The organism is Streptomyces rimosus subsp. rimosus (assembly GCF_000720725.1).
In the GTDB taxonomy this organism is placed as follows: domain Bacteria; phylum Actinomycetota; class Actinomycetes; order Streptomycetales; family Streptomycetaceae; genus Streptomyces; species Streptomyces rimosus_A.
In genome coordinates this window covers 1-55,204 of the sequence record NZ_JOCQ01000025.1, presented here as the reverse complement: position 1 = coordinate 55,204, position 55,204 = coordinate 1, and the positions used below count along the sequence as shown (strand labels likewise).

The 55,204-nt window shown below is 71.0% G+C and carries 56 protein-coding genes and 1 pseudogene (1 of these 57 cut by a window edge); 33 read left to right on the top strand and 24 right to left on the bottom strand.

The genetic code is table 11. The features are described from left to right. Nucleotides 1–28 carry the 5' portion of a YnfA family protein gene (locus tag IH45_RS0115550; protein WP_030667402.1) on the bottom strand. It extends 308 nt beyond the left edge of the window, so only the first 28 of its 336 coding nucleotides appear in the window; it begins with the start codon at nucleotides 26–28; the stop codon falls past the left edge of the window. 72 nt (nucleotides 29–100) lie between these two features. On the opposite strand from IH45_RS0115550, the gene IH45_RS0115545 reads away from it, so the two are divergent. Then, entirely contained in the window at nucleotides 101–829 is a 729-nt protein-coding gene (locus tag IH45_RS0115545; protein ID WP_030667399.1) for an AAA family ATPase, read from the top strand. Nucleotides 830–1,394: 565 nt separating this feature from the next. Here IH45_RS0115545 and IH45_RS0115540 read toward each other — a convergent pair. Further along, on the bottom strand, nucleotides 1,395–2,930 hold the full coding sequence (locus tag IH45_RS0115540) for an FAD-dependent monooxygenase (RefSeq protein WP_050514879.1): 1,536 nt from the start codon (nucleotides 2,928–2,930) through the stop codon (nucleotides 1,395–1,397). Nucleotides 2,931–3,027: 97 nt separating this feature from the next. On the opposite strand from IH45_RS0115540, the gene IH45_RS0115535 reads away from it, so the two are divergent. The 3 genes from IH45_RS0115535 (at nucleotide 3,028) to IH45_RS0115525 (ending at nucleotide 4,999) form a co-directional block, all read left to right on the top strand. Then, on the top strand, nucleotides 3,028–3,615 hold the full coding sequence (locus IH45_RS0115535; protein WP_030667393.1) for a TetR/AcrR family transcriptional regulator: 588 nt from the start codon (nucleotides 3,028–3,030) through the stop codon (nucleotides 3,613–3,615). A 95-nt stretch (nucleotides 3,616–3,710) separates the two neighbouring features. After that, a complete protein-coding gene (locus IH45_RS0115530; protein WP_030667392.1) occupies nucleotides 3,711–4,217 on the top strand; it encodes a cupin domain-containing protein in 507 nt (168 codons plus the stop codon). Further along, complete coding sequence (locus tag IH45_RS0115525; RefSeq protein ID WP_030667390.1) at nucleotides 4,214–4,999, top strand: SDR family NAD(P)-dependent oxidoreductase; 786 nt, start codon at nucleotides 4,214–4,216, stop codon at nucleotides 4,997–4,999. Before IH45_RS0115530 ends, IH45_RS0115525 begins: the two co-directional genes overlap by 4 nt. A 7-nt stretch (nucleotides 5,000–5,006) precedes the next feature. On the opposite strand, the gene IH45_RS0115520 is transcribed toward IH45_RS0115525, so the two are convergent. From IH45_RS0115520 to IH45_RS0115505, 4 genes are all read right to left on the bottom strand, one after another. Beyond that, on the bottom strand, nucleotides 5,007–5,210 hold the full coding sequence (locus tag IH45_RS0115520; protein ID WP_234440553.1) for a hypothetical protein: 204 nt from the start codon (nucleotides 5,208–5,210) through the stop codon (nucleotides 5,007–5,009). 81 nt (nucleotides 5,211–5,291) lie between these two features. After that, the gene (locus IH45_RS0115515; protein WP_158813097.1) at nucleotides 5,292–5,804 is read right to left on the bottom strand and encodes an STAS domain-containing protein; all 513 of its coding nucleotides are present in this window, start codon (nucleotides 5,802–5,804) and stop codon (nucleotides 5,292–5,294) included. 204 nt (nucleotides 5,805–6,008) lie between these two features. Continuing rightward, entirely contained in the window at nucleotides 6,009–6,863 is an 855-nt protein-coding gene (locus IH45_RS0115510) for a serine hydrolase domain-containing protein (RefSeq protein WP_030667382.1), read from the bottom strand. Between the two features lie 62 nt (nucleotides 6,864–6,925). Beyond that, nucleotides 6,926–7,477 (bottom strand): hypothetical protein, encoded by a 552-nt coding sequence (locus tag IH45_RS0115505; protein ID WP_078897590.1) that lies wholly within the window; start codon nucleotides 7,475–7,477, stop codon nucleotides 6,926–6,928. Nucleotides 7,478–7,747: 270 nt separating this feature from the next. Here IH45_RS0115505 and hemL point away from each other — a divergent pair, with 270 nt between their 5' ends. From hemL to IH45_RS0115465, 8 genes are all read left to right on the top strand, one after another. Beyond that, on the top strand, nucleotides 7,748–9,055 hold the full coding sequence (hemL, locus tag IH45_RS0115500) for a glutamate-1-semialdehyde 2,1-aminomutase (protein ID WP_078897589.1): 1,308 nt from the start codon (nucleotides 7,748–7,750) through the stop codon (nucleotides 9,053–9,055). Nucleotides 9,056–9,093: 38 nt separating this feature from the next. Then, the gene (locus tag IH45_RS0115495) at nucleotides 9,094–9,774 is read left to right on the top strand and encodes a histidine phosphatase family protein (RefSeq protein WP_078897592.1); all 681 of its coding nucleotides are present in this window, start codon (nucleotides 9,094–9,096) and stop codon (nucleotides 9,772–9,774) included. 185 nt (nucleotides 9,775–9,959) lie between these two features. After that, a complete protein-coding gene (locus IH45_RS0115490; protein ID WP_030667373.1) occupies nucleotides 9,960–11,177 on the top strand; it encodes a polysaccharide deacetylase family protein in 1,218 nt (405 codons plus the stop codon). 162 nt (nucleotides 11,178–11,339) lie between these two features. Further along, entirely contained in the window at nucleotides 11,340–11,954 is a 615-nt protein-coding gene (locus IH45_RS0115485; RefSeq protein ID WP_030667369.1) for a TlpA family protein disulfide reductase, read from the top strand. A gap of 4 nt (nucleotides 11,955–11,958) precedes the next feature. Beyond that, nucleotides 11,959–12,720: a cytochrome c biogenesis CcdA family protein gene (locus tag IH45_RS0115480; protein WP_030667367.1), complete on the top strand. Its 762-nt coding sequence runs from the start codon at nucleotides 11,959–11,961 to the stop codon at nucleotides 12,718–12,720. Nucleotides 12,721–12,723: 3 nt separating this feature from the next. Further along, nucleotides 12,724–14,586, top strand: a complete 1,863-nt coding sequence (gene resB / locus IH45_RS0115475; protein ID WP_030667366.1) for a cytochrome c biogenesis protein ResB — start codon at nucleotides 12,724–12,726, stop codon at nucleotides 14,584–14,586. After that, nucleotides 14,583–15,677 carry a c-type cytochrome biogenesis protein CcsB gene (gene ccsB, locus IH45_RS0115470; RefSeq protein WP_030667364.1) on the top strand — a complete coding sequence of 365 codons (1,095 nt, stop codon included), beginning with the start codon at nucleotides 14,583–14,585 and terminating at the stop codon, nucleotides 15,675–15,677. The genes resB and ccsB overlap by 4 nt, the downstream gene beginning before the upstream one ends. Nucleotides 15,678–15,727: 50 nt before the next feature. Further along, nucleotides 15,728–16,657 (top strand): phosphotransferase enzyme family protein, encoded by a 930-nt coding sequence (locus IH45_RS0115465; protein ID WP_030667362.1) that lies wholly within the window; start codon nucleotides 15,728–15,730, stop codon nucleotides 16,655–16,657. 6 nt (nucleotides 16,658–16,663) lie between these two features. Here the strand turns inward: IH45_RS0115465 and IH45_RS0115460 are convergent, their stop codons facing one another. Continuing rightward, entirely contained in the window at nucleotides 16,664–18,049 is a 1,386-nt protein-coding gene (locus tag IH45_RS0115460; protein WP_030667360.1) for a hypothetical protein, read from the bottom strand. A 209-nt stretch (nucleotides 18,050–18,258) separates the two neighbouring features. Here IH45_RS0115460 and IH45_RS1000000151020 point away from each other — a divergent pair, with 209 nt between their 5' ends. Further along, nucleotides 18,259–18,690, top strand: a complete 432-nt coding sequence (locus IH45_RS1000000151020; RefSeq protein WP_394298677.1) for a hypothetical protein — start codon at nucleotides 18,259–18,261, stop codon at nucleotides 18,688–18,690. 93 nt (nucleotides 18,691–18,783) lie between these two features. On the opposite strand, the gene IH45_RS01000000143665 is transcribed toward IH45_RS1000000151020, so the two are convergent. Next, nucleotides 18,784–18,996 (bottom strand): hypothetical protein, encoded by a 213-nt coding sequence (locus IH45_RS01000000143665; protein WP_158813095.1) that lies wholly within the window; start codon nucleotides 18,994–18,996, stop codon nucleotides 18,784–18,786. 563 nt (nucleotides 18,997–19,559) lie between these two features. Between IH45_RS01000000143665 and IH45_RS0115445 the strand changes: the two genes are divergently transcribed. Continuing rightward, a complete protein-coding gene (locus IH45_RS0115445; protein ID WP_030667356.1) occupies nucleotides 19,560–20,090 on the top strand; it encodes an SRPBCC domain-containing protein in 531 nt (176 codons plus the stop codon). Here IH45_RS0115445 and IH45_RS0115440 read toward each other — a convergent pair. From IH45_RS0115440 to IH45_RS0115425, 4 genes are all read right to left on the bottom strand, one after another. After that, nucleotides 20,072–20,665 (bottom strand): DUF4291 domain-containing protein, encoded by a 594-nt coding sequence (locus IH45_RS0115440; RefSeq protein ID WP_030667354.1) that lies wholly within the window; start codon nucleotides 20,663–20,665, stop codon nucleotides 20,072–20,074. The two genes, IH45_RS0115445 and IH45_RS0115440, sit on opposite strands and share 19 nt — an antisense overlap. Nucleotides 20,666–20,717: 52 nt before the next feature. Continuing rightward, complete coding sequence (locus tag IH45_RS0115435) at nucleotides 20,718–21,701, bottom strand: isopenicillin N synthase family dioxygenase (RefSeq protein ID WP_030667338.1); 984 nt, start codon at nucleotides 21,699–21,701, stop codon at nucleotides 20,718–20,720. After that, nucleotides 21,694–22,122, bottom strand: a complete 429-nt coding sequence (locus tag IH45_RS0115430) for a nucleoside deaminase (RefSeq protein ID WP_050514886.1) — start codon at nucleotides 22,120–22,122, stop codon at nucleotides 21,694–21,696. Before IH45_RS0115430 ends, IH45_RS0115435 begins: the two co-directional genes overlap by 8 nt. A 191-nt stretch (nucleotides 22,123–22,313) precedes the next feature. After that, the gene (locus tag IH45_RS0115425; RefSeq protein ID WP_030667330.1) at nucleotides 22,314–22,763 is read right to left on the bottom strand and encodes a PLD nuclease N-terminal domain-containing protein; all 450 of its coding nucleotides are present in this window, start codon (nucleotides 22,761–22,763) and stop codon (nucleotides 22,314–22,316) included. Nucleotides 22,764–22,850: 87 nt separating this feature from the next. On the opposite strand from IH45_RS0115425, the gene IH45_RS0115420 reads away from it, so the two are divergent. Beyond that, the gene (locus IH45_RS0115420) at nucleotides 22,851–24,308 is read left to right on the top strand and encodes a menaquinone biosynthesis decarboxylase (protein ID WP_030667327.1); all 1,458 of its coding nucleotides are present in this window, start codon (nucleotides 22,851–22,853) and stop codon (nucleotides 24,306–24,308) included. Between the two features lie 2 nt (nucleotides 24,309–24,310). Beyond that, nucleotides 24,311–25,234: a menaquinone biosynthesis prenyltransferase MqnP gene (gene mqnP, locus IH45_RS0115415; protein ID WP_030667324.1), complete on the top strand. Its 924-nt coding sequence runs from the start codon at nucleotides 24,311–24,313 to the stop codon at nucleotides 25,232–25,234. Between the two features lie 63 nt (nucleotides 25,235–25,297). Here the strand turns inward: mqnP and IH45_RS01000000143660 are convergent, their stop codons facing one another. Beyond that, nucleotides 25,298–26,032 (bottom strand): DUF4870 domain-containing protein, encoded by a 735-nt coding sequence (locus tag IH45_RS01000000143660; protein WP_050514877.1) that lies wholly within the window; start codon nucleotides 26,030–26,032, stop codon nucleotides 25,298–25,300. Between the two features lie 71 nt (nucleotides 26,033–26,103). Continuing rightward, the gene (locus IH45_RS0115405) at nucleotides 26,104–26,709 is read right to left on the bottom strand and encodes a rhomboid family intramembrane serine protease (protein WP_030667320.1); all 606 of its coding nucleotides are present in this window, start codon (nucleotides 26,707–26,709) and stop codon (nucleotides 26,104–26,106) included. Nucleotides 26,710–26,876: 167 nt separating this feature from the next. Between IH45_RS0115405 and IH45_RS0115400 the strand changes: the two genes are divergently transcribed. Beyond that, nucleotides 26,877–27,548 carry a UbiX family flavin prenyltransferase gene (locus IH45_RS0115400; protein WP_030667318.1) on the top strand — a complete coding sequence of 224 codons (672 nt, stop codon included), beginning with the start codon at nucleotides 26,877–26,879 and terminating at the stop codon, nucleotides 27,546–27,548. On the opposite strand, the gene IH45_RS1000000149280 is transcribed toward IH45_RS0115400, so the two are convergent. Next, nucleotides 27,545–27,682 (bottom strand): hypothetical protein, encoded by a 138-nt coding sequence (locus IH45_RS1000000149280; RefSeq protein WP_199810675.1) that lies wholly within the window; start codon nucleotides 27,680–27,682, stop codon nucleotides 27,545–27,547. The two genes, IH45_RS0115400 and IH45_RS1000000149280, sit on opposite strands and share 4 nt — an antisense overlap. A 130-nt stretch (nucleotides 27,683–27,812) precedes the next feature. Between IH45_RS1000000149280 and IH45_RS0115390 the strand changes: the two genes are divergently transcribed. From IH45_RS0115390 to IH45_RS0115370, 5 genes are all read left to right on the top strand, one after another. After that, on the top strand, nucleotides 27,813–28,268 hold the full coding sequence (locus IH45_RS0115390) for an Lrp/AsnC family transcriptional regulator (RefSeq protein WP_030017842.1): 456 nt from the start codon (nucleotides 27,813–27,815) through the stop codon (nucleotides 28,266–28,268). 146 nt (nucleotides 28,269–28,414) lie between these two features. Beyond that, nucleotides 28,415–29,581, top strand: coding sequence for an aminofutalosine synthase MqnE (gene mqnE, locus IH45_RS0115385; protein WP_030667311.1), 1,167 nt, complete (start codon nucleotides 28,415–28,417; stop codon nucleotides 29,579–29,581). A gap of 29 nt (nucleotides 29,582–29,610) precedes the next feature. Beyond that, nucleotides 29,611–30,135, top strand: coding sequence for a GNAT family N-acetyltransferase (locus tag IH45_RS0115380; RefSeq protein ID WP_030667309.1), 525 nt, complete (start codon nucleotides 29,611–29,613; stop codon nucleotides 30,133–30,135). A 124-nt stretch (nucleotides 30,136–30,259) separates the two neighbouring features. Beyond that, nucleotides 30,260–30,550, top strand: a complete 291-nt coding sequence (locus tag IH45_RS0115375) for a DUF4229 domain-containing protein (protein ID WP_030667307.1) — start codon at nucleotides 30,260–30,262, stop codon at nucleotides 30,548–30,550. A gap of 445 nt (nucleotides 30,551–30,995) precedes the next feature. Beyond that, nucleotides 30,996–32,324 (top strand): dicarboxylate/amino acid:cation symporter, encoded by a 1,329-nt coding sequence (locus tag IH45_RS0115370; protein WP_030667305.1) that lies wholly within the window; start codon nucleotides 30,996–30,998, stop codon nucleotides 32,322–32,324. 73 nt (nucleotides 32,325–32,397) lie between these two features. Here IH45_RS0115370 and IH45_RS0115365 read toward each other — a convergent pair whose 3' ends face one another. Further along, a complete protein-coding gene (locus tag IH45_RS0115365; RefSeq protein WP_030667303.1) occupies nucleotides 32,398–33,819 on the bottom strand; it encodes a recombinase family protein in 1,422 nt (473 codons plus the stop codon). A gap of 151 nt (nucleotides 33,820–33,970) precedes the next feature. Continuing rightward, nucleotides 33,971–34,858 carry an alpha/beta fold hydrolase gene (locus tag IH45_RS0115360; RefSeq protein WP_030667300.1) on the bottom strand — a complete coding sequence of 296 codons (888 nt, stop codon included), beginning with the start codon at nucleotides 34,856–34,858 and terminating at the stop codon, nucleotides 33,971–33,973. 139 nt (nucleotides 34,859–34,997) lie between these two features. On the opposite strand from IH45_RS0115360, the gene IH45_RS0115355 reads away from it, so the two are divergent. Beyond that, nucleotides 34,998–35,660 carry a TetR/AcrR family transcriptional regulator gene (locus tag IH45_RS0115355; RefSeq protein ID WP_030667298.1) on the top strand — a complete coding sequence of 221 codons (663 nt, stop codon included), beginning with the start codon at nucleotides 34,998–35,000 and terminating at the stop codon, nucleotides 35,658–35,660. A 75-nt stretch (nucleotides 35,661–35,735) separates the two neighbouring features. Here the strand turns inward: IH45_RS0115355 and IH45_RS0115350 are convergent, their stop codons facing one another. Then, nucleotides 35,736–36,707, bottom strand: a complete 972-nt coding sequence (locus IH45_RS0115350; protein WP_078897587.1) for a MaoC family dehydratase — start codon at nucleotides 36,705–36,707, stop codon at nucleotides 35,736–35,738. Between the two features lie 307 nt (nucleotides 36,708–37,014). Between IH45_RS0115350 and IH45_RS0115345 the strand changes: the two genes are divergently transcribed. Beyond that, nucleotides 37,015–38,964, top strand: a complete 1,950-nt coding sequence (locus tag IH45_RS0115345; RefSeq protein ID WP_030667295.1) for an AMP-dependent synthetase/ligase — start codon at nucleotides 37,015–37,017, stop codon at nucleotides 38,962–38,964. 125 nt (nucleotides 38,965–39,089) lie between these two features. On the opposite strand, the gene IH45_RS0115340 is transcribed toward IH45_RS0115345, so the two are convergent. From IH45_RS0115340 to IH45_RS0115330, 3 genes are all read right to left on the bottom strand, one after another. Then, nucleotides 39,090–40,313, bottom strand: coding sequence for a lipase family protein (locus tag IH45_RS0115340; protein ID WP_050514876.1), 1,224 nt, complete (start codon nucleotides 40,311–40,313; stop codon nucleotides 39,090–39,092). 83 nt (nucleotides 40,314–40,396) lie between these two features. Continuing rightward, nucleotides 40,397–41,491 carry an AraC family transcriptional regulator gene (locus IH45_RS0115335; protein WP_032917533.1) on the bottom strand — a complete coding sequence of 365 codons (1,095 nt, stop codon included), beginning with the start codon at nucleotides 41,489–41,491 and terminating at the stop codon, nucleotides 40,397–40,399. Between the two features lie 349 nt (nucleotides 41,492–41,840). Continuing rightward, the gene (locus IH45_RS0115330; RefSeq protein WP_030667277.1) at nucleotides 41,841–42,044 is read right to left on the bottom strand and encodes a cold-shock protein; all 204 of its coding nucleotides are present in this window, start codon (nucleotides 42,042–42,044) and stop codon (nucleotides 41,841–41,843) included. A gap of 260 nt (nucleotides 42,045–42,304) precedes the next feature. Here IH45_RS0115330 and IH45_RS0115325 point away from each other — a divergent pair, with 260 nt between their 5' ends. Further along, nucleotides 42,305–43,204, top strand: coding sequence for a menaquinone biosynthetic enzyme MqnA/MqnD family protein (locus IH45_RS0115325; protein WP_078897586.1), 900 nt, complete (start codon nucleotides 42,305–42,307; stop codon nucleotides 43,202–43,204). A 558-nt stretch (nucleotides 43,205–43,762) separates the two neighbouring features. Here IH45_RS0115325 and IH45_RS0115320 read toward each other — a convergent pair. Then, on the bottom strand, nucleotides 43,763–44,794 hold the full coding sequence (locus IH45_RS0115320) for an alpha/beta hydrolase (RefSeq protein ID WP_030667273.1): 1,032 nt from the start codon (nucleotides 44,792–44,794) through the stop codon (nucleotides 43,763–43,765). Nucleotides 44,795–45,226: 432 nt separating this feature from the next. Here IH45_RS0115320 and IH45_RS0115315 point away from each other — a divergent pair, with 432 nt between their 5' ends. The 6 genes from IH45_RS0115315 (at nucleotide 45,227) to IH45_RS0115285 (ending at nucleotide 51,148) form a co-directional block, all read left to right on the top strand. Further along, the gene (locus tag IH45_RS0115315; protein WP_030667271.1) at nucleotides 45,227–47,032 is read left to right on the top strand and encodes a serine/threonine-protein kinase; all 1,806 of its coding nucleotides are present in this window, start codon (nucleotides 45,227–45,229) and stop codon (nucleotides 47,030–47,032) included. Between the two features lie 152 nt (nucleotides 47,033–47,184). Beyond that, complete coding sequence (gene mqnC / locus IH45_RS0115310) at nucleotides 47,185–48,384, top strand: cyclic dehypoxanthinyl futalosine synthase (RefSeq protein ID WP_030667263.1); 1,200 nt, start codon at nucleotides 47,185–47,187, stop codon at nucleotides 48,382–48,384. An 8-nt stretch (nucleotides 48,385–48,392) separates the two neighbouring features. Continuing rightward, a complete protein-coding gene (locus tag IH45_RS0115305) occupies nucleotides 48,393–48,938 on the top strand; it encodes an imidazolonepropionase-like domain-containing protein (protein WP_030667260.1) in 546 nt (181 codons plus the stop codon). A 112-nt stretch (nucleotides 48,939–49,050) separates the two neighbouring features. Continuing rightward, entirely contained in the window at nucleotides 49,051–49,656 is a 606-nt protein-coding gene (locus IH45_RS0115300; RefSeq protein ID WP_030667258.1) for a Uma2 family endonuclease, read from the top strand. A gap of 4 nt (nucleotides 49,657–49,660) precedes the next feature. After that, nucleotides 49,661–50,218, top strand: coding sequence for a Uma2 family endonuclease (locus IH45_RS0115295; protein WP_030667256.1), 558 nt, complete (start codon nucleotides 49,661–49,663; stop codon nucleotides 50,216–50,218). 231 nt (nucleotides 50,219–50,449) lie between these two features. Continuing rightward, nucleotides 50,450–51,148: a demethylmenaquinone methyltransferase gene (locus IH45_RS0115285; protein WP_030667254.1), complete on the top strand. Its 699-nt coding sequence runs from the start codon at nucleotides 50,450–50,452 to the stop codon at nucleotides 51,146–51,148. Between the two features lie 125 nt (nucleotides 51,149–51,273). Here IH45_RS0115285 and IH45_RS0115280 read toward each other — a convergent pair whose 3' ends face one another. Then, nucleotides 51,274–51,825, bottom strand: coding sequence for a GNAT family N-acetyltransferase (locus IH45_RS0115280; protein WP_050514875.1), 552 nt, complete (start codon nucleotides 51,823–51,825; stop codon nucleotides 51,274–51,276). A gap of 149 nt (nucleotides 51,826–51,974) precedes the next feature. On the opposite strand from IH45_RS0115280, the gene IH45_RS0115275 reads away from it, so the two are divergent. After that, a complete protein-coding gene (locus tag IH45_RS0115275) occupies nucleotides 51,975–53,258 on the top strand; it encodes a geranylgeranyl reductase family protein (RefSeq protein WP_030667249.1) in 1,284 nt (427 codons plus the stop codon). Nucleotides 53,259–53,565: 307 nt separating this feature from the next. Next, nucleotides 53,566–54,711, top strand: a complete 1,146-nt coding sequence (locus IH45_RS0115270; protein ID WP_030667247.1) for a DUF418 domain-containing protein — start codon at nucleotides 53,566–53,568, stop codon at nucleotides 54,709–54,711. Here IH45_RS0115270 and IH45_RS0115265 read toward each other — a convergent pair. Then, a pseudogene (locus IH45_RS0115265) lies at nucleotides 54,632–55,204 on the bottom strand (hypothetical protein); the annotation flags it as partial. The gene IH45_RS0115270 and the pseudogene IH45_RS0115265 overlap by 80 nt on opposite strands.

Genomic DNA, 55,204 nt, shown 5'->3' with positions numbered 1-55,204 from the left:
AGAGGGCGGCGGAGCGGGCGGGCAGCATGATCACAGGGTAGGCAGCGGGGCCGGCAGCCGGTGCGGGGCCGTTGTCAGTGGCGTGTGAGAGCTTCGAGACATGCTCATCGAACGCGCATACGTGAATCGCTCCGCGGAAGCCGTGGCGGAGAGCGGGGACCACTGGCCCTGGACGGTCCCGTGCGTGCGCTGGTTGGCCGAGGACGGGCTGAAATTCGGCGCGCCGGTCACCTTCCTCGTGGGCGAGAACGGCTCCGGCAAATCGACGCTGGCCGAGGCCCTGGCGGAGGGCTTCGGCCTCGATTCCTACGGCGGCTCGGCCGGTTACAAGTACGCCAGTTCGCGTGCACCGTCCGAGCTGGGCGTCGCCGTCCGCTTCGACGCGACGGCGGTGGGCCGCCGCATGATCCGCGGTCCGCGCACCCGCCGCCGCGGCTTCTTCCTGCGTGCCGAGACCGCGTGGGACGCGCTCGCCCGGGAGCGGCTGTCGGGCGTGCCCGAGGCGATGAGCCATGGCGAGAGTTTCCTGATGGCCTTCCGGGAGAAGTTCCGGCAGCCGGGGCTGTATGTGCTCGACGAGCCCGAGGCCGCGCTGTCGTTCACGTCCTGCCTGGAGCTGGTCGGCGTGCTGGAGGAGCTGAGCCGCGGCGGCGCCCAGGTCATCTGTGCCACGCATTCGCCGCTGCTGACGGCCTTGCCCGGCGCGGACATAGTCGAGGTCGGTGCGCACGGCATGCGCTCGGTGGCCTGGGAGGAGCTGGCCCTCGTCGACCACTGGCGCCGCTATCTCACCGACCCGCGCGCATATCTGCGGCACATCATCGGCTGAACCGGCGTCACCGCTGGGGCGCGGCGTCTCCGAAATGGCCGGTGCTGTCCGCCGGCGAATGTCCGAAAGCGGGCGTTGACGGAAAAGGAGAACGCTCCGGCGGCCGTCGCTGCGTGAAGGACGAACCACTGGCCAAAAACCGTACGGTGCGTCACAACCCGCTGGCGGGCCCCTTGTCACGAAACATGTGAGTCCTTAGATTCCCCTTCTACCGGGGGGCGCAACGCTGATCGGCGAGCGGCGAGGACAGCGGGAAAACGCGGCTTTCGCCGGTCGGTGCACAAAGGTGACCCACCCCGAATTCCGCGGCGTATCCGGTACACCGGCGCATCCCGCGGTTCCCGGGGCACGGTTTCACCTCCCATCACATGGCGACCGCACCGGACTTCGGTGGCGGGCGGCGCGACCGGGCAGCTGCGGGATCCGGTCCGGCCGCCAGGCCCGGCAAGCGTCCGGCGCGTCCGGCCCGGGGACGGCCGGGCGCGACGGACGGCGCGGACCCGTCCCCCGTTCATGGCCGGGGGACGGGCCGCGCGGGCCGCACCGGGTGCGCGCGATGTGGTGGTCACGGCCGGGCCGCGGTGCGGGCCGCGGCCCGGCCGGCGCCCGTCCAGCGGACCAGGGCACCACGCAGCGACTCGGCGCGTACGTCCGGGTCGGTGGCGTCGGTGGCCCAGGCGACGTAGCCGTCGGGGCGTACGAGCAGCGCGGTGCGCCGGTCGCCGGCCCAGGCGGCCCGTACGAGACGGGGGTCCTTCCCGTCCCCCGGTACCTTCTCGTCCTCCGGCGTGACCAGTACGAACGCCCCGCCCCGCAGCGCCTCGTGCAGCCGGGTGCCGCCCGCCAGCCGGAGGTCGGGGGCGCGCTTGCCCGCGAGCGGGTGGGAGCCGCGTCCGGCCGGGTACGCGATGCCCACGCCGCTGATCATCATCATCGCCCGGTCCGCGAGCGGCGGCACCGAGTTCAGGAGCCGGGCGAGCGTCGCCCGCAGCACCCGCTGCGGCCTGCTGCGCAGCTGGGCCAGCCGGATGACGGCGCCGCTGCTGCGCAGCACCATCTTGCCGACCGGGTGGCGTTCGGCGTGGTAGCTGTCCAGCAGGCTGTCGGCCGCGTCGCCGCGCAGCACCGCGGCCAGCTTCCAGCTGAGGTTGGCGGCGTCCTGGAGCCCGGTGTTCATGCCCTGGCCGCCGGCCGGGGAGTGGACGTGCGCGGCGTCGCCGGCGAGGAAGGCGCGGCCGACCCGGTACCGGGGGACCTGGCGCTCGTCGCTGTGGAAGCGGGACGTCCAGCGGACGTCGTGCAGGCCGTAGTCGCTGCCGAGCGCGAGCCGCATGTACTCGCGGATCTCGTCGGCCTCGACAGGAGTGTCCTCGGGGACCCGGCGGCGCTGGTCCCAGCCGATGACGCGGTACCAGCCGTCGCCGAAGTTGCTGACGAGCGCGAAGGCGTCGTCGGTGGCGTTGGCGACGAGCGGGACGGTGGGCCGCTCGTCGAGCCGTACGTCGGCGAGCACGACGGAGTCCACCACGGTCCGGCCGGGGAAGGGCAGGCCGAGGGCCTGGCGGACGGTGCTGTGCACACCGTCCGTGCCGACGAGATAGGCCGCGCGGTACGTCGTGGCGGCCCCGTCCTCCTCCTGTACGTGGACGTCGACGCCGTCGGCGTCCTGGTCCAGGCCGGTCACGCGGGCCCCGTACCGGAAGGTGACGCCGGCCTTCTGCGCGCGCCGCTCCAGCAGCGCTTCGACCTCGTACTGCGGGGTGATCAGCACGAACGGGAAGCGGGAGGGCAGCCGGGACGGCTTCATGTCGGCGGCGGCGAAGAGCCGCAGACGCGCCAGCGGGTGGCCGGTCGCGACGAGTTCGTCGGCGAGGCCGCGGGCGTCGAGCTGTTCGAGGCTGCGGGCGTGCACGGCCATCGCACGGGTGAGGTTGCTGATCCCGGGGGCGCGGCGCTCCAGCAGCGTGACGCGCAGCCCGGCGACGGCGAGGTCGCCGGCGAGCAGCAGTCCGGTGGGGCCGGCGCCGACGACGATGACGTCGCTGTCCGAGGTGGTGTGCGGGGAGTCCTGGTCGTTGATGGTGCCGGGCTTGCGGGTCATGCCGCCTCCAATGCCAACGCATGTTGGTCAACGCTTGTTGGCAACGATAGGCCCGGCTTCCTGGCGAGTCAACGGTTGTTGGCCTACAGTCGTGGGCATGGTCGACACCGCCCCCTCCGAGCCGCAGGAGCGCCCCCGCCGCTCCGACGCCACCCGCGCCGCGATCCTCGACGCCGCCCGCGACCGCTTCGCCGCCGACGGCTACGAGCGCGCCACCATCCGCGCCATCGCCAAGGACGCGGACATCGACCCGTCGATGGTGATGCGCTACTACGGCAACAAGGCGGGCCTGTTCGCGGCCGCCTCCGAGATTGACCTGCGGCTGCCGGACCTGGCGGCCGTGCCGCGCGACCGGCTCGGCGAACAGCTCATCCGGCACTTCCTCGACCGCTGGGAGGGCGACGAGACGCTGACCGGGATGGTGCGCGTCGCCGTCACCAACGAAGCCGGCGCCGAGCGGCTGCGCGACGTCTTCACCGAGCAGATCAGACCGGCGCTCGCCGCGATCTGCCCGGCCCCGGAAGAGCTCGACTCCCGCGCGGCACTGATCGGTTCCCAGCTGGTCGGCATGGGCCTGCTGCGCTACATCCTGATCCTGCCGCCCGCCGCCGCCCTCCCCCGTGAAGAGGTCGTCGCCTGGCTGGCCCCCACCCTCCAGCGCTACCTGACCGCCGAACACCCGTAAGGGCCCGGCGAGGCACCTGGGCGATCTCCCGGACGCGGCCGCCCCACCGTGCCTACGGTGGGGGCCGTACCAGCGAGGGAACGGGAAGGAGACCCATGTCCCGGCACACTTCCGTGACGCCGCCCTCCCCCGAGGCACTCGTCGAGCTGTACGGGCTTGAGCCGCTGCCCAGGGAAGGCGGGCGCTACCGGCGCACGTGGGCGGGCCCCGGGCGCCCCGACGGCCGCCCCGAGGGCTCCGCGATCGTCGTGCTGCTCACCGCGGAACCCGGCGACTACAGCGCCCTGCACCGCCTGCCCACCGACGAGGTCTGGCACTTCTACCTGGGCGACCCGCTTACGCTGCTCCTCCTGGAGCCGTCCGGCGGCACCCGTACGGCCGTCCTCGGCCCGGACGTCCTGGGCGGCCAGCACGTCCAGTTCACGGTGCCGGCCGGCACCTGGATGGCTGCCGAGGTCGCCGACGGCGGCGCCTGGTCGCTCTTCGGCTGCACCATGGCGCCGGGTTTCACCTTCGAGGACTACGAGCACGGGAACGCCGCCGAACTGGCCGCGCGCTACCCCCGGGAGGCAGCGCGGATCACCGCGCTGAGCCGCCCGTGAGCGCGCCGCGGGACAACTGCGCACTGCCGTCCCTCGCAGGCCAGGTCGCCCTGGTCACCGGCGCGGGCGGCTGCCTCGGCACCGGCATCGCGCTGCGCTTCGCCGCCGCGGGCGCCGCAGTCGTCGCCCACTACCGTACGAACGCCTCCGCCGCCCAGACGCTCGTAGCCCGCATCGAGGAGCAGGGCGGCAGCGCGCTGGCGGTCCGCGCCGACCTGTCCGCGGAGGAGGAGTGCCACCGCCTGGTGCGTACGGCGGCGGACTGGCGCGGCCGGCTCACCGCCCTGGTCAACAACGCGGGCGTACAGCCCGACCAGGACCTGGCGGGCATGACCGTCGCCGACTGGCGCGCCGTCAACGACACCAACGTCCTGAGCACGTTCGCCTGCACGCAGGCCGCCGCCGAGGTGATGCGGGACGGCGACGGCGGATCGATCACCCACATCGCCTCCATCCAGGCACACCGGCCCGCCCCGGCACACGCCCACTACTGCGCCTCCAAGGCGGCCGTCGTGATGCACGCCCGCTCGGCCGCGCTGGAGTACGGGCCCGACGGCATCCGCGTCAACAGCGTCTCGCCGGGCCTGATCGACCGCGCAGGGCTGGCGGAAGCCTGGCCCGACGGCGTGGCCCGCTACCGGCAGGCGGCCCCGGCCGGACGGCTGGGCCGCCCCGGGGACATCGGCGACGCGTGCGTCTTCCTCGCCTCGCCGATGGCCGCGTGGGTGACCGGCCACGACCTGGTGGTGGACGGCGGGGTGTCGGCCCGGCCGACCTGGTGACCGCCGCCTACTTGCCCTTTGCCGCGCCGCCGCGTTCCCTGCGGTAGCGCCGGTCCCAGCGGTCCTGGCGGATCCGGCGTTCCCGGTAGGCGCGGTACTCCGCGTCGTAGCTCAGGTAGCCCTGGCGGTAGCGCACGGCGAGGTAGGCCAGGACGGCGGTGGCCACCCACCACACCGGATTGGCGAACCAGCCGGCGACGGCTGTGATCACTATGGAGACGAGAAGGAGCGGAAACACCGCGCACCTCCCACGAGCGGCTCGGGCCGGGAGCGTTCCGCCCGGAACGCTTCCCTAAGCGGCGGCCCCCTCGGGCGGGCCGGGCGGGCCGACGGCGGCGGTCCCGGTCGCGGTGTCCAGGCCGGGGAAGACCGGCAGCAGCCGGTTCAGCCCACTGGCCTGCAACGCCGCGCGGGCGGCGGGACTCGGCAGGACCAGTCGCAGGTCACCGCCCTGGGAGCGGGCCCGCCGGGCCGCGGCGACGAGCGGGCCGAGGGCGAGCGGGCAGCAGACGGTGACCTCGGACAGGTCGACGATCAACAGGCTGCCCGGGGCACGGGGCAGGCGCCGCAGTCTCTCGCGCAGGGTGGGCAGGGTGGCCAGATCCATCCGCCCGCGCACGATGAGGACCGCGAAGTCCGGGTCCGCACCCTCGGCCGGGGGCGCCGCGTCCGGCCGGCGCTGCGGCTGGCCGTCCGCCACCGGCGTCCGCTGCGGTCCGCACCGGGCACGGGACCGGGGCGGCGGCACCCGCGAACCCACCGCGCCGACGCGCGGGGAGTCGAGGGATGTTCCGGGGTCTGCCATCACCACGCGCCTCCTCGGTGCGGACTGGACTGCCACGCTGCCGGGGACTCGGGCTGCCCCTCAAGCGTAGTGCGGGGCGCGTGGCCCGAACAGCGTGCGTGAGCGATCCGGACGGCACGGGTGACCGACGGCCCCGCTACGGGAGCGAGGTGAGGCGCCATCACCCGCGACGGTGCTGACGGCACCGCACCACCACCCCGTCACCTACCGCCCGGCGTCCGCCTTCCCGTCCCTCAGCAGCCGCACCCCGGCACGGTCGGCCTCGTCCGGCCCGGCGTCGAGGCAGTGCACGACCACCCACGTACGGTTCTCGCGGTGCAGCCCGGCGAAGACCTGCGCGTCGCGGGTGCCCCCGTTGTGCCATATCAACGCCCCGTTCTGACGCCAGGTCAGCGCCGGTGGCCCCAGCACCTGGTCGACCAGCAGCCCGCGGACCAGTTCGGCGACGGCCGGAAGCGTGGCCCAGTAGCCTCCGGCGGGCAGCACCGCGCCGTCCGTCGCCCATGGGGCACGTGGCCGCCCCCACCGGCTGGTGCCGGTCAGCCGCCGCTCGGCGGGCGGCCGGGCGGTCATCTCCTGGATGCCCAGCGGGTCGAGCACGCGGCGCTGTACGACCTGCTCGTACGGCTCCCCGGCGGCAGCGGCCAGCGCGGCGCCGAGGACGGCGTAACCGAAGTTGGAGTACTCCTCGGCGGTGCCGGGGGCCGTGGTGGCCAGCGTGTCGAGGCGGCCGACGAGGGAGCGCAGCGCGGCCGCGTCGAAGCGGCGGTACGGGTCGCGGCGCGGTAGGAACAGCGGTGGCAGCCGCGGCAGGCCCGATGTGTGCTCCGCCAGGTGGCGCAGGGTGATGCCGGTGCCGCGGGGCGCGTCGAGCCAGCGCTCCACCGGGTCGTCCGGCGACAGCACGCCGTCCGCCGCCAGCCGGTCCAGCGCCGTCCCGGTGAGCACTTTGGTCAGCGAGCCGATCTCCACGTACGCGTCCGTACGGTGGCCGCCGGTCAGGCGGGGCGGGGCAGCGGGGGTGAGTACTGCGGTGCGGGTGCGCTGTCGTAAGGCCATGGGCGCACGGTACGCGGCCGGGGCCACCCGGCCCCGGCCGCCCCTTCAGCGGATCGCGCGCGTCACGGCCACACCAGGCAGTACGCCTGATGCCCCGCCTCGTGCAGCCGGTGGGAGAAGTCCTGCCACTCGTGGAGCAGCTGGTAGACGGTGAAGGCGTCGCGGGGGCCGCCGCGGTCGGGGACCGTGGACCAGATGAAGGCCGCGGCGCCGACCGACTCTTCGCCGACGCCGCGCAGCGGGTCGACGACCGTCATGGGGAGTTTGACGACGGCGTAGTCGGGGTGGAGGACGACCAGTTCCAGCGGGGGGACCTTGTGCAGCGGTATGCCTTCTATACCGGTGAGGACCATCGCGGCCATCGTCTCCGGTTTGATCTTCGTGAACATGCCGCCCATGCCGAGCTCGTCGCCGCCCAGCTCCTCCGGCCGCATCGAGATCGGCACCCGCGCCGCCGTGGCACCGTTCGGCGCGCCGAAGTACTTGTACGTCACCCCCATGCGGCCGCCTCTGCTTCCCCCGCCCTTGGTCTCCTCGCGCCGGTGGCGGCCCCGCTGGGCGCGCTCAGGTCCCCGGTCATCGGTGCCCTCGCCCAGTTCGCCACCGCGATGCATATCTCCACCCGACCACTCGCAGCCCCAGCCGCGCAACCCGATCATCGTCTCAGAGACCTCCCCCGTCACCGGCGCGTGAAACGCCCCGCCGCGCGCCCCCGTGCGCCTCTGAGACCATTGCTTGCGTGACTTACTCGTACGTTGCCCCAGTTTTGCAGACTCGCGGGGTCTGACACCTGGTCGAGAGCGAGGGGATTCCCGCTTCGTTGTCAGTCCGGGTGCCGCCGCAAGCCGTCGCCCCTTCCTACGTTTGTGCAGGTCAGGATCACAGTGCCTTTTCCCTATGAAGCCCCAGTTTCGCAGACGCTCTTCGACCGCGCGGCCGTTGTGACGCCGGGCGGGGTGAACTCCCCCGTGCGCGCGTTCCGCGCGGTGGGCGGTTCGCCCCGGTTCATGGTGTCCGGTACCGGTCCGTACCTCACCGACGCCGACGGCCGCGAGTATGTCGACCTCGTGTGCTCGTGGGGCCCGATGATCCTCGGGCACGCCCACCCCGAGGTGACCGCCGCCGTCCAGGAGGCCGTCGCCCGCGGCACCTCCTTCGGCACGCCCGGCGAGGGCGAGGTCGAGCTGGCCGAGCAGATCGTGGACCGGATCGACCCGGTCGAGCAGGTGCGGCTGGTCTCCTCCGGCACCGAGGCCACCATGTCCGCCATCCGCCTGGCGCGCGGCTACACCGGCCGCGCCAAGGTCGTGAAGTTCGCCGGCTGCTACCACGGGCACGTGGACGCGCTGCTGGCCGCGGCCGGCTCCGGCGTCGCGACCTTGGGGCTGCCGGACACCCCCGGTGTCACGGGCGCGCAGGCCGGGGACACGATCGTGCTGCCGTACAACGACATCGAGGCCGTACGGGCCGCCTTCGCCGCGCACCCCGGCGAGATCGCCTGTGTGATCACCGAGGCGGCGGCCGGCAACATGGGCGTCGTCCCGCCGCTGCCCGGCTTCAACCAGGGCCTGAAGGACCTGTGCGCCGACAACGGCGCGCTCTACATCTCCGACGAGGTCATGACCGGCTTCCGGGTCAGCCGCACCGGCTGGTACGGCATCGACGGCGTCCGGCCCGACCTGATGACCTTCGGCAAGGTCATGGGCGGCGGCTTCCCGGCCGCGGCCTTCGGCGGGCGCGCCGACGTGATGGCCCACCTCGCCCCGGCCGGCCCGGTCTACCAGGCGGGCACCCTGTCCGGTAACCCGGTCGCCACCGCCGCCGGCGTCGCCCAGCTCAAGCTGCTGGACGCGGCGGCGTACGAGAAGGTCGACGCGGTCTCGGCGGAGGTCCGCGGGCTGGTCACCGACGCCCTGAGCAAGGCCGGCGTGGCGCACCGCCTCCAGGTCGCGGGCAACATGTTCTCGGTCTTCTTCACCGACCGGGAGGTGACCGACTACGACGGCGCCAAGGCGCAGGAGGCCTTCCGCTTCACCGCCTTCTTCCACTCGATGCTCGCCCAGGGCGTGTACCTGCCGCCGTCCGCGTTCGAGTCCTGGTTCGTCTCGACCGCGCACGACGAGCGGGCGATCGAGCGGATCGCCGCGGCCCTGCCGTCGGCCGCGCGGGCCGCCGCCGAAGCGACCGCGTGAGCGGGGCGTACGGCGGGACGGACCGGAAGATGGGTGACATGAGCAGCGAAGACATCACCGTTGTCCACCTGATGCGACACGGCGAGGTGCACAACCCCGAGGGCGTGCTGTACGGGCGGCGGCCCGGCTACCACCTCTCCGAGCTGGGCCGGCGGATGGCCGACCGGGTGGCCGAGCACCTGGCGGGGCGGGACGTCACGCACGTCGTGGCGTCCCCGCTGGAGCGGGCGCAGGAGACCGCGACGCCGATCGCCAAGGCGCACGGCCTCGACCTGGCCACGGACGAGCGGCTGATAGAGGCGGCCAACGTCTTCGAGGGCAAGACCTTCGGGGTCGGCGACGGCGCGCTGAAGAAGCCGGGGAACTGGAAGTACCTGACCAACCCGTTCCGGCCGTCGTGGGGCGAGCCGTATCTGGAGCAGGTCGTACGGATGATGGCGGCGCTCGGCGCGGCGCGCGACGCGGCCCGCGGGCACGAGGCGGTGGCGGTCAGCCACCAGCTGCCGATCTGGGTCGTGCGCAGCTTCGCGGAGCGGCGGCGGCTGTGGCACGACCCGCGCAAGCGGCAGTGCACGCTCGCCTCGCTGACCTCGTTCACCTTCCGCGGCGACAAGATCATTTCGGTGGGGTACACCGAGCCGGCGCTCGATCTGGTGCCGGCGCACCTGCGGGCGGGCGCCAGGCCGCAGGCGGGGAAATCCAAGGCCGCCGGGGCGTAACCTCCAGCCGGTTTCTCGCATCCTGTTGCGTGAGGGACGCGAGGGACCGGTGTTACGCGAGATCAATAAAAAGTAAAATAATGAATTTGCACTAATAGCCCGGAACCTCCGTGTTCGCCAGAACCTCTTACTCCATGTCCGTTTATACGGATATTGAGTGTGACGAGTACGGATGGGACGACGGTATGCGCGCGATCAGTCGGCGGAACCTGCTGGGCATGGGAGTGGGTGCGGCCGCGGCGCTCGGCGTCGCGGGCTGCTCCTCCGGCTCCGGTTCCGAGCCCGGCGGAGGCAAGAACACCGTACGGGCGAAGGCCAAGCCGATCGGCGACGGCTCCACGGCCGACGCCGGTCCGCAGCCCCACCAGCCGGACAAACCGCGCCGGCTGGAACCGGGGGAGACCCCGCCGCAGTTCGTGATCTTCTCGTGGGACGGTGCGGGAGAGGTCGGCAACGGCCTCTTCCCGCGCTTCCGCAAGCTGGCCAAGGACCACAACGCGGCGATGACCTTCTTCCTCTCCGGGCTGTACTGCCTCCCGGAGTCCAAGAAGCACCTCTACCGCCCCCCGAACAACAAGGTCGGCGCCTCCGACATCGGCTACCTCTCCGACGAGCACATCAAGGCGACGCTGCAGAACGTGCGGGAGGCGTGGCTGGAGGGCCACGAGATCGGCACCCACTTCAACGGGCATTTCTGCGGCGAGGCCCGCACCTCGGTCAAGCACTGGACCCCGGCCCAGTGGCAGTCCGAGATCGACCAGGCCATGGACTTCGTCACGAAGTGGCGCACGAACACCGGCTTCACCGACCTGGAGCCGCTGCCGTTCGACTACAAGAAGGAGCTGGTCGGCGGCCGTACGCCGTGCCTGCTCGGCCAGGACAACCTGCTGCCCACCGCCAAGAAGCTGGGCTGGCGCTACGACGCCAGCTCGCCGGGCGGCGTACAGCGCTGGCCGAAGAAGAAGATGGGCCTGTGGGACTTCCCGCTCCAGCAGATACCGTTCCCCGGGCACCGCTTCGAGGTCCTCTCGATGGACTACAACATCCTCGCCAACCAGTCGAAGAACTCCACCAAGGGCCCGCCCGCCAACTACCCGGGCTGGCGCAAGGAGGCCACCGGCGCCTACATCAAGGGCTTCGAGCGGGCCTACGAGACCAACCGCGCGCCGCTGTTCGTCGGCAACCACTTCGAGCAGTGGAACGGCGGCATCTACATGGACGCCGTCGAGGAGGCGCTGAAGCACATCGCCGACGAGAAGCGCAAGGACGTGCGGCTGGTCTCCTTCCGCCAGTTCACCGACTGGCTGGACGCGCAGGACCCCAAGGTCGTCACCAAGCTCCAGGGCATGGGCGTGGGCCAGAAGCCGGCCGGCGGCTGGAAGGCGTTCCTGTCGGGGGCCTGAGCCGCTCGGGGGCCTGAGACGCGCACGGGTACGGGCCGGGGCCGCGCGCTCCGGCCCGTACCCGTACCGGTGAGACCCCGCTGACGTGCCCGGACACGACGGACACGGGCCCGGCGAGGGGGGTGCGGAAGATCCGTAACCGCCCCATGCGAAACTTTTCACATGAGTGCCTGCCGCGTCCCCCGACGACTCGCCAGTCATCGCCGCACCGCCCTGTTCGCCACGGGCGCCGCGCTCGCGGCGCTGACGCTCGCTGCCTGCGGCGAGGGCCGCTCGGGCGGCTCCGAGCAGACCCAGTTCGTCGAGGGCAAGGACGGCGTCGAGCGGGTCGCGAAGGCCGACCGCAAACCCGTACCCGAGATCTCCGGCGAAACCACCCAGGGTGCCAAGCTGGACATCGCGGACTACAAGGGCAAGGTCGTCGTCCTCAACGTCTGGGGATCGTGGTGCGCCCCCTGCATCGCCGAGGCCCCCAACTTCGCCAAGGTCGCGAACGAGACCAAGGACCGGGGCGTCCAGTTCGTCGGCATCAACACCCGCGACTCGCAGAAGTCCCAGGCGGTCAGCTTCGAGGAACAGCACAAGGTGCCGTACCCGAGCCTGTTCGACCCGACCGGCAAGCTGATGCTGCGCTTCCCCAAGGGCAGCCTCAACCCGCAGGCGATCCCCTCCACCATCGCCGTCGACCGGCAGGGAAGGATCGCCGCGCGGTCCATCGGCCCGCTCGGCGAGGAGGAGCTGAACAAGATGCTCAAGCCGCTGATCGACGAGAAGTGATCACGTGATCCCCCTCGCCGCCACCGGCCCCGCCGCCACCATCACCTCGGGCGCGCTGCTGCTCGCCGTGCCCGTCGCCCTCCTCGGCGGCCTGGTCTCCTTCTTCTCGCCCTGCGTGCTGCCGCTCGTACCCGGCTACATGTCCTACGTCACGGGCGTGACCGGAGCGGACCTCGCCGAGGCCAAGCGCGGCCGGATGCTGGCCGGCGCCTCCCTCTTCGTCCTCGGCTTCACCGCCGTCTTCGTCTCCGGCGGCGCGCTCTTCGGCTACTTCGGCACGGTGCTCCAGGACTACCAGGACCTGATCAACAAGGTCCTCGGCGCCCTGATGATCCTGCTCGGGCTGGCCTTCGCGGGCGTCCTGAAGAACTTCGGCCAGCGCGAGCTGCGCTTCCACAAGAAGCCCGCCATGGGCCTGGCCGGCGCGCCGGTGCTCGGCGTGCTCTTCGGCGTCGGCTGGACACCGTGCCTGGGCCCGACGCTCACCGCGGTCAGCTCGCTCGCCCTCAACCAGGCCAGTGCCGGCCGCGGCGCCCTGCTGACCGTGGCCTACTGTCTGGGACTGGGCCTGCCGTTCGTCTTCGTCGCCCTCGCCTTCCGCAAGGCGCTGGGCGCCTTCGGCTGGGTCAAACGCCACTATGTGTGGGTGATGCGCCTCGGCGGCGGCATGATGGTCGCGCTCGGCGTCCTGCTCCTCACCGGCGTATGGGCCGACATGATGTCCGGCCTGCAGAGCTGGACCAGCAGCTTCACCCCAGGGATCTGATTGATGGCCTCCAAGACCGACACCCCCCGCGACGCCGACGACGCCGAGGTCGGCGCCGCGGGCTCGCAGCTGTCCACCGCGCCCGAGGAAGAGGCGGCCGGGGAGGTCTCCCTGCCGTCCCTCGGACCGATCGGCTGGGCCCGCTGGTTCTGGCGGCAGCTGACCTCGATGCGGGTCGCGCTGATCCTGCTGTTCCTGCTCTCGCTGGGCGCCATCCCCGGCTCGCTGGTCCCGCAGACCAGCATCGACCCCACCAAGGTCGAGCAGTTCCGCACCGACCACCCGACGCTGGCGCCGCTGTACGACAAGCTGGGCCTGTTCCACGTCTACAGCTCGGTGTGGTTCTCCGCGATCTACCTGCTGCTGTTCATCTCGCTGATCGGCTGCATCGTGCCGCGCTCGTGGCAGTTCGTCGGCCAGCTGCGCAGCCGCCCGCCGCGCGCCCCCCGCCGGCTGACCCGGCTGCCCGCGTACACGACCTGGCGTACGGACCGGGCGCCCGACGAGGTGCTCGGCGCCGCCCAGCGCCTGCTGAAGAAGCGCCGCTTCCGCGCCCACACCGTCGATGACGCGGTCGCCGCCGAGAAGGGGTACCTGCGCGAGGCGGGCAACCTGGTCTTCCACGTCTCGCTGATCGTGATCCTGGTCGCGGTCGCCGTCGGCAGCCTGTGGAAGTCCGAGGGCGGCAAGCTGGTGGTCGAGGGCGACGGCTTCGCGAACAGCCTCACCCAGTACGACAACTTCAAGTCCGGTGCCTTCTACGACACCGACGACCTCGAACCGTTCGGCTTCTCCCTCAAGAGCTTCGACGCGTCCTACGAGCGCACCGGCCCCCAGAAGGGCACCCCGCGCGAGTTCCGCGCCAACATCTCGTACTTCCAGGGCGCGGACGGCCAGGAGCACCAGGGCAAGATCGAGGTCAACCACCCGCTGGAGATCGCCGACTCCAAGATCTTCCTGCTCTCGCACGGCTACGCGCCGGTCGTCGAGGTCACCGACGGCCGCGGCAAGAAGGTCTACAGCGGCGCGGTGCCGTTCCTGCCGCAGGACATGCAGAACTACACCTCCACCGGTGTGGTCAAGGTGCCCAACGCGCAGACCGCGGCAGGCAAGCGCAACCAGCTCGGCTTCTCCGGCTTCTTCGTGCCGACGTACGGCGGCAAGGGCTCGGGCTCGATGTTCTCCACGTTCCCCGCGCTGGACAACCCGCGGCTGACGCTGACCGCCTACCACGGCGACCTCGGCGTGGACTCCGGGCTGCCGCAGAGCGTGTACCAGCTGGAGAAGAAGAACCTCAAGCAGTACAAGCAGGACGGCCGCGCCGTCGCCCAGATGATGAAGCCCGGCGAGAGCCTGCGGCTCCCCGGCGGCGACGGCAGCATCAAGTTCGTCGGCGTCAAGCAGTGGGCCACCTTCCAGGTCTCCCACCAGCCCGGCAACGGCCTCGCCCTGATCGGCGCGATCGCCATCCTGGCCGGCCTGGCCGGCTCGCTGTTCATCCAGCGCCGCCGGGTGTGGGTACGGGCCGTACGCGGCGCCGACGGCGTGACCGTCGTCGAGATGGCGGGCCTGGGCCGCAGCGAGTCCGCCCGCCTGCCGGAGGAACTGGCGGACCTGGCCGCGGCCCTGGAGCCGGAGGCGCCGGTGGCGGCGGAGGCGGCCACGGACTCCGACCCGGGTACGGATACGGACGCGACCACGGACTCCGACTCGGGTACGGATACGGACGCGACCGCCAAGCCGGTCCCCACCCCGGCCCCGGCCGCCGACGAGAAGAAACCCGCCCCCACCGGCCCCGAGAACGCGGCGAAGCGCACCGACTCCGCCGATGATCCTGCCGACCCCTCCGAAGGAGCGCGCGCGTGAACATCGCTGCCGCAGCCACCAACGAGAACCTGGCCAGTATCAGCAACATGCTGATCTACTCGGCCATGGCCGTCTACACCCTCGCCTTCCTCGCGCACCTCGCCGAGTGGGCCTTCGGCAGCCGCAGCAAGGTCGGCCGTACGGCGGCGGCCCTGACCGCCACCGTGCCCGCGCCCGCCAAGGCAGCGGCGGCCCGCACGGCCGAGCAGGGCGGCGGCACCGCCGTACTGGAGCGCCCCAAGGTCGTCACCCGCGCGACCAACGGCAACCGGGACGTCCCGGACGGCCCGGGCGCCGCGGGCGGCACCGAGAAGGGCGACCTCTACGGCCGCATCGCCATCTCGCTGACCACCCTCGCGTTCCTGATCCACTTCGGCGGCGTCCTGACCCGCGGCCTGTCCGTGCAGCGTGCCCCCTGGGGCAACATGTACGAGTTCTCCACGACCTTCGGCATGGTCGCGGTGGCCGCGTACCTCATCCTCCTCGCCCTGCGGAAGAACGTCCGCTGGATCGGCCTGCTGCTGACCGCCACCGTCCTGCTGGACCTCGGCGTGGCCGTCACCTGGCTCTACACCGAAAGCTCCCAGCTGGTCCCGGCCCTGCACTCGTACTGGCTGTGGATCCACGTCAGCTGCGCGATCATCTCCGGCGCCTTCCTCTACCTCGGCGCCGTCTCCACGCTGCTCTACCTCTTCCGCGACCGCTACGAGGCCAAGCTGGCCGACCCGTCCGGCAAGCAGCCCGGCGCCTTCGCCACCTCTGTGATGGAGCGCCTCCCCGCGGCCGCCAGCCTGGACAAGTTCTCCTACCGCGTGAACGCCACGATCTTCCCCCTGTGGACCTTCACGATCATCGCGGGCGCGGTCTGGGCCGGCGAGGCCTGGGGCCGCTACTGGGGCTGGGACTCCAAGGAGATCTGGTCCTTCGTCACCTGGGTCGCCTACGCCGCCTACCTCCACGCCCGCGCCACCGTCGGCTGGAAGGGCCGCAAGGCCGCCTACCTGGGCCTGTTCGCGTTCCTGACGTACATCTTCAATTACTACGTGGTGAATTACTTCTTCTCGGGGCTGCATTCGTACTCGGGGATCTGAGCCGGACGGCCTGGCTATGAGCCGGCGGCGCTGAGGGAGTGAATACGGGCATGCCGTCCGACGCCGAGCAGAGCACGGGGCATGGAGTCATGTCGTTCACGTCGGGTGGCGCCGCCCGGGTGCTGGCCGGGGCCTGCCGGCGGGCAGGCCTCGACAGCGGCGGGGCGCGCTTGCTCCGCTTCGGGGAAAACGCGCTGTTCCGGCTGGCGGCACACCCTGTGGTGGTGCGGATCGCCCGCTCGGCGGAATACCTGGATGCGGTCCGGGGCGAGATACGGGTGTCCCGCTGGCTGACGCGTACGGGGTTCCCCGTGACGCGCGTGATCGAGGACCTGGAGCAACCCATGGTCGTCGACGGCCGCCCCGTCACGTTCTGGCACCTGATCGAGGAAGGCGACAGGAAGCCGACGTACGGGGAGCTGGGGGCGGTTCTGCGGGATCTGCATGCGCTCAGCCCGCCGGACTCGCTGGCATTACGGCCGTACCCGGCCCTGGGCCGGACCGACCGGCGCATCGCAGCGGCAGTCGGCATACCGGAGGACGACCGAGCCTTCCTGCGCAAGCGAGCGCAGGAACTCCGGGAGCGCGTCGCGAGCCTGCGCTTCGAATCCCGGAAATGCGCCGTGCACGGGGACGCGCACGTACAGAACCTGATGGTGGATCGTACCGGTCAGGTCATCCTGATCGACCTCGAACGGTTCAGCTTCGACCATCCCGAATGGGATTTGATGGTCACTGCCACCGAGCATTACAGCCTGGGCTGGCAGACCATGGAACAGTACGGCGCCTTCGTCGGCGCATACGGCCGGGACCTGGGCGGCTGGCCGGGCTTCCCCACCCTGCGAGCCCTGCAGGAATTCAAGATGACGACATGGCTCATGCAGAACGTCGCCGAGAACGCCGAAACGGCGGAGGAATACGCCCGCCGGATCTCCTCGCTCCGGAACGAGGACGAGCCACGCGCGTGGAAGCCGGGATGAACCGCTTCATTCGTCGTCCACCTCACCTACCCCCCCACCCATCGCCTCCCTTAGCTGTTCATTGAACCGCTGGATGACGGGATGCGCCGCTCGGACGGACACCTCGCGCCGGAAGTCGTCCACGTAACGTTGGAACCGGGCTGACTGGAGGGTGTCTCCCGCTTCGACAGCAAGCCGTGCGGTGGACAGAGCCGCTTCGAGATCACCGTTGAGCAATTGGCTCTGGGCGAGCACCATGCGGCAGAACCCGAGCGACCGGGCGTACTTGGGGTCGGTGAGCGCGACGGCGCGTTCGGCGAACCGAATGGCCTCGGCTCCCTGCCCGAGGTCTCGGAAGCAGTGACAGAATTCGCCGTTCAGCTCGGCTTCATCCATATAGGCGAGCCATTCCGGGTCAGTGGCACTCCCGGCCCGTTCGAAGAACCTTTCCGCCTCATTCATCGCGCGCGCAGCGCCCTTGCGGTCCTGGGCCGTGGACAGGGCGCGGGCTTCGTGGGCGGAGAACAACGCCAACGCCCGGGGCGTGGAGCCGGCCTTGCCGCCCTCCACCGAGGCGCGGGCCAACGTCAGGGCCCGGGGCGCCTTGCCCAGGTAGTTGGCTTGATGGCTCAAGTTGGTCAGAATGCGCGCGCCCATCATGCGGTCGCCGACCACCTGAGCAAGTCGCAGAGCAGACAGCAGGTAACGATCGGCGAGAGCGTGATTCCCGATGTCGTACGCGCTCCAGGCCAGCAACTGGGCCATCTCCGAGGCGGCTTTGAACAGTGCTTCACCCACCTTGGCGCTGTAGCAGGCTCCCAGGAGGGGAAGCACGTCTTCCCGGAAGTAGTGCCGGAAGGCTTTGTGCGCATGCCCGCCACCGAACTGGAAGTCCAGCTGCATGAAGAACCCGGCCGCAGTACGGATGGCGGCGACGTCCTGCATGCCCACTCGGCGAGTGGCGGGTGTGTTACCGGGCACACCCTCCGGCCGGGAGATGAGCCACGCAAGGACAGCGGAATGCATGTCGGCGTCAGGGAGTTGCATTTCGTCCGACCGGCCGTCTTCGGGGCACTGGTGTGTGAGGCCGCCGAGCACGTCCAGCACCTCGGGGAGTGAAGTGGCACAGCCCATGCCGGCTGAGCTGTCGAGGATCTGCGGGGACCCGGGAAACCCCAGGTCTTGTGGCGTGATCCTCCGCCGTAACTTGTCGCTGAACGCCTCGGCGACGTACAGCGCCGTCTGCCGTTGGATACCGCACCCGTCCAGCCACCGCTGGACGGCAACGTGCGTCGTACCGAGGTGGTCACCGTGCCGCCGCGCGACCTCGCGGATGCGTTTGGCCAGCCCTTTGTTCGAGGCACCGGCCTCCGCCATGACGGCGGCCAATTGGTGGTTCGGCTTCTTGCGCATGACCCTGCTGACACCCCCGGGCGTCACGGCGAGTATTCATAGTGGCACAGCCGGTCCCTGCGTACGAGGGGGTTCATCGTGAACCCCCTCGCGCGGGATTCAGGACCCCATGACCACGTGAACCCCCGTATGAACGCTGCCGCCTGGCCGAAGTCGGTCGTTGACTGTCGTGACAAGACGCCCGGCGATGTGTGAGGGCACCCCAGGGCATGACCAACCTGAGAAAGGCGGGTCGACATGCGGAACCGAATGGACAGGGCTTTCGAGTCGCTGCCGACCGCTTCGTACCGCGCGGCGGTGGCACGGTGAGCACCCGCCCGCGACTGCTCCCCTGGCCGGGGCTCGCCGGTCAGCGCTCGTATCTGATGACCGACGACAACGGCGGCATCCTTTCCCGGCTCGCCGACGAGATGGAAGAAGTTCAGCTCGCTATGGGAGACGAACTGCTCGGCCACGCAGCCGAAATACTTGGAGACCGAAAGGCCGGGGCTCTCGAATTCCGTTTCCTGAGCACTCGTCTCTGTGAAGCGCTGCGGGACGCACTTAGGGTGGCTGAGAGCAGGGGCGAGCGGTTGACTGCATCCGAAGAGTTCGCCGAGTCGGAGGAACGGCATATCCCCGACAACGGGATGGCCGAATGAGCCGGGGCGGGTCTCCCGGCATACGGCGGCGACCCTACAGTTGCACCCCGCGCGGGGGCAGCCCCACCCGAAGCCGCCCCCACACAGCAACCATCAGTTGTTCTGCTTCTTGATGTATGTGACAGCCGTCATGCTGAGCCCGAAGGCTCCGACGAAGACTGCACCACCAGTGCCGACCGCAGATACAGGCGACATGCCGAGAGCGGACCAGAGAAGGCCGCCCACCAAGCCTGCGATCACGGACACCAGAAAGACGATCACGACTTCGTAGACGCGGTGATTGCACACCGGTGCCTGAGTGGACAACGACGATCCTTCCGAGTTCGGTCAGAACATCGGCGTCCGGATGTCGCGGGAGTGTCTGTACATGACGGCCGGACGACCAATGTCTTCGCACTGAGGTCGCAGCCAGAGCGCATCGCTGGTGCAGCGAGTGCCTGGCAACCACGTGGCGGAACCCACGTGGCCTAAGCACGTCATGTGCATCCCCCTGGTCTTCTGTGATCTCGTCCTCAACGGTCGGCAGTCGCCGGCAGGTCGGAAGAGTCTACCGGGAGTGGACGCCAACGTCGCGTGTAGGCAATGGAGTTGGTGTCCGAAACGCTGCCACCGAGGTGGTTGTCTGTCCCGCAACCCGACTCCACTGAGGCCGGAGGCCGCACGTGGGGTGAAGATTGCCCGGTCGGGGCTCTCGGACGGTTGCGGAGCAAGCACTTCTGGCATTCGAGGCACCCGCCGGATGTGGCTGAAAGCCGCCTGCGCGATCACTACCGGCAGGCTCTTCCCGGGGCTGCATTCCTACTCGGGGATCTGACCCACCTGCCCCACCCCGACCTGCCGGACCCGGTGCCGTGCGCGATGGTGGCCTCATGGATCATCCGGAGAGCCCCGTCCCGTACGGCACCGCTGTTTCCGACGGTGATACCCATACCCTCCGGTACGGGCTGCGCCTTCCCCAGGGGGTGGAGCGGGTCTGGGGCGCGGTGGCCACTCAGGAGGGGCTGCCGGGCTGGCTCGCCCTGGCGGATCCGTTCGTACGGCGGGAGGGCGGGGCGGTCACGCTCCGCTGGCAGAACACCGATGAGCTCGGCAATGCGACGGCGGCTTCCGGGCAGGTCACCGGCTGGGGGCCGCTGCGGCTGGCTGAATACACCGTCGATGTCCACGGTCGTATTCGCTTCGAGCTTCGGCCCGACGGTGCCGGCGGTACCGGCGGCACCTGTCTGCACTTCACCAATGAATTCACCGGCTCCGCCGCCTACCGGCTCGACTGTCTCGCCGGCTGGCATCATCACTTCGAATTCCTCACCGATGCCCTGGACGGTCGCCCCAAGGACTGGTCGTCGTGGGATCTGAAGCGGTGGCGGGAATTGCGGGCTGATTACGCAGCCGCGAGGTAGGGGCGCTCCTCGGGGAGGAGGGCGGTTGCCGCTGCCGTGTCGCCCGCGCGGACGAGGGCGTGGATCTTGTGGGCCAGTGGGGTGACGTCGTGGATGGCGACCGTCCACTCGTCGGCGTAGCGGCGGGACGCCTCGCCCGCCAGGCCCAGCTGGAGGGAGCGGTACGGGAGCGGTGCCAGGTCGAGGTCGCGTTCGGGGTCCCACTGGATGCGGGCGGGGGAGTCGCGCAGCTGCCGCTTCCAGGCGTCCCGGTCGGTGTGGACGGCGGGGTCGTAGTGGGACAGGCAGGCGTGGCGCAGGGCCCAGTCGAAGCCCGCACGGTCGATCTCGATGGCGAGGACGCGTTCCTGGTCGGGCTTGGTGGCCCAGCCGCAGCGGTACATCATCCACAGGAACGACGGTTTGATCCACGTCATCCGCTCCCGCTTCCAGGCGGGCGGGAAGCGGCCGTCGCGGGCGGCGGGGAGGCCGAGGGACGGGGCGTACGCCTGGTAGACGGTGACCGTGGTGGCGGTGTGGGCGGCGCGGATGCGGCGCAGGGGTTCGGGGACGGTATGAGAGATCCGGCTGTTCATGGGTCGTCAGTGTGTGGTGGGCGGCGCCCGGGCGGCCACCGAATTACGCGGGTCAGGGAGTGCTGGCGCCGTCCGCGGTGATGGCGTTCAGCTGGGCGCGCAGGTACGTGTGGGAGTCGGCCAGGGTGCCCACGCGCGTGCCGGGGTCGCACTCGTAGAAGTAGACGAGGGACATCAGCTCTTCGGCGGGGGCGTCGGGTGGAGGCGGCAGGACGCGGTGGCGGCCGGCGCGCCAGCGGCCGTCGGTCCAGCGGGCCATCAGATCGCCGATGTTGACGGTCAGGGAGCCGGGGACGTACGGGGCGTCCTGCCAGCCGGTGCCGCCGGCCGCCGGGTCGGTCCACACCTGGAGGCCGCCCTTGCCGTGCTGCCGGTCCAGGACCGTGACCGTACCGAAGTCGGTGTGCGGGCCGATGCGGAACTGGCCGGGCAGTGCCTCGCCCACCGTCTCCGTACCCGGATACCAGTTGATGTTGAAGCCCCAGGTGGGGTGGGTGGTGTGGCGGGTGAAGCGGTCGGGGGCGGCGCCGAGGGTGGTGGCGAGCAGTTCGAGGAGGTCGTCGGAGAGGGTGCGCAGGGCGGTCAGGAGGTCCTGGACGTCGAGGCGGAGCGCCGGGACCTGGTGGGGCCAGATGTTGGGCAGGAACCACTCGGCGTCAACGGCCGGGTCGCCGGTCGGCTCCTCGGAGGCGAAGGACAGCGACTCCTTCAGGTCCGGCGGGGTCGCGGTGCCTTCGGCGGCACCGTTGGCCTCGGCGCCGGGGCCCAGCCAGCCGCGCCCGCCGACCTCGGTGGCGTACGGCTGCTTCTCCGCGGCGGGCAGGGCGAAGAACGTACGGGCGGTGCGGCGGATGCGGGTGCGCAGGTCCTGGTCGAGGCCGTGGCCGGTGATGAGGAGGAAGCCGGTGGTCCGGAGGGCCGCGTCGACGGCCGCCGCGGTCGCGCGGCGTGCGTCCGGGCCGTCCGTCCGCCGGCGGGCGAGGTCGATGGTGGGGATGGGGCCGGCGTCGGGCGCGGGGGCCGGGTGCTCATTCATCGCCGATGTCCTCCTGCCACAGCGCGGGGCGGGCCGCGATGAACTTCCGCATCATCGCCGCGCATTCCGCGTCGTCCAGCAGCACGACCCGTATGCCGCTCTGCGCCAGCCAGCCGTGTCCGCCGTGGTACGTACGGGCCTCGCCGATCAGGACGCGCGAGATGCCGAACTGGCGGATCAGACCGCTGCAGAACCAGCACGGGGAGAGGGTGGTGACCATCGTCGTGCCGCGGTAGACGCGCCGCCGGCCGGCGGCGCGGAAGGCGGTGGTCTCCGCGTGCGCGGTGGGGTCGCCGTCCTGGACGCGACGGTTGCGGCCGCTCCCGAGGAGGGCGCCGTCGGGGTCGTACAGCGCGGCGCCGATGGGGATGCCGCCCTCGGCCAGCCCGGCCCGTGCCTCGGCGACCGCCGTCGCCAGCATCTCGCGCTCCAGGTCCCTCACGACGGCCACTCTCCTCGTTCCGGTGCGGCGCGGCAACGCGCGGGCCCGGATCCGGCCGGTGCGCGAGCGGGCGCGTGCGGGACGAGGGGGCGTAGGGGGTGGCCGTACGCGCCGGTGGGCGTACGGGGCGGGCCGTACGCGCGGGTGGCCGTACGTGCCGGTGGGCGCCCTCAGCCCTTGGACGGCGGGGTGTTCCCCTCCCCGTCCGACGAACCCTTGTCCTTGCGCCGCAGCTCCTCCTCGCGGCGCCGCAGGTCGGCCTCCCAGTCCTTCAGGAGCGCCTCGTCCTTCCTGCCGTCGTCCTTCCTGCCCTCGTCCTTCTTGTTCTCGTCCTTGAGCGAGCGCAGGAACTCGGGGTTGTCGTCCGGCGCGACCCACTTCCGGGCCGGGCCGCGCGCGCCGCGGGGCCACGGCGCGCCGCCGCCGGCGGGTGCGTGCCGCGGCCGGCCGGCCACCAGCCAGGCGACCGGGCCGATGAGGACCTCGCCGAACAGCAGGATGATGAAGACCCAGGCGATCTTCGGCAGACCGCGGACCTGGTTCTCCGGCGTGTTCAGGCAGTCGATGAACGCGTAGATCCACAGCGCCAGGATCAGAAGGAACGGCAGATACCTGAGCATTGCGGAAGCAGCCCCCCTGTGCTGACGGGCGGGCCTCACGGGGCCCGGTGACCCGTCCAGGGTAGTGCGTACCGGATACTGGACAGCATGGCTTATGACGATCTTCGCTCGTTCCTGCGCGCGCTCGACCGGGAGGGTGACCTCAAGCGCATCAAGGCCGAGGTCGATCCGCATCTGGAAGTCGGCGAGATCGTCGACCGGGTGCAGAAGTCCGGCGGCCCGGCGCTGCTCTTCGAGAACGTCAAGGGCTCGTCGATGCCGCTGGCCATGAACGTGTACGGCACCGACCGCCGGCTGCTCAAGGCGCTCGGCCTGACGTCGTACGACGAGATCAGCGAGAAGATCGGCGGGCTGCTCAAGCCGGAGCTGCCGCACGGCTTCGTCGGCGTGCGCGAGGCCTTCGGCAAGCTCGCGAACATGGCGCACGTCCCGCCGAAGAAGGTCAAGGGCGACAGCGCCCCGGTCCAGGAGGTCGTCCTCCAGGGCGACGAGGTGGACCTGGAGCAGCTGCCCGCGCTGTTCACCTGGCCGCAGGACGGCGGCTCGTTCTTCAACCTGGGCCTGACCCACACCAAGCACCCGGAGACCGGCGTACGGAACCTGGGCCTGTACCGCCTCCAGCGCCACGACAAGCGCACCATCGGCATGCACTGGCAGATCCACAAGGACAGCCGCAACCACTACCAGGTGGCCGCCAAGCGCGGCGAGAAGCTGCCGGTCGCCATCGCCTTCGGCTGCCCGCCGGCCGTCACCTACGCCTCCACCGCGCCGCTCCCCGGTGACATGGACGAGTACATGTTCGCCGGGTTCGTCCAGGGGAAGCGGATCGAGATGGTGGACTGCAAGACCGTTCCGCTCCAGGTCCCGGCCAGTGCCGAGGTGGTCCTGGAGGGCTGGCTGGAGCCCGGCGAGATGCTGCCGGAGGGCCCCTTCGGCGACCACACCGGCTTCTACACGCCGCAGGAGCCGTTCCCGGCGCTGACCATCGACTGCGTGACGATGCGCAGGCGGCCGCTGCTCCAGTCGATCGTGGTGGGCCGGCCGCCGACGGAGGACGGCCCGCTGGGCCGGGCCACCGAGCGGTTCTTCCTGCCGCTGCTCAAGATCATCGTCCCGGACATCGTGGACTACCACCTGCCCGAGTCGGGCGGCTTCCACAACTGCGCGATCGTCTCGATCGACAAGAAGTACCCCAAGCACGCCCAGAAGGTCATGCACGCCATCTGGGGCGCCCACATGATGTCGCTGACCAAGCTGATCATCGTGGTCGACGCGGACTGCGACGTGCACAACCTCCACGAGGTGTCCTGGCGGGCCCTCGGCAACACGGACTACGCGCGGGACCTGACCGTCGTCGAGGGGCCGGTCGACCACCTCGACCACGCCTCGTACCAGCAGTTCTGGGGCGGCAAGGCGGGCATCGACGCGACGAAGAAGCTGCCCGAGGAGGGGTACACCAGGGACGGCGGCTGGCCGGACATGGTCGAGTCGGACACCGCGACGGCGGCGAAGGTCGACCGCCGCTGGAAGGAGTACGGGTTCTAGACATGAGCGCCGATTCAGCGACACCGGACCTCTTCGCCCCGGAACCCGCGCCGCCCGGCAAGGTCAAAGCCTTCCTGCGGCTGGTGATGATCGAGCACTCGGTCTTCGCGCTGCCCTTCGCCTACATCGCCTCGCTGACCGCGATGCACCGGGCGGACCGGAGCGTCCACTGGGTCGAGCTGCTGCTGGTCACCGTCGCCATGGTGGGCCTGCGGACGTTCGCGATGGCCGCCAACCGCATCATCGACCGGGAGATCGACGCCCGTAACCCGCGCACCGCGGGCCGCGAGCTGGTCACCGGCGCGGTGTCCGTACGCTCCGCCTGGACAGGCGCGCTGATCGCGGTGGTGTTCTTCCTGGGCGCCGCGGCCCTGCTCAACCCGCTGTGCCTGGCGCTGGCGCCGATCGCGGTCATCCCGATGGTGGTCTACCCGTACGGCAAGCGCTTCACGAACTTCCCGCACGCGATCCTGGGCCTCGCCCAGGCGATCGGCCCGGTCGGCGCGTGGATAGCCGTCACGGGGTCCTGGTCCTGGGACGCGGTGATCCTCGGCCTGGCCGTGGGCGTCTGGATCGGCGGCTTCGATCTGATCTTCGCCTGCCAGGACGTGCAGGCGGACCGGGCGCACGGCGTGAAGTCCGTGCCGGCCCGCTTCGGCATCCCGGCGGCCCTGCACGGCGCCCGCGCCAGCCACGCCGTCACCACGGCCCTGCTGGTCTGGTACGCGCTCGCCACCCACGCCGGGGTGTTCTTCTGGCTCGGCCTGGTGATCGTCGTCGGCGCGTTCCTCTACGAGCACACCATCGTGCGCCCGCACGACCTCTCCCGGCTGAACCGGGCGTTCTTCCAGGTCAACGGCTTCATCGGGATCGCGCTGTTCGTCTGCGCGCTGCTGGACCTGCTGGTGCGCGGTCTGACGGTCTGACGGTCCCGCCAACGACACGGCGCTCCGGGGGCAGCCCCCGGAGCGCCGTGTCGTTCGCCGGCGTTACGGCTTGACCATCGGCCAGGCGATGAACTTCGGGTACGACCAGAACTCGCCGCGGTTCGCCTTCACCGTGGCGATGATGGCGAACACGATGCTGGTGATCTCGAACGCCACGACCAGCACCGCGATGACCAGGACGGCGATCGGGAAGGCCAGTGACTCCCGGCCCCCGTTGGCGTGCTCCATGGTGATGCCGACGAGCATGGCGCAGAAGTACAGCACGGTGCCGATCGCCACCACGATGGCCTGGGTAATGCCCCAGTTCATCGCCTGGGTGCCGTGGTGGCGCACCAGCGGATCCTGCTGGTGCTGCTGGTTGTTGCGGATTGTCATCGGGGCGATCCAGCCGAGGATGCCGCCCAGGCCGCAGCAGAAGCTGGAGCCGACGGTGACGGTCAGCAGCGCGCCCAGGTGGGTCCACATGGCGTTGGTGGTGGGGGGCCGCATCGGCTGCGCGTAGCCGGGCTGCCCGCCGGGACCCCAGCCGCCGCCCTGGGGGTACTGGCCGGGGCCCTGCGCGTATCCGCCGGGGCCCTGGGCGTACGGGCCGGAGGGGCCGGGGCCGGGTCCGTACTCGGGGCCGGGACCGTACGGCTGGGAGCCGGGGGGCTGCCCGTAGCCGCCCTGGCCGTAGCCGCCTTGCCCGTAGCCGCCGCCCTGCGGGGGCGGAGGGGGCGTGGGCTGCTGCTGCCCCTGAGGCTGCTGCGGCTCTTCGGGCTTGTTGAATTCGACCATGCCAGGTCCCCCCTGGGGCGTGCTGTTCCGTACTACGGCGCGCGGTTTTGCGAACGCGCCTTCCGGCGAGACTACGGGATCGGCCGGGCCGTGGCCCCGGGCGATGGCGCGGCCGGGCGCAGCCGGAAGACGAACGCCGCCAGCACCCCGCCCACCAGCCCGAACAGGTGGCCCTGCCAGCTGATGCCGTTGTCGGTCGGCAGCGCGCCCCACAGGATCGAGCCGTACACCACGGCGACGAGCGCGCCGAGGGCGATGTCCAGGGGCTTGCGGTCGATGAAGCCGCGTATGAGCAGGTAGCCGAAGAGGCCGAAGACGACACCGGAGGCGCCGGCGGTGTTGCTGCCCGCGGGGGCGGTCAGCCAGACGCCCAGACCGCTGGTCAGGGCTATGAGCAGGACCACGCCGACGAACCTGCCCAGGCCGCTGCGCAGCGCGGCGAGGAAGCCCAGGAGCAGCAGCGGCAGGGTGTTCGCGGCGAGGTGGTCGAAGCCGAAGTGGATGAAGGCGGCGGGCAGCACGTCGGCCAGCTCGCTCATCTCCCGCGGCTGTACGCCGAAGGTGTCCAGCGCGTTCCCCGAGGCGGCGTCGGCCATCTCCAGGACCCACAGCAGCGCGACCCAGCCCAGCATCAGCGCGGCGGCGGGCTTCGCGCGCTCCAGCGCTCGCGTCATCATCGGCGGCACCTTCCTTTCCCCGTTCACTTCACCAAACGGCCGTGACGGGTCCGGTGGTTCCGCCGGATAGGCTCGATGCCGTGGAACCGCAGGACAACAACCCCAGTCAGCCCGGTGTCACAAGGCCCGGCGGGCACTCCGCCCGCCCGGTCACCGGGTCCGCCGACGTGCCCCGCCGCCCCTGGGTGGTGGGTGTCTCGGGCGCGTCCGGCACGCCGTACGCGGCGTCCGTGGTGCGCGGCCTGCTCGCGGCGGGGGAGGCGGTGGACCTGATCGTCAGCCGGGCCTCGCGGCTGACGCTGCTGGACGAGACGGGCATCTCGTTCCGGGACGCGCACTGGCGCACCGACCTCCGGGAGTGGCTGGCGCGGGGCGCCGACGGCAAGCCGGGGACGTTCGACGTCACGGACGCGGACCTGGACCTGGTGCGGTACTGGCCGGCCGGCGACCTCGCGGCTGGCCCGTCGTCGGGTTCGTACCCCGTCAAGGGAATGCTGATCGTGCCGGCGAGCACGGCGTGTGTGGCCGGGGTCGCGCTGGGGCTGTCGAAGGACCTGCTCCAGCGGGTGGCGAGCGTGACGCTCAAGGAGCGCAGGAGGCTGGTGGTCGCGGTGCGGGAGACCCCGCTGAACGGGCAGACCCTCAAGCATCTGGTGACGCTGGACGAGGCGGGCGCTGTGGTGCTGCCCGCCTCGCCGGCGTTCTACGCGGGAGCGACGCACATCCAGGATCTGGTGGATTTCGTCGCGGGCCGGGTGCTGGACGCGGCCGAGGTGCCGCACCGGCTCTACCGGCGGTGGGTGGGGGAGCTGGGCTCGGGTTCCAGGGAGGCGGACTAGCGCTTCTTGGTGGAGCCGTTGCGTCCGATACGGCGCTTGCCTTCGGTGGCGGCGGCAGGACGGTGGGCACGAGAACGATTGGCCAGGTCCTGCAGCTCGCGCATGCGGGCGTAGGCCATCTCGATCGAGTACACGGTGACTTCTCCTGTGAAAGATCGTCTTTGATCAACTGAGATTGACGGTTTGCAGGGTCGCAGCCCCTGTATGCCTTAGATTCTACATGGAAAAGCCGGGATTGCAGAGCGAATGGAAGGTCAGGGGCGTATGGATGCCGTAGATAGGCAGCTCATCCAGGCACTGCGGGAGAACGGCAGGGCCTCGTACGCGGAGCTGGGCCGGCTCGTGGGTCTGTCCGGGCCCAGCGTCACCGACCGGATCAACCGCCTGGAGGCGGCCGGCGTGATCACCGGCTACCGGGCGACCGTCGACGCGGCCTCACTGGGCCTGGGCGTCACGGCCCTGGTCGGCATCTCCCTCTCGGACGCCGCCGACCACGAGGACGTCGCCATGCGGCTGCGCGACCTCGCGGAGATCGAGGACGCCTGGTTCATCGCGGGCGACGACTCGTACATGCTCAAGGTCCGGGTCGGCGACGTGGACGGGCTGGAGCGCACCATCCGCAGGCTCTCCGGCACCAAGGGCGTCTCCCGCACGCGGACCACCATCGTGCTCTCCACCAAGTGGGAGAACCGCGTCGGCGAGCTGCCCGAGGACGCGTAGGGCGGCCCGCGGGACCCTTCCGCGCCTGTACGGCGGGCCTCCGGCCGTACAGGCATGGGGGCCCGGCCGGGCCGGAAAACGGGGGAGTACGCTCGGTGAAGCCCGATTTTGGCAGAGATATGGGAGGCGGCCGGATGACTGCATCCATGGATGTGGGTCTCAAGCGCGAGCTGGAGGACAAGGTCCGGTCCGGGGAGCGGCTGACCCGCGAGGACGGCATCGCCCTCTACGAGAGCGACGACCTGGCGTGGCTGGGCGGACTCGCCCACGAGGTGCGCACCCGCAAGAACGGCGACGTGGTGCACTTCAACGTCAACCGTCACCTGAACATGACCAACGTGTGCACCGCCTCGTGCGCGTACTGCTCCTTCCAGCGCAAGCCCGGCGAGAAGGACGCGTACACGATGCGCATCGAGGAGGCCGTCCGCCTCGCCAAGGCGATGGAGGGCGACAAGCTCACCGAGCTGCACATCGTCAACGGCCTGCACCCCACCCTGCCGTGGCGCTACTACCCGCGCTCGCTCAGCGCCCTCAAGGAGGCGCTGCCCGACACGGTCTCCCTCAAGGCGTTCACCGCCACCGAGATCCACCACTTCGAGAAGATCTCCGGGCTGTCCGCCTCCGAGATCCTCGACGAGCTGATCGACGCCGGTCTGGAGTCGCTGACCGGCGGCGGCGCCGAGATCTTCGACTGGGAGGTGCGCCAGCACATCGTCGACCACGACACCCACTGGGAGGACTGGTCGCGCATCCACCGCCTGGCGCACGAAAAGGGCCTCAAGGGCCCCTGCACCATGCTGTACGGGCACATCGAGGAGCCCCGGCACCGTGTCGACCACGTGCTGCGCCTGCGCGAGCTGCAGGACGAGACCGGCGGCTTCCAGGTCTTCATCCCGCTGCGCTACCAGCACGACTTCGTGGACATGAAGGACGGCAAGATCCGTAACCGCCTTCAGGCCCGCACCACGATGGCGACCGGCGCCGAGGCGCTGAAGACCTTCGCCGTCTCCCGGCTGCTGTTCGACAACGTCCCGCACGTGAAGGTCTTCTGGGTCATGCACGGCGTGCAGACCGCGCAGCTCGCGCTCCAGCACGGCGCCGACGACATGGACGGCTCGGTCGTCGAGTACAAGATCACCCACGACGCGGACAACTACGGCACGCCGAACAAGCTCACCCGCGACGACCTGCTGGACCTGATCCGCGACGCGGGCTTCCGGCCGGTCGAGCGCAACACCCGCTACGAGATCATCCAGGAATACCCGGGCCCGGACGCGAACCGCCGCGAGGCCCCGCAGCCGATGCGGGTGTGAGCCCGGACAGGGCGGTAAGGGACCGCGGCATGGACCTCCGCTTCGACCTGGACCCCGCCGTCACCCCCGAACTGGCCGACGGCATCCGTACGCTGTGGGCCGAGGTGTCCAACGCGGGCGGCGCCGTCGGTTACGTCCCCCCGGTGACGCCCGAGGACGTACGCGGCGACCTGCTCGCCCACCTGGCGGCGATGTCCGAGGGGCACGCCCGGCTGATCGTGGGCCGCGACGGGCGGGGCCGGGTGCGGGCCACCGCGTTCCTCCACCTGAACACCCACCGCATCCACCGGCACTGGCTCTGGGCCTCCACCGTGATGGTCCACCCCGGCCTCCAGGGGCAGGGCGCGGGCCGCGCCCTGCTCACGGCCGTGGAGGAGGCCGCCCGCTCGATCGGCGGCGTCGAGGCCGTCCGGCTCACCTGCCGGGGCGGCAACGGCCTGGAGGAGTTCTACGGCGCCTGCGGCTACAAGGAGGTCGGCCGGGTGCCGGCGGCGATCAAGCTGGCCGTCGACGACTACCGGGACGACATCACGATGTGGCGGGAGTTGGGGTGACCCGGCCGGGGCCGGCGGACGCCGCGGAACGCTCCGGCTCGGTGGGGGCCCGAAAGATCACGAATCGGGCTGTGCTTGACTGGATGCAGACCCTTTCGGTTGTCGTCGTGAAGAAGGTCCGCCCGTGAGTAGCCAGAAGTTCGCCACGCTCCGCTACACCGCCCTGCGTCTGGGGATCTTCGTCGTGTGCTTCGCGCTGGTCTGGGCGCTGGCGTACTTCCACATCATCCCGCTCGGCGTGGGCAGCTCCAACGCCGTGTGGCTGCTGCTGCTCGCGGTCGTGATCTCCGCGCCGCTGAGCTTCGTGCTGCTGCGCAAGCAGCGGGACGCGATGTCCGAGCAGATCGTGGCCAAGGTGGACAAGCAGAAGGCCCGCATCGCGGCCAACGCCCGCCAGGAGGACGGCCTCCTGTAACGCGGCGCGGGCGGCCGTACGCGACAACTGCCCGTGTCCGGCCCCGCACCCGGACCCGCCCCCGGCGCTGTAACGCGCCTCACAGTCGACGGATGCCCCGTCGTGGAGAAAACCCCTCCACGGCGGGGTATCACGCGTTCCGCGGGACGATCCGGGCACCAGGCATCCCCGCCTCCCAAAGAATCTCTTTGGGTTCCCCAAAGTTCAAGTGTTAACGTGTTCGACATGAAGACAGCAGCAGCGCACCACCTCACCACGGGCGTCCCGCTCGTGGCGCGCCTGCACGTCGATCTCTGCCGCTGTATGTCCGCGGCCTGTTGCCGCCGCTGATCCCAGCTCGCAGCGGCCGGAGATCCCGTACGGATCGATACGGACCTCCTGTCTCCCGGCGCTGTGCGCCGTCTCCTCCCCTTTTCGACGCCTGTCTGTCCCCGGAGTGTGTCCGTTGTCCACCACGTCTTCCGAGACCGAGCGGTCGCCCGAGACCGCCAGAACCCCCTTCCGCATACCCAAGGTCCCGTTCTGGGCCCAGATCCTGCTCGGCCTCGTCCTCGGTGTGCTGCTCGGCTGGATCGCCAAGAGCGGTGACATCTCCTGGCTCAAGACCACCCTCGACACCATCGGCGACCTCTTCGTCCAGCTGCTCAAGCTGGCCGTGGCGCCGCTGGTCTTCTTCGCCATCCTGGTCTCGATCACCAATCTGCGGCAGGTCAACAACGCGGCCCGGCTGGCCACCCGCACCCTGCTGTGGTTCATGGCCACCTCGCTGATCGCGGTCGCCATCGGCATGGCGATCGGCCTGATCAGCAACCCCGGCGCGGGCACCGGTCTGACCCCCAAGGACGGCAAGCTCCCCGAGCACGCCGGCTCCTGGATCGACTTCCTGACCGGCATCATCCCCAAGAACGTCATCACGCCGTTCACCGACCTGAAGGTCATGCAGATCGTCTTCCTGGCGACGGTGGCCGGCATCGCGGCCCTGAAGCTGGGCGACCGCGCCGAGCCGGTGCTGCGCCTGAGCCGCTCCGCGCTGGAGCTGCTGCAGAAGGCCCTGTGGTGGGTCATCCGTCTCGCCCCGATCGGCTCCCTGGGCCTGATCGGCTACGCCATCGCGGACTACGGCTGGGACCTGATCAGCAAGTACGCGACCTTCACCGTCGACATCTACGTCGGCTGCGCGATCGTGCTCTTCGGCGTCTACCCGCTGCTGCTGTCGGTCTTCGCCAAGGTCAACCCGCTGTACTTCTTCAAGGGCGCCTGGCCCGCCATCCAGCTGGCCTTCGTCTCCCGCTCCTCGGTCGGCACCATGCCGCTGACCCAGAAGGTCACCGAGCGCCTGGGCGTCCCGAAGGAGTACGCGTCCTTCGCGGTGCCCTTCGGCTCCACCACCAAGATGGACGGCTGCGCCTCGATCTACCCGGCACTCGCCGCGATCTTCATCGCGCAGATCTTCGACGTCCCCCTCGGCATCGGCGACTACGTCCTGATCGCCTTCGTCTCGGTCATCGGCTCCGCGGCCACCGCCGGCCTCACCGGCGCCACCGTCATGCTGACCCTGACCCTGTCCACGCTCGGCCTTCCGCTGGAGGGCGTCGGCCTGCTGATGGCGATCGACCCGATTCTGGACATGATGCGGACGGCTACGAATGTGGCGGGCCAAGTTGTAACGCCGTTGATCGTGGCCGCGCAGGAGAAGATCCTCGACCGCGACAAGTACGACTCGGCGACATCGTCCCCCGTGGACGAGACGGAGCCGGTGGCTGTCGCCGCCTGACCTTCCCGGTTCGTCCGACGTCCGTGCCCCCGTACCCGCTTCCGGGTCCGGGGGCACGGACGTGTCCGGGCAGTCATCGCGAAGCCGGCGTGACCCTGATCGATGTGATGTCGGGAGGCTTGCGCCGCCCGCGGCCGACGCTGAACACGTCGACGTGGTCGATCACCGTCGCCACGATGGCCCGGCGGCGCTCAAGGCTGTCCGTGTCGTCGTCCTCCCAGACCGCCACCGCATCGCTCTCCGTACGGGAGCGGCGGACGACCGCCGTGGCCGCCCGGGTACGGAGTGTCCGGAGTTCTTCGCGTAGGTGGGACAGGGAGTCGAAGTAGTCCTCGTCCGCCATCCGGCCGTCCTTCCAACGGCCCCGAAATGCCCGGATACGGGCTTCCACGAGGCCGATCCCGTCCGTGAGGTCCTCAGCCGGAGTCTCTTCCTGCTGAGGCGACCGTGCGTTGAGGGCCGCTGCGACCATCTCGTTGAGCCGTTGCTCGATCCACACGTACTTGCGGCTGACTTTCCCACAGCCGAGACGGCCATCCTTGCCCCGCTGGCCCGAGTGGCAGAACGTACGACGGAACGTCCGGCCCTGGATGGTCGCCCACTGGACGCGCAGGGCCGACCCGCAGTTACCGCACCGCAGGAATCCCGAATACAGGTGTTTCCGCTTGCCCGATCCCTGCGGTGCCGGTGTGGCCCGGCTGTCGAGCAGGGTTTGTACGGCCTCCCACTGCTCCCGGTTCAAAGGCGCGGGGTAGATGCTGTCCCCGATGCCCTGGCCCTTGTACGTGACGATTCCGCCGGTCCGCTCGGAGCGGTACACGCGCTTCACGGACTGGATCGTCCAGGCGCCGCCCTGAGGAGACGAGGAGCCCCGTGAGTTCCAGAACCGGACCACATCGCCGGGAGTCCTCGGGGTCCGGCCCAACAGCATCCGGTGACCTTCGCGAATGAGTTCGGTCTCGGCCTCGTCCAGTTCCTGGAAGCACGATCCTTCCTTGAAGCCGAACTGCCGCTTTCCACCCGCGTGCGGTTTGCCCTGCTCCCTGCGCTGCAGGAGGGAGATGTTGATCCTCTCCGACATGCGCTCGGACTCCTGCTGGGCCACGGCACCCTTGATCGTCAAAACCATGCGTCCATTGGCGGTGGAGGTGTCTTCGCCCTCTGTCGTAGCGAACGCGAAACCGTGCTCCCGCTGCTCCTCCAGAAAGCCGGCCAGCTCGCTGATCCGGCGTGTCAGGCGGTCGACGGAGTGGACGACGACGCCGTCGATGAAGCCGTCGCGGGCGTCGCGGAGTATCTCCGCGTAAGCGGGTCGGCCGCGCTTACTGGTGGTCGACGCGGAGACGTCGTTCTCCGGGTAGACCTTGAGGACGACCCAGCCCATGCGCTCGCACAGCTCCCGGCACGCCTTCTCCTGACGCTGGACGCCGAGTTCCTGGCCTCTGCGGTCCTTGCTGATCCGGACGTAGATGCCCACACGCTTCGGCTTGGCCATGGCCCACCCCTGGTCACAGATGACGTATCCCCCTCTGACCAACGTGCATACAGACAATACGGTTACGGCTGTTTCCGGGCAGGCCGTTGTGCCGCTCCGGGGCCCCACTTCGAAGGGATGTCCCGGAGCGTGACGCGTACGCCTGCCCGCCTCACCCCACCTCCCCCGTATGCGCCAGAATCGCCTCCGCCAGCGGCCCCTGTACCTCCGGTGGCAGCGCGTGGCCCATGCCCGGGATCTCCACCAGGGTCGCGCCGCGGATGGCCTGGGCGAGGTGCTGGGGGTGTGGTGGCGGGAAGACCGGCTCGGCCGGGGCGGCTATGACGAGGGTGGGGACTTCGGTGGCGGCCAGGGCCTCGGTGCGGAGCATGCCCGAGTGGTCGGCGCGGGAGGGGGCGGTGGAGACGTCGTAGCGGCCGGTGTGTTCGATGATGCGGCGCTCCAGTTCGCGGTAATAGCCGGCGTCGAACGGCAGCTGTCCGCCGCTCAGTACCCGCCAGTGCTCCACGCGCCGGTCGAGTTCGGCCTCCAGGCCGTGGTCCTCGACGGGGCGGGCCCACATCTCCAGTACTTCCGGGGCGATGCCGGGCAGTTCGCCGGCGGGGACCTCGGTGCCGTCCGGGCGGGTGTACGGGGCGGTGCTCATCGCCGAGGTGCCCAGCAGGGTGGCGCTGAGCACCCGGTCGGGGTGGTCGGCGAGGACGAGCTGGGTCAGCATTCCGCCGAGTGACATCCCCGCCAGGTGTGCCCGTTCGATGCCGAGGCCGTCGAGGACGCGGACGATGTCCTCGGCCATGTCCGTGATGCGGTACGGACGTTCGTCGAAGGACCAGGTGGAGCGGCCGGTGTCGCGGTGGTCGTAACGGATGACGCGGTGCTGGACGGCGAGCGCGTCCACGAACGGCTCCGGCCAGCCGAGGCCGGCGGCCTGCGCGCCCATGACGAGCAGCAGCGGGGGCGCGTCGGCCGGGCCGCGCTGCTCGGTCCACAGGCGCACGCCCGGGGCCGCGTCCACGAACTGCTGTTGCGCCTGGTGCATGGCGGGGTCCTTCCCTGGATGCGTACGAGACGAGTCGTATCGTCTCGCTAAGGGGGTGATCTCGTCAAGCGCGGGCGGACAAGGCGGGAAAACGTAAACTTACTTGGCGGTAAAGGGGCGGGACGGAAGGGCAATTGGTGTGGGAGCTGTGAAGAGCAAGCGGATGCCACGGGCCGTACGGGAGCAGCAGATGCTCGACGCGGCCGTGCTGACCTTCGCGCGGCGCGGTTACCGGGCGGCCTCGATGGACGAGATCGCCGAGGTGGCCGGGGTGTCGAAACCGCTGGTCTACCTGTACCTGAACTCCAAGGAGGAGCTGTTCAGCGCCGTCATCCGGCGGGAGGCGGCGGCGCTCGCGGAGGCCGTACGGGCGGCGGTGGAACCGGGGGTGTCCGCCGACCGGCAGCTGTGGAGCGGGCTGAAGGGATTCTTCGCGCACACGGCCGAGCACCCGGACGGCTGGACGGTGTTGCACCAGCAGGCCCGTACGCAGGGCGAGCCGTTCGCGGTCGAAGTCGCCGTGCTGCGGGCCGAGATCATCGAGTTCGTCACCGCGATGATCGGGGCGGCGGCCCAGGAGGCGGGCTGCGACCGGGAGCCGGCCGCCCGCGAGGTGTCCGGTCTGGCGCACGCCCTGGTGGGCGCCGCCGAATCGCTGGCCGACTGGGCGAACTCCGGCGGCCCGGGCCCGGGGGAGCGCCCGTCGGCCAAGGACACCGCGGCGACGCTGATGAACTTCGCGTGGGCGGGGCTGGGGAGGCTGATGGCCGGGGAGCGGTGGTCGTCCGGCAGGGAGGGGTGAGGCCGCCGGGGCTCCTGAGGCCGCCGGGGCTCCTGGGGGTGCCGGGGCCCCGGAGAGTCGGGGCGCCGCCTCCGTTTACACGTCCGTTTCCACCCTCCCCTCCAGGTGGACCGGGGACCGGCCGCCCGGGCCGCCGCGCAGCTGGAAGGTGCCGCCCGTACGCGTGGTCTCGTAGGCGTACGAGACGGTCGCGGGCAGCAGCACCGGGGCGCGGAACTCCGCCGATATGCGCAGCGTCGGCGTGCCCGGGAGCACCGCCTCGGCGGCGCAGCGGGCGAAGGTCCACATGCCGTGCGCGATGGCGCGCGGGAAGCCGAGGGGGCGGGCCGTGAGGGCGTGGAGGTGGATCGGGTTGTAGTCGCCGGAGACGGCGGCGTGCCGGCGGCCGAGGTCGGCGGGCAGGTGCCATTGGGCCCGTACGGGCAGCTCGCGGGGGGTGGGGGAGGGCAGTCGCGGGCGCTGCGGCTCCACGCCTGCGGCCGTCCGGTGCCGCGCCAGGTACGTGCTGCGGTCGTGCCACACCAGCGCGCCCCCGCGGCGCGCCTCGGTCGTCATGACCACCTCGGTGCCGCGCGGGTGCGCCCGCAACGCGCCCGCGAACACGGTCAGTTCGAGTGTGTCGGTCGGGTGCAGCGGCGCGTACTGGGTGATCTCGATGCCGGTGTGCACCAGCCCGAGCATCGGCAGCGGGAAGTCCCGTGCGCTCATCAGCTGTGCGGCCAGCGGGAATCCGAGGATGTGCGGGTAGGTGACGGGCAGCGGCTCGGTGGCGTCGTAGCCGCAGACCCGCGCGTACGAGGCGGCGCGGCCGAGTCCGACCCGTACGGCGGGCAGTACGAGGCGGGTGCGCGGCAGCGCGGCGTCCGGGCGCGGGTGCTTGCCGATCCCGGTCAGGACGCCCTTGGCCAGCGCGGGCAGCAGCCGCGGCGGGCGAGAGCGGTTGGTTGCCGCGCCGCCCGGAGCACCGGCCGATGCGCCATCCGAAGCACCGCTCGTGGCCCCGCCCGAAGTGCCGCCCGGAACTCCGCCGGGCAGGTCGCCCGGCATCAGGCACCCGGCCGGTGCGGTGCGCGGCGAGCGAGGAAGCGCCGCAGGGCCGGACGAAGGGCCGGGCGAAGGACCGGACCGAAGGACGGAAGACGGTGTTCGGGCATTGGCCAACTCCTGGTCCTCGCGTAAATTTACTTCGAAGTAAGGTTACTGTCGGGTCAGGTGATGGTCGAGAGCGCGGCCGCAAGGCACCGCGCTGTCCACGGCCCCGAACAGGCCTGCTCCTGGGGCTTGTCGGGGTCCGCCGCCGTCGGCCGCCTCCGTGCGCCGGCCGCCGCGCTCACCGCGGGACGAGGAGCCGCTCGTGTCCAGTCGGGAACTGCAAGGCGGGCCCTCGGCGCCCGCTCGGGTGGAGCCGCGCACGCAGGTGCGGGGCGGGGTCGTACGGGAGGTGTCCGTACCGCCGTTGGCGTCGCCGGTGCGGACCGGTTCACTGGGAGACATCCCCTTCGACAACGCCGCGCAAGCGCCGGACGACGTGGTCCTGGCGCGCAAGAAGGCGGGCCAGGGGGCCGGGGGCGCGTGGCGGGACGTGAGCGCCGCCGAGTTCGCCGCCGAGGTGCTCGCCGTGGCCAAAGGCCTGATCGCGCATGGGCTGCGGCCCGGCGACCGGCTGGCCGTCATGGCCCGTACGACCTACGAGTGGACGCTCGTGGACTTCGCCGCCTGGGCGGCCGGGCTGGTCACCGTACCGGTCTATCCCACCTCCTCGGCCCACCAGACGCACTGGATCCTGCGGGATTCGGGCGCCGCGGCCTGTGTCGTGGAGAGCGTCGAGCAGACCCGGCTGATCAGCTCGGTCCGCTCCGGGCTGCCGGACCTGGAGCATCTGTGGCAATTCGACACCGGCGCCATCGCGCAGATCGTCGCGGCGGGCCGGCGGCTGCCGAACGTGCTGGTGACCGAGCGGCGGGCGGCCACCGGCCCCGGTGACATCGCCACCCTCGTCTACACCTCCGGCACCACCGGCCGCCCCAAGGGCTGTGTGCTCACCCACGGCAACTTCTTCGCCGAGGTCGACAACGCGACCGAACTGCTGCACCCGGTCTTCAAGTCGGTCAGCAGCGAGCCCGCCTCGACGCTGCTGTTCCTGCCGCTGTCGCACGTCTTCGGGCGGATGGTCGCGGTCGGCTGCCTGCGCGCGCGGGTACGCCTCGGCCACGCGCCCAGCATCCGTACCGAGGACCTCATCGCCGACCTGGCCACGTTCCGGCCGACGTTCCTGCTCGCGATCCCCTACGTCCTGGAAAAGGTCTACAACACCGGCCGCGCCACCGCCGAGAAGATGGGCCGGGCCGCCTCCTTCGACCGCGCGGCCCGCATCGCCCGGCGCTACGGGGAAGCCGTCGAGGCCAGGGAGCACGGCACCGGCAGCGGTCCGGGCGCGGCGCTGAAGGCCGCCCGCCGGCTGTACGACCCGCTGGTCTACCGCCGTATCCGGGCCGCGCTCGGCGGCAAGGTCCGCTACGCGATCTGCGGCGGTTCCCCGCTCGGCCACCGGCTCGCGGCCTTCTACGCCGGCGCGGGCATCGAGATCTTCGAGGGCTACGGGCTGACCGAGACCACCGCGGCGGCCACCCTCACCCCGCCGCTGAAACCCCGTATCGGCACGGTGGGCCGGCCGCTGCCCGGTACCGCCGTCCGGATAGCGGACGACGGTGAGGTGCTGCTGCGCGGCGGCCAGGTCTTCGCCGGCTACTGGGACGCCGCGACCGGCGGCCCGCTGCTGCCGGACAACGGGAACGGCGGCTGGCTGGCGACCGGGGACCTCGGGGCCCTGGACGCCGACGGCTATCTGACCATCACCGGCCGCAAGAAGGAGCTGATCGTCACCTCCGGCGGCAAGAACGTCGCCCCGGCTCCGCTGGAGGACCGGCTGCGGGCCCACCCGCTCGTCGGCCAGTGCATGGTCGTCGGCGACGACCGCCCGTACGTCACCGCGCTGATCACGCTGGAGGCCGACGGCCTGGCGCACTGGCGGCTGATGAAGAAGAAGCAGCAGGTGCCGATGGCCGAACTGGTCACGGACGACGTGCTGTTGGCCGACATCCAGGATGCCGTGGACGACGCCAACAAACTGGTGTCACGGGCCGAGTCGATACGCCGCTTCACCGTGCTGCCGGTGGACTTCACGGAGGAGGGCGGTCATCTCACGCCGTCCCTGAAGCTGCGGCGGGCCGCCATCGCCCGCGACTTCGCCAAGGAGATCGAGGAGTCGTACATACGGGGAGGGAGCGAGGCGCCCGGACCCTGATGCCACGTTAACTGACCCACCGGTAACGTGGTGGGAGCCGGGCCCGGCAAACCGGAACCCCGTGTCACCTCTGTGGGGGAAGTGGCGCGGGGTTCCTTGCCGCGTGCGCGTCAACCGGCGCGGCGTCAGCCGCAGTTGGCGCTCGTCGCCTGCCCGGCGAAACGATCCGCCAGCCAGTTGGCCGCCGGTACGGCACCCGCGACCGCGCCGATCACGTGCTCGCCCAGCGGGATCGCGGTCCACCGCACGTCGGCGCCCTTGGCGCACCAGTCCGCGCGCAGCTGCTTGCCGACGCCGTACGGGATCAGCTCGTCGAGCGTGCCGTGGTAGAGGAACACCGGCGCGTCCGGCCTGCGCGTACCGAGGTCGGACGCGCGCAGCCGCTGCTGCCAGTCCGCCTCGTCCAGGGGGTTCTTCACCGTCACGTCGGAGATCTTCTTGAACGCGCCCGCGATGCCGTCGATCGCCACGCAGTGGTTCTTCATGAAGTCGACGTAGTGGCGGCCCTTGGCGTTGAGGTACTTCGCCAGGTCCAGTTCGGGGAACGCGGCGTCCTGGCCGACGGCGGCCATCAGGATCAGGCCCGCGCCCACGTTGCCGTTGTTGAAGTCGGCGACCTTGAGCAGATCCGCCGGGACCCCGCCGGTCGCGGTGCCCTTGACCTTCAGCTCGGGCGCGTACGTACCGTGCAGCTCGGCCGCCCAGCCCGACGCCTGGCCGCCCTGCGAATAGCCCATGATCCCGACCGGGGAGTCCTTGGTGACGCCCGCCTGTACGGCGCCGGGCAGGCGCTGGGCGGCGCGGGCCGCGTCCAGCACGGCCTGCCCTTCGGCCCGGCCGACGGTGTACGTGTGTTCGCCGGGTGTGCCCAGGCCCTCGTAGTCGGTCACGGCCACCGCCCAGCCGCGCGCCGTGAGCTGCTGGATGAGGTTGGCCTCGACGGTGGTGCCCTTGGGGAAGCCGGCCGAGGGCGCGCAGTGGTCGGCGAGGCCGACCGTACCGACGGCGTACGTGACCAGGGGGCGCGGACCGGTGCGGCCGTCGTCCGGGACGATGACCGTGCCGGAGACGACGTTCGGGGTGCCCTTGGCGGTGGTCGACCGGTACTCCATGTGCCAGGCGCGGGTACGGGTCGGCTGGCCCGGCAGCGGGTGGAACGAGGTGGGGGACGACGTCACGATGTCGCCGGGGCGCGCGGCCGTCCGGGTGGCCGTGTCCGCCGGGGCGGGCTGCGCGGTGGCGGCGGCGTTCGTGAGGCCGAGCGAGAGGGCGAGCGCCGTGGCGGCGGTGACGGCGGTGGTGCGCAGCGCGCGGGACGCACGCCGGTCCTGGGGGGTGTGTGGCACCATGCGGCTCTCCCAACGGTCCGGAGGACGGGGTAGTGGGGGTGACCGTAGTGACCCGCGGGTAAGTACGGCGCTGACCAGGACGCTCAGCTTTGCTGACCGGGTGGGGCAGCGGCGTGGGCGCGCAGCCGGTACGCGCCCGGTGTGGTCCCCGTCCACCGGCGGAACGCCCGGTGGAATGCGGTGTCCTCGGAGAAGCCCAGCCGCGCCGCCAGCGCGGCGATCGGCTCCCGGCCCGCCGCCAGCGCGCTGATCGCCGCGTCCCGGCGCACCGCGTCCTTCAGGCGCCGGTACGAGGTTCCCTCCGCCTGGAGCCGGCGGCGCAGCGTCGCCGGGCTCACCGCCAGCCGCGCCGCGACCTCCGCCGCCTCCGGCAGCCGTACCGGGCCGGGGCCGCGCAGGGCCGGGGCGAGCGTGCGGCGCACCCGCTCGGCGAAGGTCGTGCCGTACTCCCGTCGGCCCAGCAGGCCGGCGGGCGCCCCCCGCCGCATCGCCGCCAGCGCGGCCTCGTCCCGGACGACCGGCGCCGCGAGCCAGCGGGCGTCGAAGACCGCCGCGGTGCGCGGCGCGCCGAAGCGCACCGCGCAGTCGAAAAGCAGCTCGTACTCGTGGGCGTGCGCGGGGGCCGGGTGGGCGAAGCGCATCCCGTACAGCGGGATGTGGCGTCCGATGAGCCAGCTGGAGAGCCGGTGCCAGATGATCATCACGGACTCGGCGAGAAAGGCGGCCTCGGGGTAGGGGCGCAGATCACTGTGGAGGGAGAACTCGGCGGTGCCCGCACGGTCGCCGGGCCGATCCTCGAACCGATCCTCGAACGGATTCCCACCGCTCGCCGCCGTCACCGCCATCTCGGGCCCGCCGGGGAACAGCCCGTAGAACCGTACGGCCCGCTCCAGCGCCGTACCGAGATCCGGGCAGCCCACGCAGGCGAGCCCCATCATCGCGAAGGTGCCCCGGCGGCTGGGCCGCGGCCCGAGCCCCAGGAACTCGTCGTCCGTGGCCCGCCGCAGCTCATGGACCAGCCGGGCGAACCGGTCCGCCGCCACCCGCGCCCGGTCGTCCCCGAGCAACAGCGGCGGAATCCCCGCGGCCTGCAGCAACGGCACGGTGTCCAGCCCCGTCCGCCGCGCCCCGCCGAGGACGGCCCGCACATGGTGCACCGCGATGGTCGGCCCGGTCATGGCGCATCACGGTAGCCGCAGCGGGCGGGGAGGTCAGGAGGGGCGGCGGTATCCGGAGGGCGGCGGTATTCGGAGGGCGGCGGTATTCGAAGGGAGCCTGCGCACACCGGCCGGGACGGGCCGGGTCAGGTCGGGTCGGGTCGGGTCGGCGGAATCAAGCCCGTCCGGCGCTTGAGGACAAGCAGGCCGGAGGCCGCGGCCCCACCGGCACCGCGCGGGCGCGCACACAGTAAACCGGCCGGGCTCAGCGGCGAGCGAAAAGGCAGGAGCCCCGTCCTCTTCCGATAAGGAAGAGGCGGGGCTCCTTGGGTACTGCTAAGTCGAACCGCGATCAGTCGGTCCGGGCAACTTAGGCCGGGGTGACGTTCTCCGCCTGCGGGCCCTTCGGGCCCTGCGTGACGTCGAAGGTCACCTGCTGGTTCTCCTCCAGGGAGCGGAAACCAGAGGCGTTGATCGCAGAGTAGTGAACGAAGACATCCGGGCCGCCGCCGTCCTGGGCGATGAAGCCGAAGCCCTTTTCAGCGTTGAACCACTTCACGGTTCCGGTAGCCATAAGCCCTCCTTGGGCCAAAGGGTTGCCCTGCTCCAGAACCTGCAAGAAGTCTGAAAACTACAAAAGCCTGCGGCGTCACATGCTCCGCAGGCTCTGTACTGCAAGGGAAACCAAACTGCAACTTGCGCTGAGCGTAGCACGGGGCGGTTGTAGGGCGGAAGAGCCAAAGATCACGTTTACCCGGGCGGTGGAGCGGTTCGAGAGGCGCCGCACGAGGCCCCGCCGCATCGTCCGGCACGGGCCGGGTCTAGCCTCCGCATGTGGACAATTCAACCGTTGGAGACGCATCCGCAGGAGCCGCCGGCGGCCATCGCCGCAGCCGGCCGCGGGTGGGCCACATCCAGTTCCTGAACTGCATGCCCCTGTACTGGGGCCTCGCGCGTACGGGCACGCTGCTCGACCTGGAGCTCACGAAGGACACCCCGGAAAAGCTCAGCGAACAGCTGGTGCGCGGCGATCTCGACATCGCCCCGGTGACCCTCGTGGAGTTCCTGCGGGCCGCCGACGACCTGGTCGCCTTCCCCGACCTGGCGGTCGGCTGCGACGGCCCGGTCATGTCCTGCGTGATCGTGTCGCAGAAGCCCCTGGAGGAGCTGGACGGAGCCCGGGTCGCGCTGGGCTCGACCTCCCGTACATCTGTACGTCTGGCCCAACTGCTGCTGGCCGAGAAGATCGGCGTCACTCCTGACTACTACACCTGCCCGCCCGACCTCGGCCTGATGATGCAGGAGGCGGAGGCCGCGGTCCTGATCGGGGACGCGGCGCTGCGCGCGAACCTGCACGACGCGCCCCGGCTGGGCCTCCAGGTGCACGATCTGGGACAGATGTGGAAGGACTGGACGGGCCTGCCGTTCGTCTTCGCCGTCTGGGCGACCCGGCGCGACTACCTGGAGCGCGAACCGGCGGTCGTACGCAAGGTGCACGAGGCCTTCCTGGCCTCCCGTGACCTGTCTCTGGAGGAGGTCGGCAAGGTGGCCGAGCAGGCCGCGCGCTGGGAGACCTTCGACGAGCAGGTGCTGGAGCGCTACTTCACGACGCTGGACTTCCGCTTCGGCCCGGACCAGCTGCGCGGCGTGACGGAATTCGCCCGCAGAACGGGAGAAACGACCGGCTATCCGGCGGACGTGCGAGTGGACCTCCTGGAGCACCCGCGGGCCTGAGGCCCGATTCCGGCGGCGAATTCCGCGGGTACGTCAGGTATGGGTATGCGGTCGGCATATCGACGGCATATCGATGGCGTGGGGGCAGCTTGACGGGGTGGCGCGGAAGTCGTACGGGGGGCGTACGGAAGCCGCACGGAAGTCGCACGGAAGTCGTGGACGGGGTGCCGAGAAGTCGTGGACGGGGCGCCGAAAAGTTGCCGGGGAACCGTGGAAGGGTCGCCGGGGAACGATAGAAGGGTCACCGGGGAGTCGCCGAGAAGCCGCGGGGAATTCACCGGGACTTTCGAAAGGCCCTTGCGAAATCCCCGGGGGCCTCGAAGGCGCCTTGAGCGGACCTTGGGAAAGGGTGGCAATCCCGCGCGGGCATCGTGTGAACCCGTTGGAGCCCGCTGGGAAAGTCGGTTAGTCGGTCAGGCGTACGAATGGGCTGGTCGTACGGATCGGTCGGCTGTACGGATCGGCCGACCGCATGGATCGGTCGGCCGTACAAGCGTCCCGCGGCGCGCGTCGGTTCGCGCCGCGTCACGTTGCATCACGCGCATCACGTGCATCACGTCACGGCGCGGGCGTCGGTCCCGGCATCACCTTGCTGATCCATTCCATGGTGCCGTCATCCATGCCCCGGACGTACCCCCGGGCGTTGTGGCCACCGCCTTCGATCACCTGAAGGCGGGTCTTGATCGGCCCCTTGCCGTATTTCTTCATGAAGGCTTCCAGCTTGGCCCGGCCACCCTCCTTGGTGCCGATCTGGAAGGCCAGGTGCACGTCCGGTGCGCCGGGCCGGGCGATCAGCGCCTTGGCCAGCTGCTCGGGGTCGTTGGCCTGCATCTCCTTCGGGTGGCCGCGCCACAGCGGCGAGTCCGGCCGCAGGTCCGGGCCGCTGGCGATCACGGCCTTGAACCGGTCGGGGTGCTGGAGCACCTGCTTGAGGCCCACGAAGGCGCCGGACGAGGAGCCCATGAAGGCCCAGCCGTCCCGCGAGGAGAAGGTGCGGAAGTTGGCCTTGACCAGGTCGGGGACGTCGTCGGACATCCAGGTGCCCATCTTCGGCTGCCCCGGGATGTCACTGCCGTCGTAGTAGTGCTTGTCATCCGCGTTCAGGACCGGCATCACAACGATGAACGGCTTGCTCTTGCCCGACTTCGACCATTCACTGATGCTGCTCTGCAGCTTCAGGTCGGTTCCCATCCAGTAGTTGACCGGGTAGCCGGGGCCGCCGGGCAGCGCGATGAGGACCGGGAAGGCGCTCTTGGCGTACTTCTCCTCGTAGTACTCCTTGGGCGCCCAGACCCAGACCTTGCCCGTGAACCCGGACTTCTTCCCGTGCAGTGTGGTGACGCCGATCTTGGTCCCGTCGTCCAGCGTGTTCGCCGTCGTGAACTCCGCACGCGGGCCCGTGGGCATCCGTACGCCCGGATCGGCCGTACCGGAAGACCCGCCCTGACCGGCGGAACCGCCCGAGGCGCCGCCGTCCGGTCCGGTCCGGTCGAAGGACATCGGGTCGCCGTTGTCGGAGAAGACGTCGAAGGCGTTCAGTACGGGGACGGAGGCCAGGCCGAGCGCGACGACGGCCGCGCCGATCCACAGGAACCGCTTGCGCCGCCCGGCGCGGGTGCGCCGCGGCCGGGACCGGCGACCGGGGCGACCGGGATCCTCGGGACCTCCGGGGCCCGGACCGTACTGGGCGGAACCATAGGAGGGCTGCTGCCCGGAGCCGTACGGAGGCTGCTCGGCGGAGCCGTACCGGGGCTGCTGCTCGGAACCGTACGGACCCGGCTCGGGGGAGCCGTACGGGGGCTGCTGTCTGGAGCCGTACGGGGGCTGCTGCCCGGAATGGTGCTGCACGGAAGTACTCCGGTGGGTGCGCTGCCCCGCAGGACAAGTCGGACTGTTGTTGGCGTTCCACCTCTTTGGAGGCGAAACCCGTTGTGCGGGTTCACCGGACCCGGCATGACCTGGGTCATAGGCTCGGGCTCTTAGTCTGGGGCGTGATCCGGGCCGGCAGGGGGAGGCGAAGCCATGGAGCCGCTGGAGGCGGACGATCCGCGCGTCATCGGTGCGTACCGGCTGCTGGGCCGGCTCGGCGCGGGCGGCATGGGCCGGGTCTATCTGGGCCGCAGCGCGGGGGGCCGGACCGTCGCGGTGAAGTCCGTGCACGCACGGCTCGCCGCCGACGAGCAGTTCCGGGCCCGCTTCCGGCGCGAGGTGGAGTCCGCGCGCCGGGTCGGCGGCGCCTGGACCGCTCCCGTACTGGACGCCGACCCGGACGCCCCCGTCCCCTGGGTGGCCACCGGTTACGTCGCCGGGCCCTCGCTCACCCGGGCCGTCGAGGACTTCGGCCCGCTGGACGGCGCCGCCGTACGGACGCTGGGCGCCGGGCTGGCCGAGGCGCTGACCGCCGTACACGCCCACGGCCTGGTGCACCGCGACGTCAAACCGTCCAACGTCATGCTCACCCTCGACGGCCCGCTGCTGATCGACTTCGGCATCGCCCGCGCCATGGACGGCGGCGCCGCACTCACCGCCACCGGCGTCTCGGTCGGCTCGCCCGGCTACATGGCGCCCGAGCAGATCCTCGGCCGGAACGTCACCGGCGCCTGCGACGTGTTCTCGCTCGGCGCGGTACTGGCCTACGCGGCCACCGGCGCCGGCCCGTTCACCGGGGACAGCTCGGCCGCTCTGCTCTACAAGGTCGTCCACGAGGACCCCGACCTCGGTGCCGCCCTCACCGGCGAACTGCGCGAGGTGACCGCGGCCTGCCTGGCGAAGCGCCCCGAGGACCGGCCCGCGCCGGGGGAGATCGCGCGGCGGCTGGGTGGTGCGGTGGAGGTGGACGGTGCTCCGGTACGTACCGGATGGCTGCCCGCGCCGCTGGTCGAGCGGGTCAGCCGACAGGCCGTTGAGCTGCTGAATCTGGAGGGGCGAGGAGATCCGCAAGCGCCTGCCGGGGAGGCGGCGGGGGGTTTCGGGCCGCCGGATTCCTCGTACGGAGCGAACCCGACCCCCTCCCACGGCGGCCCCTCCGGCCTCGTCCCCTTCGACGCCGTGGCCGCCCCCGCCGCCCACCCCGCAGCCAGTTCCGTCGCCTCTGCGCAGCCCCCGCCCCCTGTCCCGCCCCCTGTCCCACCCCAGCCGCAGCACCGCCCCAGCTTCCCTTCCCACCCACATCCCTCGTGGCCAACGGCCGGCGCCCCCACCCAGCCACCGGGCCTGCCGAATCCGCCCGCCCCCAAAGAGCGCCGCCTCACCCTCACCAGCTCCCTCGGTGGCGGTGCCGACAGTCCCGGCCATCGCAGGCTGAGCTGCACGCTCGTGCTCTCCGTGGCCGGTGCGCTCGCCGCGGCGACGACCGCCGCGTTCGTCTTCCAGCTGCTGCCGGGGCAGGGAAGTGGCGAGGGCGGCAAGGACGCGGCCGCGAAGCCGCCCGGCAGCGGGCAGTCCACGGCGCCCGGGGACGCCGGACCCAACGCGTCGGCCGTTCCCAAGGCGTTCCTCGGCACCTGGACCGGTACGGTCCTCACCCGCCACAACCTCCCCAACGGCACCATCACCAGCACCATCACCCCGGGCGCCAAGGGCGACTACGTGGTCCGCACCACGTACGACTTCCTGATCGCCCGGTGCGAGGCCAAGGCCGAGCTGGTGTCCGCCACCGCCGCCACGCTGACCCTCCGGGAGCGCACGGACGGCAAGCCGGGACCCGGCTGTACGGGGGCCGAGGCGGCCGTCACATACACGCTCGGCAAGGACGGCACGCTCGCCTTCGCCTCCGACGACGAGGCGGGCGGCCGCCCCCGCGCGTCCCTGAAGAAGGCGGGCGGCTGACCCGGCCCGTCGGTGAGCAAGACGGGCGGCCGACCCGGTCCGTCCTTGAGGAAGGCGGGCGGCTGTCCCGCCTCCGCCGCCCGCCGCCCGGGGTGTCGGACCGCTGGCGTACGCTGGTTCGGTCGTTATGCCCGCCTCCGAAGGGACGCCCGGTGACCGAGAACGCCGACCTTCAGTCCGTACTCGACCGTGCCGCGGAGGGCGGGCGGATCACGCCCGAGGAGGCGCTCGACCTGTACCGCTCCGCGCCGCTGCACGCGCTGGGCGCCGCCGCCGACGCCGTGCGCCGCCGCCGTTACGCGGGTACGGAGCACATCGCGACGTACATCATCGAGCGCAACATCAACTACACCAACGTGTGCGTGACGGCCTGCAAGTTCTGCGCGTTCTACGCCGCGCCCAAGGACACCGCCAAGGGCTGGACCCGCGACCTCGACGACATCCTGCGCCGCTGCGCGGAGACCGTCGAGCTGGGCGGCACCCAGATCATGTTCCAGGGCGGCCACCACCCGGACTACGGCGTCGAGTACTACGAAGAGCACTTCTCCGCGATCAAGAAGGCGTTCCCGCAGCTGGTCATCCACTCCCTCGGCGCCTCCGAGGTCGAGCACATGGCCCGCATCTCCAAGACCACCGTCGAGGACGCCATCCGCCGTATCCACGCCGCGGGCCTGGACTCCTTCGCGGGCGCCGGCGCCGAGCTGCTGCCGGAGCGCCCGCGCAAGGCCATCGCCCCGCTGAAGGAGTCCGGCGAGCGCTGGCTGGAGATCATGGAGACGGCGCACAAGCTGGGCGTCGAGTCGACCTCCACGATGCTCATGGGTACGGGCGAGACCAACGCCGAGCGCATCGAGCACCTGCGCATGATCCGCGACGTGCAGGACCGTACGGGCGGCTTCCGCGCCTTCATCCCGTACACCTACCAGCCCGAGAACAACCACCTCAAGGGCCGCACCCAGGCGACGCTCTTCGAGTACCTGCGGATGATCGCGATCGCCCGGATCTTCCTCGACAACGTCGCCCACATCCAGGGCTCCTGGCTGACCACCGGCAAGGAGGTCGGCCAGCTGTCGCTGCACTACGGCGCGGACGACCTCGGCTCGATCATGCTGGAGGAGAACGTGGTCTCCTCGGCCGGCGCCAAGCACCGCTCCAACCGCCAGGAGATCATCGACCTGATCCGCAAGGCGGGCCGCGTACCGGCGCAGCGCGCGACCACGTACGAGCACCTGGTCGTGCACGACGACCCGGCCAACGACCCGGTCGACGAGCGTGTGGCCTCGCACATCTCCTCGACGGCCATCGAGGGCGGCACGGCCCACCCCGAGCTGAAGCTCGTCGACGCGAACTGATCCCTCCCGTGCTGACGATCCACCGCGTGCGCGGTGTCCGCCGCGCCCCTGACGGTGCCGCGGACCCCGGGCACGCGGTCGTCGTCTCCGGCGACCGCATCGAGGCCGTCGGCCCGTACGAGGAGCTGTACGAGCGGTACGGCGACCGCGCCCGGGTGCGCGACTGGAACGGCGTCCTGACGCCAGGGCGCCATGAACCCGACGGCGCGGCGCTGCTCGAAACCGCCTACCACCCGGACCCGCGCGAGGCCGGCGAGCTGGGCACCGCCCCCCTCACCGGCGACGCGCTCACCGCCCTCGGCATGACCGAAACCCGCTGGGGCGCCAGCGCCCGCCGGGGCGTGCAGCGTCTGCTCGCCACCGGCACAACATCGATCTCCGGCCCGTTCACCCACCCCGCCGTCCGCACCGCCGTCACCCGCTCGGGCCTGCGCGACCGCCCCGGCCCGCAGGCCCTGGCCCCGGGCGCCCACGCCGACTTCGCCGTCTTCACGGAGGACGGCCGGTGTGTGGTGACGGTCCTGGGCGGCCGACTGGTGTACCGAGGACGCTGACCGCCCCTACCGTCAACGACGAGAAGCCCGTCCATCACTTGGTGTGACGGTACGGTCGTATTCAGGACCGCGAACCGCACTCGCGTCCACACTCGCGTCCATGGGAGCAGTGATGAGCACTGACCGGCGGCTGGAGAAGGCGACTCCGGAGACCTGGATGTTCCCCCCTGCCGACGGCTGGACGCACGAGCAGGTCGATGATTTGGATCTTCCCTTCGACTGGGAACTCGTGGACGGAGTGATCGTGGCTCGAGGGCAGACCGTACCTTGGCACAACCGAGTACGGGACCTGCTCTGGCGGTCTCTGGAGGATGCCCGGTGCGCACCCTTCGAAGTCATGGCCGAACAAAGCGTTCGAGTCAATGAGCGCAACACCCCCAAGCCCGACCTGATCGTCTTCGACGCCCGCGGACAGGACCTCTGGGAGCTGGACTCCGTGCCCGTCCAATGGGTCGTGCTCGTGGTCGAAGTGGTGTCGGCCGGGTCGCAACAGGACGACCGCGTCCGCAAGCCGGCGCTGTTCGCGGCGGCGGGTGTGCCCTACTTCTGGCGGGTCGAGCAGGGCGAGGACAAGGTGCCCGTGGTGCACGAGTTCTGGCTGCACAGGGAAATGGGCGTCTACATCCCGGCTCCGGAGCACCCCGTACATCGCGAGAAGCTGGAGACCGGGCATCCCTTCCCCAACAGCATCGACCTGGCGGGCCTCATCCGCCGCTGAGAACGTGACCGAGCGGGCCACTGCGGCGAACTGGCACCACTGTCATACCGACGGCTGGACGTACGAGCAGGTCAAGGAACTGGACCTGCCGTTCGACTGGGAACTCGTGGACGGAGTGATCTCTCCCCGGGGTTGCGAAGACCTGTGGCACGACTGCGTGCGGGACAACCTCCGATGCTGCTTCACCCGCGCGCTGCACGCTCCGCGTGTTGCGCTGACGCAGCCCACTCTCATCCTCGGCACGCGTACCTTCATCCGTCCGGACATCGCCGTGTTCGACACGAGCGGCTTGTCCGTCCTGACCGATGCCTACCTTCCGGTCGCGCGGGCGGAACTCGTGGTGGAGGTGGTGTCGCCCCTCTCGCTGAGCGAGGACCGGTACCGCAGGCCGGGGCTCTTCTCCGAAGCGGGGGTTCCGTTCCACTGGCGCGTGGAGCGCGGGGCGGACGGCATCCCCGTACTGCGTGAATTCCGGCTCGACGGGAGAGCGGGGACGTACGAGGCGGCGGCCGACCGCCCCTTCCCCATCGCCATCGACCTCACCAGTCTGCTGGAGCTGTGAGGACAGCCGTCAAGAGCTCGTGAAAGCCGCCCCGTACCGCGTCAGGGCCCCGTCAACGCAACCGGAATCCCCGCCCCCGCCCGGCAGGATCTTGTTCGCGGGGACGGCCGATTCGGCCGCTCACGATGCTTTGCAGCTGATGCAGCACCGCTGGACCGCCCGGATGTTCTGAGGGGGGCATCGGGCCGTCCCCGTCCAAAGCCTTCCGGAGCCGTAGGGGACAATGGGCGGGTGACCCGAGCCTCTCTGGACAAGCAGCCGCAGGATGTCGCCGCGATGTTCGACGACGTGGCGGCGCGCTACGACCTGACCAACGATGTGCTGTCCCTCGGGCAGACGCGGCTGTGGCGCAAGGAGGTGGACCGGGCGGTGGCGGCGCGGCCCGCCGAGCGTGTGCTCGATCTCGCCGCCGGTACGGGCACCTCCTCGCTGCCCTTCACGCGCGCCGGCGCGTACGTCGTCCCCTGCGACTTCTCCGTCGGCATGCTGCGCGAGGGCAAGAAGCGCCACCCGTGGATGCCGTTCGTGGCCGGTGACGGCATGCGACTGCCCTTCGCGGACGGCGTGTTCGACGCCGTCACGATCTCCTTCGGGCTGCGCAACGTGCAGGACACGGACGCCGCGCTGGCCGAGCTGTACCGGGTCACCAAGCCCGGCGGCCGGGTCGTCATCTGCGAGTTCAGCGAGCCGACGTGGGAGCCGTTCCGTACGGTCTACACGGAGTACCTGATGCGGGCGCTGCCGCCGGTGGCGCGTGCGGTGAGCAGCAATCCGGACGCGTACGTGTATCTCGCCGAGTCCATCCGCTCCTGGCCCAACCAGCCCGCACTGGCCGCGCGCCTCCAGCAGGTGGGCTGGTCGAAGGTGGCCTGGCGCAACCTGACCGGCGGTGTGGTGGCGATGCACCGGGGGACGAAGCCGGAGGTGTGACGGACCGGGGGCCGCGACCGGCCCCCGCACCCGCGCGGCGCCGCACCTGCACCCGTACGGCGCCGTCCCCGCACCCGTACGGCGCTACCCCCGTACGGCGCCGCGCCTCATGGCGGCGTCCGCCCTCACAGCTCCAGCCGGAAGCAGAAACCTTCCTGCCCGGACGGCGTCCGGAACGTCTCCGCGTGCCGCATGCCGAGCCGGCGCGTCACGGCGATGGACCGTTCGTTCCCGGCCGCGACCATGGCCACCACGCTCCGTACGCCCGCGGCCCGTACCGCCTCCAGCGCGGCCCGGGCCGCCTGCGTCGCGTACCCCTTGCCCCAGTACGCCCGGCCCAGCCGCCAGCCGATCTCGATCTCGCCCACCGGGCCCCAGTCGCGCGGCCACGGCTGCGCGCCGGTGAAGCCGAGGACGGCGCCCGCGCCCGCCCCCTCCGTACCGACCATCGAGTACATGCAGAACCCGTGTTCCGCGTGGTGCCGCCGCTGCCGTGCGGTCAGTTCCTGGTAGACGGACAGTTCGTCGGGGGCGCCGCCGTGGAACTCCATCACGTCCGGGTGCGCGAACACCCGGTGCCAGTGCAGCGCGTCCTCCTCGGACGGCACCCGGAGGGTGAAGCCCGCCGCGGACGGCGGTAGCGGTGCCGGAATCGGCTGTTCCTGTGGCTCCTGCATGGACCGACCAACCCTTCAGATCTCGATCACCGGTGCCCCCATAGACTGACGGGGCCCAGTGCCGGTCGGCACCCAGATATCGACTTCCGGGAGATCCCGCCGTGACCGAATCCGCGACTGAGTCCGTGAGCGAGTCCGTGAGCGCCTCCGTGACCACCCCCCGCTCCGAGCACCGCGCGGATGTCATCGTCGTCGGGGCCGGTCCGGCCGGCTCGGCGACCGCGTACCACCTCGCCAAGTCCGGCCTGGACGTCCTCCTCCTGGAGAAGACCGCCTTCCCGCGCGAGAAGGTCTGCGGCGACGGCCTCACCCCCCGCGCCACCAAGCAGCTGATCTCCATGGGGATCGACATCTCCGAGGAGGCGGGCTGGCTGCGCAACAAGGGCCTGCGCATCATCGGCGGCGGCAACCGCCTCCAGCTCGACTGGCCGGACCTGGCCTCGTACCCGGACTACGGGCTGGTCCGCAAGCGCGACGACTTCGACGAGCAGCTCGCGCGCCAGGCGCAGAAGGCCGGCGCGCGCCTGTACGAGCGCTGCAACGTGGGCGCGCCGGTCATCAACGACCTGACCGGCCGCATCGAGGGCGTCCAGGCGAAGCTGGGCGAGGAGAAGACGCCGGTCACCTTCCACGCCCCGCTCGTGGTCGCGGCGGACGGCAACTCCACCCGCCTCTCGCTGGCGATGGGCCTGCACCGCCGCGAGGACCGTCCGATGGGCGTCGCGGTCCGTACGTACTTCACCTCGCCCCGGCACGACGACGACTACCTCGAATCCTGGCTGGAGCTGTGGGACCGCCGCGGCGCGCAGGACCGGCTGCTGCCCGGCTACGGCTGGATCTTCGGCATGGGCGACGGTACGAGCAACGTCGGCCTCGGCGTCCTGAACACGTCCTCCTCCTTCAAGGAGCTGGACTGGCGCGAGATCCTCAAGGCGTGGTGCGCGTCCATGCCCGCCGACTGGGGCTACACCCCGGAGAACATGACCGGCCCGATCCGCGGCGCCGCCCTCCCCATGGCCTTCAACCGCCAGCCGCACTACACCAAGGGCCTGCTGCTCGTCGGTGACGCGGGCGGCCTGGTCAACCCGTTCAACGGCGAGGGCATCGCGTACGCCATGGAGTCCGGCGCGATCGCCGCCGAGGTCATCGTCCAGGCGCACGCCCGCGCCACGTACGCGCAGCGCGAGCTGGCCCTCCAGCGCTACCCGAAGATCCTCAAGGACACCTACGGCGGCTACTACTCCCTCGGCCGCGCCTTCGTGAAGCTCATCGGCAACCCCAAGGTCATGAAGATCGCCACCCAGCGCGGCCTGACCCACCCCCTGCTGATGCGCTTCACCCTCAAGATGCTCGCCAACCTCACCGACCCCACGGGCGGCGACGCGATGGACCGCATCATCAACGGACTGAGCAAGGTGGCGCCGAAGGCGTGACGAGGTCTCCGTCCCGGTCCGGCCGCATCGCATGACGGGGTCTCCGCCCCGCTTCTCCCCTGTCTCCACCCCGCCTCCTCCCTGTCTCCACCCCGCCTCCACCCCCGTTGCATCGAAGGATGTAGCCGGAGGCAGCCCTTTCTCGTCGTAGCGGACGAAGAAGTGGCCGCTGCGCGCCGTGACGATGGTGTGAAAGCCGGGACCAGCGGCGGGAGGCAGCGTGACGGAGACGGCGACGGCGGGAGTTGCCGCAGGGGCGGCGGCGACGCGGGCGGCTACGGGGGACGGGGGTGGCCGGGCGGGACGGCTGGCCCTGCTGGACGTGCTGCGCGGGGTCGCGATCCTCGGGACGCTGATGACCAACGTCTGGATCTTCGCGGCGCCCGGCGCGGAAGTGGGCGTCCTGAAGGGCGGCGCCGCCATGTCGGCGTTCGACGCGTCGTGGCCGGGGATGGCGGAGGGCACCTTCCGGTTCCTCGCGGACGGCAAGTTCCTGTCGATGCTGACGATCCTGTTCGGCGTCGGCCTCGCCATCCAGTTCCGGTCCGCCGCCAAGCATGGCCGCACATGGCCCGGCCGCTACAAGTGGCGGGCGCTGTTCCTCTTCGTCGAGGGCACCGTCCACTTCGTCCTCGTCTTCGCGTGGGACGTGCTGATGGGGTACGCGGTCGTCGCGCTCCTGGTCGCCTGGCAGTTGACGCGTACGGCGCGTACGCAGCGGGTGCTGATGGCGGTGGCGGCCGGTGTGCATGTGGCGGTGCTGGCACTGCTGACGGCTGCCGCGCTCGGCAGCACCGGCGGCCAGGGTGGCAGCGGTAGCGGTAGTGGTGGCGGGGCCAGTGCCGAGGCCGTCGCGACGTACGCCGAGGGCAGTTATCCGCAGCAGATCGCGTTCCGTCTGCACAACGCGATCGGCCTGCGCATCGAGCCCGTCATCTCGTTCGCCCTGCTGGTCTTCCTCTTCCATCTCGGTGTACGGCTGTTCCGGGCGGGCGCCTTCGCCCCGGACGCGAACGGGCGGCGCATCCGGCGGCGGATGTGCGTCTGGGGCCTGAGCATCGGCCTCCCGCTCAACGCCCTGACGGCAGCGGCTGGTTCGGACTTCTATCTGCTGGGCCGGTACGGTGCGGCCCCGGTCGTCGCGATCGGCTACCTGGGCCTCATCGGCCTGATCGTCGACCGCGTGCGGCGTCCCGGCCCGCTCACCGCCGGGCTCAGCGCGATCGGCCGTACGGCGCTGTCCTGCTACGTCTTCCAGAACGTGCTGTGCATGCTGGCCTGTTACGGCATCGGCCTCGGCCTGGCCGCGCGCTGGGCGGATCACGGGCCGTGGTGGGTGATGGGCCTGTGGGTGGTGGTGTGCGTGGTGCTGTTCACCGGGGCCCGGCTATGGCTGCGGTACTTCGCGCACGGGCCGCTTGAGACCGTCCAGAGGCGGCTGCTCCGGTCCTGAGGTGGTAGGGCGCCTGGACGTTGCGGAGCGCGGCGGGACGTTGCGGCGTCGGTGACTCCGCCTCGTCGGCCGCCGGCTCCTGCGTACGGCAGGCGCGGCAGCGTGTCGCCGACGGGGCCGGGCCCTCGGACGGCGCCGAGCTGACGAAGGGGCGCTCGCAGCCTGTGCAGCACACCCGGACGGAAGCGGGCCCGGCGGACCGCGGGGACAGGCCCGGCACCACGGGCCGGGCGGGAAGCGGCGGCGGCAGCCACTCGGTGAGCCGGTACTCCGCGACGGCGGCCGGAGAGTAGATGACGCCGGGGGGCAGCTCCGAGGTGAGCGTACGGACGACGCTCTCCGGCGGTACGCCACGGTCCAGCCACGCCACCACCGCCGGGGCCAGCCGGCTCACATCGCGCTCGGAGAGCGACATCCGCTCGTCGACGAGCCGGAGGGAGGCGAGGAGATCGGTGGCGGGGGTGGGGATGAGGGTGGGAGCCGGGGCGCGTCG

Bases quoted from the DNA above. Each gene is read 5' to 3' on its own strand.
- IH45_RS0115545 (WP_030667399.1), top strand. From the start codon at position 101: ATGCTCATCGAACGCGCATACGTGAATCGCTCCGCGGAAGCCGTGGCG.
- IH45_RS0115540 (WP_050514879.1), bottom strand. From the start codon at position 2,930: ATGACCCGCAAGCCCGGCACCATCAACGACCAGGACTCCCCGCACACC.
- IH45_RS0115535 (WP_030667393.1), top strand. From the start codon at position 3,028: ATGGTCGACACCGCCCCCTCCGAGCCGCAGGAGCGCCCCCGCCGCTCC.
- IH45_RS0115530 (WP_030667392.1), top strand. From the start codon at position 3,711: ATGTCCCGGCACACTTCCGTGACGCCGCCCTCCCCCGAGGCACTCGTC.
- IH45_RS0115515 (WP_158813097.1), bottom strand. From the start codon at position 5,804: ATGGCAGACCCCGGAACATCCCTCGACTCCCCGCGCGTCGGCGCGGTG.
- IH45_RS0115510 (WP_030667382.1), bottom strand. From the start codon at position 6,863: ATGGCCTTACGACAGCGCACCCGCACCGCAGTACTCACCCCCGCTGCC.
- IH45_RS0115505 (WP_078897590.1), bottom strand. From the start codon at position 7,477: ATGCATCGCGGTGGCGAACTGGGCGAGGGCACCGATGACCGGGGACCT.
- IH45_RS0115495 (WP_078897592.1), top strand. From the start codon at position 9,094: ATGAGCAGCGAAGACATCACCGTTGTCCACCTGATGCGACACGGCGAG.
- IH45_RS0115490 (WP_030667373.1), top strand. From the start codon at position 9,960: ATGCGCGCGATCAGTCGGCGGAACCTGCTGGGCATGGGAGTGGGTGCG.
- IH45_RS0115485 (WP_030667369.1), top strand. From the start codon at position 11,340: ATGAGTGCCTGCCGCGTCCCCCGACGACTCGCCAGTCATCGCCGCACC.
- resB (WP_030667366.1), top strand. From the start codon at position 12,724: ATGGCCTCCAAGACCGACACCCCCCGCGACGCCGACGACGCCGAGGTC.
- IH45_RS0115465 (WP_030667362.1), top strand. From the start codon at position 15,728: ATGCCGTCCGACGCCGAGCAGAGCACGGGGCATGGAGTCATGTCGTTC.
- IH45_RS0115460 (WP_030667360.1), bottom strand. From the start codon at position 18,049: ATGCGCAAGAAGCCGAACCACCAATTGGCCGCCGTCATGGCGGAGGCC.
- IH45_RS1000000151020 (WP_394298677.1), top strand. From the start codon at position 18,259: ATGACCAACCTGAGAAAGGCGGGTCGACATGCGGAACCGAATGGACAG.
- IH45_RS0115445 (WP_030667356.1), top strand. From the start codon at position 19,560: ATGGATCATCCGGAGAGCCCCGTCCCGTACGGCACCGCTGTTTCCGAC.
- IH45_RS0115440 (WP_030667354.1), bottom strand. From the start codon at position 20,665: ATGAACAGCCGGATCTCTCATACCGTCCCCGAACCCCTGCGCCGCATC.
- IH45_RS0115435 (WP_030667338.1), bottom strand. From the start codon at position 21,701: ATGAATGAGCACCCGGCCCCCGCGCCCGACGCCGGCCCCATCCCCACC.
- IH45_RS0115430 (WP_050514886.1), bottom strand. From the start codon at position 22,122: ATGCTGGCGACGGCGGTCGCCGAGGCACGGGCCGGGCTGGCCGAGGGC.
- IH45_RS0115425 (WP_030667330.1), bottom strand. From the start codon at position 22,763: ATGCTCAGGTATCTGCCGTTCCTTCTGATCCTGGCGCTGTGGATCTAC.
- IH45_RS0115420 (WP_030667327.1), top strand. From the start codon at position 22,851: ATGGCTTATGACGATCTTCGCTCGTTCCTGCGCGCGCTCGACCGGGAG.
- mqnP (WP_030667324.1), top strand. From the start codon at position 24,311: ATGAGCGCCGATTCAGCGACACCGGACCTCTTCGCCCCGGAACCCGCG.
- IH45_RS01000000143660 (WP_050514877.1), bottom strand. From the start codon at position 26,032: ATGGTCGAATTCAACAAGCCCGAAGAGCCGCAGCAGCCTCAGGGGCAG.
- IH45_RS0115405 (WP_030667320.1), bottom strand. From the start codon at position 26,709: ATGATGACGCGAGCGCTGGAGCGCGCGAAGCCCGCCGCCGCGCTGATG.
- IH45_RS0115390 (WP_030017842.1), top strand. From the start codon at position 27,813: ATGGATGCCGTAGATAGGCAGCTCATCCAGGCACTGCGGGAGAACGGC.
- mqnE (WP_030667311.1), top strand. From the start codon at position 28,415: ATGGATGTGGGTCTCAAGCGCGAGCTGGAGGACAAGGTCCGGTCCGGG.
- IH45_RS0115380 (WP_030667309.1), top strand. From the start codon at position 29,611: ATGGACCTCCGCTTCGACCTGGACCCCGCCGTCACCCCCGAACTGGCC.
- IH45_RS0115365 (WP_030667303.1), bottom strand. From the start codon at position 33,819: ATGGCCAAGCCGAAGCGTGTGGGCATCTACGTCCGGATCAGCAAGGAC.
- IH45_RS0115360 (WP_030667300.1), bottom strand. From the start codon at position 34,858: ATGCACCAGGCGCAACAGCAGTTCGTGGACGCGGCCCCGGGCGTGCGC.
- IH45_RS0115350 (WP_078897587.1), bottom strand. From the start codon at position 36,707: ATGCCGGGCGACCTGCCCGGCGGAGTTCCGGGCGGCACTTCGGGCGGG.
- IH45_RS0115340 (WP_050514876.1), bottom strand. From the start codon at position 40,313: ATGGTGCCACACACCCCCCAGGACCGGCGTGCGTCCCGCGCGCTGCGC.
- IH45_RS0115335 (WP_032917533.1), bottom strand. From the start codon at position 41,491: ATGACCGGGCCGACCATCGCGGTGCACCATGTGCGGGCCGTCCTCGGC.
- IH45_RS0115330 (WP_030667277.1), bottom strand. From the start codon at position 42,044: ATGGCTACCGGAACCGTGAAGTGGTTCAACGCTGAAAAGGGCTTCGGC.
- IH45_RS0115315 (WP_030667271.1), top strand. From the start codon at position 45,227: ATGGAGCCGCTGGAGGCGGACGATCCGCGCGTCATCGGTGCGTACCGG.
- IH45_RS0115300 (WP_030667258.1), top strand. From the start codon at position 49,051: ATGAGCACTGACCGGCGGCTGGAGAAGGCGACTCCGGAGACCTGGATG.
- IH45_RS0115280 (WP_050514875.1), bottom strand. From the start codon at position 51,825: ATGCAGGAGCCACAGGAACAGCCGATTCCGGCACCGCTACCGCCGTCC.